Annotated in this window: 47 protein-coding genes and 1 tRNA gene (2 of these 48 only partly in view); 16 read left to right on the forward strand and 32 right to left on the reverse strand. The window is 60.8% G+C overall.

Translation table 11 applies throughout. The features are described 5' to 3' along the window. The 5 genes from CS390_RS12145 to CS390_RS12165 form a co-directional block, all read right to left on the reverse strand. Positions 1-2130: the 5' portion of an Orn/Lys/Arg decarboxylase N-terminal domain-containing protein gene (locus tag CS390_RS12145; protein WP_099774649.1), read on the reverse strand. The gene continues 171 nt to the left of window position 1, outside the view; 2130 of the gene's 2301 nt are visible here — the first part of the coding sequence; it begins with the start codon at positions 2128-2130; its stop codon lies off the left edge, out of view. Between the two features lie 37 nt (positions 2131-2167). Beyond that, a complete protein-coding gene (gene speF / locus CS390_RS12150) occupies positions 2168-4348 on the reverse strand; it encodes an ornithine decarboxylase SpeF (protein ID WP_099774651.1) in 2181 nt (726 codons plus the stop codon). Positions 4349-4721: 373 nt separating this feature from the next. After that, on the reverse strand, positions 4722-4958 hold the full coding sequence (locus CS390_RS12155) for a thioredoxin family protein (RefSeq protein WP_099774653.1): 237 nt from the start codon (positions 4956-4958) through the stop codon (positions 4722-4724). 19 nt (positions 4959-4977) lie between these two features. After that, positions 4978-6015 carry a permease gene (locus tag CS390_RS12160; protein ID WP_099774655.1) on the reverse strand — a complete coding sequence of 346 codons (1038 nt, stop codon included), beginning with the start codon at positions 6013-6015 and terminating at the stop codon, positions 4978-4980. A gap of 27 nt (positions 6016-6042) precedes the next feature. Then, the gene (locus CS390_RS12165) at positions 6043-7122 is read right to left on the reverse strand and encodes an ArsO family NAD(P)H-dependent flavin-containing monooxygenase (protein ID WP_099774657.1); all 1080 of its coding nucleotides are present in this window, start codon (positions 7120-7122) and stop codon (positions 6043-6045) included. Between the two features lie 360 nt (positions 7123-7482). Here CS390_RS12165 and CS390_RS12175 point away from each other — a divergent pair, with 360 nt between their 5' ends. The 4 genes from CS390_RS12175 to arsJ all read left to right on the forward strand — a co-directional run bounded on the left by CS390_RS12175 (position 7483) and on the right by arsJ (position 10979). Beyond that, positions 7483-7839 carry a metalloregulator ArsR/SmtB family transcription factor gene (locus CS390_RS12175; RefSeq protein WP_065761202.1) on the forward strand — a complete coding sequence of 119 codons (357 nt, stop codon included), beginning with the start codon at positions 7483-7485 and terminating at the stop codon, positions 7837-7839. Between the two features lie 73 nt (positions 7840-7912). Then, positions 7913-8629 (forward strand): arsenical resistance protein ArsH, encoded by a 717-nt coding sequence (gene arsH / locus CS390_RS12180; RefSeq protein ID WP_099774662.1) that lies wholly within the window; start codon positions 7913-7915, stop codon positions 8627-8629. Positions 8630-8740: 111 nt separating this feature from the next. Next, positions 8741-9745, forward strand: coding sequence for an ArsJ-associated glyceraldehyde-3-phosphate dehydrogenase (locus CS390_RS12185; RefSeq protein WP_065761200.1), 1005 nt, complete (start codon positions 8741-8743; stop codon positions 9743-9745). Positions 9746-9758: 13 nt separating this feature from the next. Further along, positions 9759-10979 carry an organoarsenical effux MFS transporter ArsJ gene (gene arsJ, locus CS390_RS12190; RefSeq protein WP_065761199.1) on the forward strand — a complete coding sequence of 407 codons (1221 nt, stop codon included), beginning with the start codon at positions 9759-9761 and terminating at the stop codon, positions 10977-10979. An 8-nt stretch (positions 10980-10987) separates the two neighbouring features. Here the strand turns inward: arsJ and CS390_RS12195 are convergent, their stop codons facing one another. After that, positions 10988-11722 carry a phytanoyl-CoA dioxygenase family protein gene (locus CS390_RS12195; protein ID WP_099774664.1) on the reverse strand — a complete coding sequence of 245 codons (735 nt, stop codon included), beginning with the start codon at positions 11720-11722 and terminating at the stop codon, positions 10988-10990. A gap of 292 nt (positions 11723-12014) precedes the next feature. On the opposite strand from CS390_RS12195, the gene CS390_RS12200 reads away from it, so the two are divergent. Continuing rightward, complete coding sequence (locus CS390_RS12200) at positions 12015-12527, forward strand: GNAT family N-acetyltransferase (RefSeq protein WP_065761197.1); 513 nt, start codon at positions 12015-12017, stop codon at positions 12525-12527. 372 nt (positions 12528-12899) lie between these two features. Further along, positions 12900-12974 (forward strand) — tRNA-Gln (locus CS390_RS12205). 219 nt (positions 12975-13193) lie between these two features. On the opposite strand, the gene CS390_RS12210 is transcribed toward CS390_RS12205, so the two are convergent. Further along, positions 13194-14906: an amidase gene (locus tag CS390_RS12210; RefSeq protein WP_099774666.1), complete on the reverse strand. Its 1713-nt coding sequence runs from the start codon at positions 14904-14906 to the stop codon at positions 13194-13196. A gap of 497 nt (positions 14907-15403) precedes the next feature. On the opposite strand from CS390_RS12210, the gene CS390_RS12215 reads away from it, so the two are divergent. Then, positions 15404-16570 carry an HPP family protein gene (locus tag CS390_RS12215; protein ID WP_099774668.1) on the forward strand — a complete coding sequence of 389 codons (1167 nt, stop codon included), beginning with the start codon at positions 15404-15406 and terminating at the stop codon, positions 16568-16570. On the opposite strand, the gene CS390_RS12220 is transcribed toward CS390_RS12215, so the two are convergent. From CS390_RS12220 to CS390_RS12250, 7 genes are all read right to left on the reverse strand, one after another. Continuing rightward, positions 16544-17407, reverse strand: a complete 864-nt coding sequence (locus CS390_RS12220) for a LysR family transcriptional regulator (RefSeq protein WP_099774670.1) — start codon at positions 17405-17407, stop codon at positions 16544-16546. The two genes, CS390_RS12215 and CS390_RS12220, sit on opposite strands and share 27 nt — an antisense overlap. Before the next feature lie 128 nt (positions 17408-17535). After that, on the reverse strand, positions 17536-18372 hold the full coding sequence (locus tag CS390_RS12225) for a nitrilase family protein (RefSeq protein WP_099774672.1): 837 nt from the start codon (positions 18370-18372) through the stop codon (positions 17536-17538). After that, entirely contained in the window at positions 18369-19799 is a 1431-nt protein-coding gene (locus CS390_RS12230) for a cytosine permease (protein WP_099774674.1), read from the reverse strand. Before CS390_RS12230 ends, CS390_RS12225 begins: the two co-directional genes overlap by 4 nt. A gap of 166 nt (positions 19800-19965) precedes the next feature. Beyond that, entirely contained in the window at positions 19966-21048 is a 1083-nt protein-coding gene (gene ada / locus CS390_RS12235; protein WP_099774675.1) for a bifunctional DNA-binding transcriptional regulator/O6-methylguanine-DNA methyltransferase Ada, read from the reverse strand. A 134-nt stretch (positions 21049-21182) separates the two neighbouring features. Continuing rightward, the gene (alkB, locus tag CS390_RS12240) at positions 21183-21839 is read right to left on the reverse strand and encodes a DNA oxidative demethylase AlkB (RefSeq protein WP_099774677.1); all 657 of its coding nucleotides are present in this window, start codon (positions 21837-21839) and stop codon (positions 21183-21185) included. Between the two features lie 116 nt (positions 21840-21955). Continuing rightward, the gene (locus CS390_RS12245) at positions 21956-22948 is read right to left on the reverse strand and encodes an asparaginase (RefSeq protein ID WP_099774679.1); all 993 of its coding nucleotides are present in this window, start codon (positions 22946-22948) and stop codon (positions 21956-21958) included. A gap of 97 nt (positions 22949-23045) precedes the next feature. Continuing rightward, the gene (locus CS390_RS12250) at positions 23046-24488 is read right to left on the reverse strand and encodes a sodium:alanine symporter family protein (RefSeq protein ID WP_099774681.1); all 1443 of its coding nucleotides are present in this window, start codon (positions 24486-24488) and stop codon (positions 23046-23048) included. A 174-nt stretch (positions 24489-24662) separates the two neighbouring features. Between CS390_RS12250 and CS390_RS12255 the strand changes: the two genes are divergently transcribed. Beyond that, positions 24663-25481, forward strand: coding sequence for a helix-turn-helix transcriptional regulator (locus CS390_RS12255; RefSeq protein WP_099774683.1), 819 nt, complete (start codon positions 24663-24665; stop codon positions 25479-25481). A 6-nt stretch (positions 25482-25487) separates the two neighbouring features. On the opposite strand, the gene CS390_RS12260 is transcribed toward CS390_RS12255, so the two are convergent. The 8 genes from CS390_RS12260 to CS390_RS25515 form a co-directional block, all read right to left on the reverse strand. Then, positions 25488-26558, reverse strand: a complete 1071-nt coding sequence (locus CS390_RS12260) for a lipocalin-like domain-containing protein (protein WP_099774685.1) — start codon at positions 26556-26558, stop codon at positions 25488-25490. Next, positions 26548-29025 (reverse strand): FtsX-like permease family protein, encoded by a 2478-nt coding sequence (locus tag CS390_RS12265; protein ID WP_099774687.1) that lies wholly within the window; start codon positions 29023-29025, stop codon positions 26548-26550. The genes CS390_RS12260 and CS390_RS12265 overlap by 11 nt, the downstream gene beginning before the upstream one ends. Continuing rightward, positions 29025-29690 carry an ABC transporter ATP-binding protein gene (locus CS390_RS12270; RefSeq protein WP_099774689.1) on the reverse strand — a complete coding sequence of 222 codons (666 nt, stop codon included), beginning with the start codon at positions 29688-29690 and terminating at the stop codon, positions 29025-29027. The genes CS390_RS12265 and CS390_RS12270 overlap by 1 nt, the downstream gene beginning before the upstream one ends. Before the next feature lie 87 nt (positions 29691-29777). Then, positions 29778-30716, reverse strand: a complete 939-nt coding sequence (gene copD, locus CS390_RS12275; protein ID WP_065761414.1) for a copper homeostasis membrane protein CopD — start codon at positions 30714-30716, stop codon at positions 29778-29780. Between the two features lie 4 nt (positions 30717-30720). Next, positions 30721-31104, reverse strand: coding sequence for a copper homeostasis periplasmic binding protein CopC (gene copC, locus CS390_RS12280; RefSeq protein WP_099774691.1), 384 nt, complete (start codon positions 31102-31104; stop codon positions 30721-30723). Between the two features lie 68 nt (positions 31105-31172). Further along, on the reverse strand, positions 31173-32063 hold the full coding sequence (locus CS390_RS12285; protein ID WP_099774692.1) for a copper resistance protein B: 891 nt from the start codon (positions 32061-32063) through the stop codon (positions 31173-31175). A 9-nt stretch (positions 32064-32072) separates the two neighbouring features. Continuing rightward, entirely contained in the window at positions 32073-33899 is a 1827-nt protein-coding gene (locus CS390_RS12290; protein WP_099774694.1) for a copper resistance system multicopper oxidase, read from the reverse strand. Between the two features lie 151 nt (positions 33900-34050). Then, positions 34051-35403: a PAS domain-containing methyl-accepting chemotaxis protein gene (locus CS390_RS25515; protein ID WP_099774696.1), complete on the reverse strand. Its 1353-nt coding sequence runs from the start codon at positions 35401-35403 to the stop codon at positions 34051-34053. Between the two features lie 338 nt (positions 35404-35741). On the opposite strand from CS390_RS25515, the gene thpR reads away from it, so the two are divergent. Beyond that, positions 35742-36287: an RNA 2',3'-cyclic phosphodiesterase gene (gene thpR, locus CS390_RS12300; RefSeq protein WP_099774698.1), complete on the forward strand. Its 546-nt coding sequence runs from the start codon at positions 35742-35744 to the stop codon at positions 36285-36287. Position 36288: 1 nt separating this feature from the next. Here thpR and CS390_RS12305 read toward each other — a convergent pair whose 3' ends face one another. Continuing rightward, positions 36289-37107: a helix-turn-helix domain-containing protein gene (locus CS390_RS12305; RefSeq protein WP_099774700.1), complete on the reverse strand. Its 819-nt coding sequence runs from the start codon at positions 37105-37107 to the stop codon at positions 36289-36291. 92 nt (positions 37108-37199) lie between these two features. Between CS390_RS12305 and CS390_RS12310 the strand changes: the two genes are divergently transcribed. Continuing rightward, positions 37200-38165 carry a bile acid:sodium symporter family protein gene (locus CS390_RS12310; RefSeq protein WP_099774702.1) on the forward strand — a complete coding sequence of 322 codons (966 nt, stop codon included), beginning with the start codon at positions 37200-37202 and terminating at the stop codon, positions 38163-38165. A 102-nt stretch (positions 38166-38267) separates the two neighbouring features. Continuing rightward, positions 38268-39269 carry an SUMF1/EgtB/PvdO family nonheme iron enzyme gene (locus CS390_RS12315; RefSeq protein WP_256587609.1) on the forward strand — a complete coding sequence of 334 codons (1002 nt, stop codon included), beginning with the start codon at positions 38268-38270 and terminating at the stop codon, positions 39267-39269. Positions 39270-39318: 49 nt separating this feature from the next. Here the strand turns inward: CS390_RS12315 and CS390_RS12320 are convergent, their stop codons facing one another. The 4 genes from CS390_RS12320 to CS390_RS12335 all read right to left on the reverse strand — a co-directional run bounded on the left by CS390_RS12320 (position 39319) and on the right by CS390_RS12335 (position 43866). Next, positions 39319-41340, reverse strand: coding sequence for a peptidoglycan-binding protein (locus CS390_RS12320; RefSeq protein ID WP_099774704.1), 2022 nt, complete (start codon positions 41338-41340; stop codon positions 39319-39321). Further along, the gene (locus CS390_RS12325; protein WP_099774706.1) at positions 41334-41816 is read right to left on the reverse strand and encodes a LysM domain-containing protein; all 483 of its coding nucleotides are present in this window, start codon (positions 41814-41816) and stop codon (positions 41334-41336) included. The genes CS390_RS12320 and CS390_RS12325 overlap by 7 nt, the downstream gene beginning before the upstream one ends. Before the next feature lie 248 nt (positions 41817-42064). Then, entirely contained in the window at positions 42065-43111 is a 1047-nt protein-coding gene (locus tag CS390_RS12330; RefSeq protein ID WP_099774708.1) for a class I SAM-dependent methyltransferase, read from the reverse strand. A gap of 143 nt (positions 43112-43254) precedes the next feature. Continuing rightward, positions 43255-43866, reverse strand: coding sequence for a DUF4157 domain-containing protein (locus CS390_RS12335; RefSeq protein WP_099774710.1), 612 nt, complete (start codon positions 43864-43866; stop codon positions 43255-43257). Positions 43867-44260: 394 nt separating this feature from the next. Between CS390_RS12335 and CS390_RS12340 the strand changes: the two genes are divergently transcribed. After that, positions 44261-45454 carry a sugar transporter gene (locus tag CS390_RS12340; protein WP_065761935.1) on the forward strand — a complete coding sequence of 398 codons (1194 nt, stop codon included), beginning with the start codon at positions 44261-44263 and terminating at the stop codon, positions 45452-45454. Between the two features lie 6 nt (positions 45455-45460). Here the strand turns inward: CS390_RS12340 and CS390_RS12345 are convergent, their stop codons facing one another. The 4 genes from CS390_RS12345 to hydA all read right to left on the reverse strand — a co-directional run bounded on the left by CS390_RS12345 (position 45461) and on the right by hydA (position 50158). Beyond that, complete coding sequence (locus CS390_RS12345) at positions 45461-45847, reverse strand: DUF2784 domain-containing protein (RefSeq protein WP_065761936.1); 387 nt, start codon at positions 45845-45847, stop codon at positions 45461-45463. 162 nt (positions 45848-46009) lie between these two features. Further along, complete coding sequence (gene preA, locus CS390_RS12350) at positions 46010-47284, reverse strand: NAD-dependent dihydropyrimidine dehydrogenase subunit PreA (RefSeq protein WP_065758368.1); 1275 nt, start codon at positions 47282-47284, stop codon at positions 46010-46012. Continuing rightward, positions 47285-48652: an NAD(P)-dependent oxidoreductase gene (locus CS390_RS12355; protein WP_065758369.1), complete on the reverse strand. Its 1368-nt coding sequence runs from the start codon at positions 48650-48652 to the stop codon at positions 47285-47287. It lies immediately after the preceding gene. Positions 48653-48718: 66 nt separating this feature from the next. After that, positions 48719-50158 (reverse strand): dihydropyrimidinase, encoded by a 1440-nt coding sequence (gene hydA / locus CS390_RS12360; protein ID WP_065758370.1) that lies wholly within the window; start codon positions 50156-50158, stop codon positions 48719-48721. A 588-nt stretch (positions 50159-50746) separates the two neighbouring features. Between hydA and CS390_RS12365 the strand changes: the two genes are divergently transcribed. Then, a complete protein-coding gene (locus tag CS390_RS12365; protein WP_099774712.1) occupies positions 50747-52234 on the forward strand; it encodes an NCS1 family nucleobase:cation symporter-1 in 1488 nt (495 codons plus the stop codon). 45 nt (positions 52235-52279) lie between these two features. Further along, positions 52280-53563, forward strand: a complete 1284-nt coding sequence (locus tag CS390_RS12370; protein WP_065758372.1) for a Zn-dependent hydrolase — start codon at positions 52280-52282, stop codon at positions 53561-53563. Between the two features lie 197 nt (positions 53564-53760). Here CS390_RS12370 and CS390_RS12375 read toward each other — a convergent pair whose 3' ends face one another. Continuing rightward, on the reverse strand, positions 53761-54672 hold the full coding sequence (locus tag CS390_RS12375; RefSeq protein ID WP_065758373.1) for a LysR family transcriptional regulator: 912 nt from the start codon (positions 54670-54672) through the stop codon (positions 53761-53763). 286 nt (positions 54673-54958) lie between these two features. Here CS390_RS12375 and CS390_RS12380 point away from each other — a divergent pair, with 286 nt between their 5' ends. Together CS390_RS12380 and CS390_RS12385 are read left to right on the forward strand one after the other, a co-directional pair. Beyond that, on the forward strand, positions 54959-56275 hold the full coding sequence (locus CS390_RS12380; protein ID WP_099774714.1) for an MFS transporter: 1317 nt from the start codon (positions 54959-54961) through the stop codon (positions 56273-56275). A 19-nt stretch (positions 56276-56294) separates the two neighbouring features. Next, positions 56295-57518: the 5' portion of an FAD-dependent oxidoreductase gene (locus tag CS390_RS12385; protein WP_099774716.1), read on the forward strand. The gene runs 168 nt beyond the window's last position; the window shows 1224 of its 1392 coding nt (coding positions 1-1224); its start codon is at positions 56295-56297; its stop codon lies beyond the right edge, outside the window.

Genomic DNA, 57518 nt, shown 5'->3' on the forward strand with positions numbered 1-57518 from the left:
CATCAGCGGGATGCCCGGTGGATAGGGAACGATCTGCACCGCGACCGTTCGATCAAGCATGTCGCGTACGGCAATCTGCTCTATTTCGCCACGAACCAGCCTGGCGTAGGTGGCGCGGGGGGAGGCGACCGGGTCAGGTAGCAGGGTGTAGGCAGCATCCATGTTGTGCAGCATTTTCGAGGCAAGCATGTCCTGGTGCATCTGCTCGGCAAGGTCCTTCAGGCCCATGTCGCGATAGCGATCACCATGGCTGGCGACCAGGTCGGGCAGTACCTGTTCCAGCGGCGAATTGTTGTCGTAGTGCCTCTTGAATTCCATCAGGCCAGCGACCAACGTGCCCCATTTACCTTTGGTCACGCCGATGCTGAACAGCAGCAGTATCGAGTACGGTTCCGTCTTTTCCACCACGGTTCCACGACTGGCGAGGAAGGTCGAGACCAAGGGGGCCGGGATACCGCTGGGCTCCATTGCGCCTTCGAGTGTCTGACCGGGCGTAAGCACCGTGACCTTGATCGGGTCAAGCATGCAGTAGTCGTCACCCAGGTCGCCGAACCCGTGCCAACTGGCCGTTGGTTTGAGCACCCAGGCATCGCCTCGGTGTAGCGCATCGGGGTCGATCTCGGCAAAGGGCACGCCGTTGACCTCATCCGGTTGCCAGACGCCAAACCACCAGTCGCCGGGATCGCGCTCACGCAGTTCGTTGCTCAGGCGCACCATGGCCTGGCGGAAGGCGATCGCTTCGCTGATCGACTCGTCGGTGAGGTACTCGCCGGCATCGTCCATCATCTTCGACGAGACATCGATTGACGCGATGATGCTGTATTGCGGTGACGTCGAGGTGTGCATCATGAAGGCTTCGTTGAACAGTGCCGGCTTGACCGGCACCTTGCCTGAGCGGATGTGGATCATCGACGCCTGTGACAGCGCAGCCAGCAGTTTGTGGGTCGAGTGGGTGACGGTGACTGTCGCATCATCGGCATGCCGCTCGCCACGGTGCATGCCGTAGCGTCCTTCATACAGCGTGTTGAAACGCGCATAGGCGAACCAGGCTTCATCGTAGTGGATGCGGTCGACACTCTGGCTCAGCTCTCGGGTGGTGACCTGCACGTTGTAGCACAGGCCGTCGTAGGTCGAGTTGGTCAGCACGGCCAATACCGGGTGTGCCTGCTTGTGGGTTGCCAAGGGGCTGTCGGCGAGTTTCTGGGCCACGGCTGCCGGTGTCAGTTCGCTGCGCGGTACAGGGCCAATCAGGCCGCGTGCATTGCGGCGTGGGCGCAAGTACAGCGGTACCGCACCGGACATGTTCAGCGCATAGTTCAGCGATTTATGGCAATTACGGTCGACCAGTACTGCATCGCCGTCGGTCACGGCAGCGTGCAAGACCATCTGGTTGCTCGCTGAACTGCCGCCCATCGAGAAGAAGGTGTAGTCGGCACCAAACACCCGCGCGGCGTATTTTTCTGCTTCGTCCACCGGGCCGGAATGGTCGTTGAGCGAGCCTAGCTCGCCAACCGAGACGCTGAGGTCTGAACGCAGCATTTGCTCGCCATAGAATTCGAGAAAGCTACGTCCGACGGCGGTCTTCATGAACGCCGTGCCGCCGGTATGGCCCGGGGTATGCCAGGAGTACTCATGGGTGCCGGCAAAATTGACCAGGGCACCGAAGAACGGCGGCAGGATGCTGTCGAGGTAGCGACGGGCAGCCGTTTCGATGCGTCCGGCGATGAATTGAGGGCTGTCTTCAGGTTGCCAGATAATCCCGTCGATGTGCTCGAAGAACGCCAGCGGAATCTGGCCTTGGGTCGCTTGGCTCAGGCCCAGCATGATCGGCAACTGTGCGGTGCGTCGCCGGATCAGGCGAATCAGTCGCAGCGCCTGTTCTGGTGCCGCGTCGCATAGCCCCCAGCCGATAATGGCGCAGCTGTAAGTTGAGTTGGCACTGATGGCGATCTCTGCCTCATCGAGCGACCCCACCAGCTCCACCCCGAGCTCATGTTCATGCAGCGCATCAGCGATGGCGTGGGCGCTGCGCACGATAATGCTGTCGTCGTGCCCCTTGGCATTGATCACGATCAGGACGGGGAAGCGTTGAACCATGTCGGCGGGTAAGCGCGTTTGCGATTGACTCATCGGGAAGGCTCCTTGAGGGTGGATAGCGTGTCTAGCGTCAAGTCTTGAGCACGTAGCCGTAAGCGCGAGTGCGTCCACCGTCCTGTTTCAAATACACGCCTTGCAGTTCCGGCGTGAAACCGGGCAGTTGGTTGATGCCTTCTTCCAGCGCCAGGAAATACTTCAGCACTGCGCCGCCCCATATTTCCCCAGGTACTACGCAGAGCACGCCAGGCGGGTAGGGCAAGGCGCCTTCGGCGGCGATGCGGCCGTCGGCGTCAGCCAGTGCTATGAGCTCGACGTTGCCGCGGATGTACTGGATCTGGGCGTCCTGAGGGTTCATCGCTTTTTTCGGAAAGTGCGCCTTGCGGAACATGTCTTTCTGCAATTGCTGAACGTTGTGCTGGCGGTACAGGTTGTGCATTTCCTGGCACAGCTGGCGGATCGTGTAGCCGCTGTAGCGCTCCTGATACTGCTCGTAGACCGTGGGCAGCACCCTGCTCATGGGGGCGTTATCGTTGATGAACCGCTCGAAACGGGCGATCTGTGCGCCAAGATGGCTCATCTTCGCCCAGTCTTCGGCAGGGGTAAGCAGGAACAGGATCGAGTTGAGGTCGCATTTTTCCGGAACAATGCCGTTCTGGCGTAGGAAATTCGCCAGTATGCCGGCGTGAATGCCGAAATCCGCGTAGCTGCCGTCGGCGGGATTGATGCCCGGTGTTGTAAACAGCAGTTTGCAGGGGTCGATGAAATACTGCTTGTCGGCATACCCTGGGAATGCGTGCCATCGCTCCCCTGGCTGAAACTCGAAAAAGCGGATGTCCTTGGCGATTTCGTCGGTCGGATAGTCCTGCCACGGCCGGCCGTCAATGGTGCCCGGCACGAACGGCCGGACCAGGGTGCAGGCCTCCAGGATCAACTTGCGTGCATTGATGCCGAACTTGATGCAGTCGTCCCACAGCCGCACGCCACTGCGACCGGAGTGGATACGTGCATTGATATCCAGAGACGCGAACAGCGGGTAGAAAGGGCTGGTGGAGGCCTGGGCCATGAACGAGTTGTTCAAACGGGCATGATTGCAGTAGCGCGGCTGCCCTTTGATGTGGCGGTCTTTTTTATGGATCTGCGAGGCCTGGGAAAAACCGGCTTGCTGTTTGTGGACGGATTGTGTGACGAAGATGCCCGGGTCGTTTTCATTCAGATCCAGCAGCAGAGGTGAGCAATCCTTCATCATCGGAATGAACTGTTCGTAACCTACCCACGCGGAATCGAAAAGAATGTAGTCGCACAACTTGCCGATACGATCTACCACCTGACGGGCGTTGTAGATGGTGCCGTCATAGGTGCCCAACTGGATGATCGCCAGGCGAAACGGGCGTGGCAGGGTTGCCTTGTCTGGCGCGACTTCGCTGACCAACTGACGCAGGTAGCCTTCATCGAAACAGTGGGCATCAATACCGCCGATGAAACCGTAAGGGTTGCGCGCAGTCTCCAGGTAAACCGGAGTGCCGCCCGACTGGAGTAAAGCACCCTGATGGTTGGACTTATGGTTGTTGCGGTCGAACAGGACCAGGTCACCTGGGGTGATCAGGGCGTTGGTAACCACCTTGTTGGAGGCCGAGGTGCCGTTGAGCACGAAGTAGGTCTTGTCGGCGTTGAACACCGTGGCTGCATGTTTTTGTGCAAGCAGTGCAGGGCCTTCATGAATCAGCAGATCGCCCAGTTTGACGTCAGCATTACACCTGTCGGCGCGAAACAGTGTTTCGCCGAAGAAGTCGAAAAACTGCCTGCCTGCCGGGTGTTTGCGAAAAAACTGGCCACCCTGGTGGCCGGGGCAGGCAAATGTTGAGTTGGCCGCCTCCGTGTAGTACTTGAGTGCGTTGAAGAACGGAGGCAGGAGGGCGTCCTCATAGTCCTTGGCCGCGGTCTCTAGTTGATGACCGTAATAGTCGGCGTTATGACTGGAGAGTTCGAAAACACCATTGACCTGCAGGAGTACGTCCTGCACACGCTTGTAGTCTTCCAGGGCACGTTTACCGCCTTGTTCGACGGCGAAAAAAATGGGGATATCAAAGCCGTTACGCTTAATGACCTCAAGCGCTCCCGCCAGCACATCGTCCAGCGAAAACACTGCAGCGGCGACGTCGGTGTAGTCGGTTTGATCCAGGGGTACAACGTCTCGAGTGGTATTGAAGCAAGCACGAACCGAATCATTGGCAGCGACTTTCAAGGCGTCCATGAATGGGCCTCTTAAGGGGGTGTGTATGTCGTCTGTTTCAATGGAACAGCAGTGTTTAGGGTGGGTTAATGATTCCGACCCCAAGCCATCGGTTTTATTGGTTATAGATCATGATTGATGAGCGCGTAATGTTTTGTCGAAAGGGTGAACAGCGAGGCTGCACGCTGTCGATTTCATCCACAGAACTTCACAGTCACGTGCCAGCGAGGTCGGGCGTCGATAGGGTCAATGTCATGAAACAATCACGGGTTACCTCGGCAACCACTACCAAGGCCGCCAGAGGCGGGGCTTGAGCCAGTAAGCGTGCGAACCCTAAAGATCCTGTCAGCGATGGACAGGGCCCTGTTTGCCCTTGTGTCGCTGGCTGCCTACCTCAAGCGCTGAGCCACTGTTCGACCTTGTCACGGGAGGGGACGCCCCCTGAGTGAACAACCTTTCCATCAATCACGACGCTGGGCGTGGACATAACCCCGTAGCTGACGATCTGTTGCATGTCTTCGATCTTCTCCAGCTTCACCGGGATGCCTGTCGCGCTCGCCACCTGTTCGATGATGGCTACTGTTGATTTGCATTTGGCACAACCGCTACCCAGAACCTTGATGTCTTTCATAAAAACCTCAATACGTGGATTAAAGCGCGAAGTTGAAGAGGTAACCGACGATGAGAATGCCGACGCCGACGACCCCAATGAAGGTGGCTATCAGGCGAACCTTCAGCACCTTGCGCAAGATCACCATCTCCGGAAGGGAGAGGGCGATGACACTCATCATGAAGGCCAGCACAGTGCCCAGCGCCGCGCCCTTTGCGAGCAGTGCCTGCACAATCGGGATGATGCCTGCAGCATTGGTGTACATGGGGATGCCGATAAGTACCGCGAGCGGAACCGACCACCAGGCTTCCTTGCCCATGAAGCTGGCCATGAAATCCTCAGGCACATACCCGTGAATGCCTGCGCCAATGGCAATACCGGCAAGGATGTAAGGCCATACTCTCCCAACGATTTCACGTACGCTGCTAAACCCGGCATTTATCCGCTCATACAGCGGCATACTCGTGTCACCGGCGGTTGCCTGGATTTTGGGCATTTCACGAACCCAGTCCTCCAGATAGGCCTCCATTTTCAGGCGTCCAATGACCCAACCTGCGACAACCGCAATAAACAAACCCAAGCCCAGGTACAGCAGTGCGATCTTCCAGCCGAACAGGCCAAGCAACAGTGTCAGCGCTACCTCATTCACCATAGGCGCGGAAATGAGGAAAGAGAACGTCACCCCTAGTGGCACGCCCGCTTGAACAAAACCTATGAATAGAGGAACGGCTGAGCAGGAGCAAAATGGAGTAAACACACCAAGTGACGCGGCCATGACATTGGCCATCCCCTCGCTGCGTCCCGCCAGCATTGCGCGGGTGCGCTCAGGCGTGAAGTGGGAGTTGATCATGCCCATCAAGAACACAATGCCGGTCAGCAGCATCAGCACTTTGGGTGTGTCGTAGAAGAAAAACTGTAAGGCGCCGCCAAGGTGGCTATTGCGATCAACCGGAAGCGTTGCGACCAACGCTTCGGACGCAGGAATCAGGGCCTCATACAGTCCGAACCAGACAGACGCGGCCACGGCCAAAAAGAGGCGGGGGTTACGTTCAGGCCAGCGCACAATTACTTCGTTCATGCACACGACTCCCAGGGTGCAGACGCACTAGACCACGGACGAATGGCCAAGAAAGGCTGAAATTTCGTTGACGGTGCTACGTGCGCTGCGTGTTACGCCGATCAACGTGGCAGAAGCCGAACCTGTCCACTCGCCATAGCCGACCAGCCATAGCCTCGGTTCTTGGGTCGAGTGAGTGCCTTCGACGTCAACGCGGCCTTCGGCATTGATTACGCCAAGTCCATTCAGATGCTGCAGGGCTGGCCTGAATCCGGTACACCAGATCACCACATCCACGGCAGATTCAGTTCCATCGGCCCACCTCACGCCGTTGCGAGTGAAATGTTCAAAAGGGCGTACAGATCTGAGAGCGTTACGCTCACGAGCCTCGACAACGGGAGGCACCATGACGATGTCGCCCAACCCGCCGACGGGTTGGTCAATGACACGCCCCTCCTGTTGAGCTTTCAATCGCTCAGTCGCACGCTCGAAAAGTACCCGCCCATCAACATTGTCAGGCAGAAACACCGGTTCAGCAGGGGTTACCCATGTGGTCTCGGCGACCTTGGAAACTTCTGCCAGAATCTGCGCCCCGGAATTACCGCCGCCCACCACCAGCACTTTCTTGCCTGCAAATGCATGTGCTTCAACATAGTGCGCAGAGTGCAACTGCCGCCCAGCGAACTGTTCGGCACCGGGGTAGTGAGGAATGTAAGGGTTGCTCCAGGTACCTGTCGCGCTGATGACAACCTTGGCATCCCAATGCCTGTCGTCAGCGTGTACTCGCAAGCCAGACGCTGTACGCTCCACACGCGAGACCTGCACTGGGCGCTCGACCGGAAACTGGTACCGCTGCTCGTACTGGTTGAGGTACCCGATCACATGATTTCGTGTCGGGTAGCCATCTTGCGTGGGGGGCATCATCCAGCCGGGGATTGAACTCCAGGTGGACGGTGAGAACAGGCGCAGTGAGTTCCAGCCATGACGCCAGGCGCCTCCTGGCGCTTCCTCTGCGTCGAGGATGACGAAAGAAAGTTGGGTGCGGCGCAGGAAATACGCTACAGCCAAGGCTGATTGGCCCCCACCGATGATGACGATGTCTAGTTGACTGCTAAGCGGATGAGCCATGGGAGGGGAGCCTGGAGTCGATGCGGGGCGGTGCCTATTATAGCGACTCCGTTTTGACGCCAACTGATCTGGCTCACAAAGCCATTGCGATTATCAGGCGAAAAAAGTGCATTTGCAGATGGCCATGACTGCTATGCGTTTTGCGTTTCGTGCAAACCACAGGCCTCTTGACTCGCCAACCAGCCAGGAAACGAAGGTGGCGCTTTACTGTATATTTGAAAAATCATATATTCGTTTAACCATATAAGCCCCTGAACTTGGCAATGAGCGCCAAGCCCGATGCTTACCGCCATCCTCTTCACGACAGCCATGAACATATCAAGAGGTTTGTGCTGGTGAAAACCAAACGTCGAGACCCCTATGGCTGACCCCCTGACGCCAACCACCGTATTCAAATGCCTGGCCGATGAGACCCGCGTTCGCCTGATGTTGCTCATTGCTCGTGAGCAAGAGCTGTGCGTTTGTGAGCTCACCTGTGCGCTCGATGAAAGCCAGCCCAAGATTTCCCGTCATCTGGCACAGCTGCGCAATTGCGGTTTGCTTGAGGATCGTCGGCAGGGGCAATGGGTTTATTACCGCCTGCATCCCAACCTCCCGGCCTGGGTGATCGCTGTGCTCAAGAGCACCCTTGACGCCAACCAGCGTTGGCTCAGCCCCGACGCCAAGCGCCTTGACGTGATGGGTGACCGCCCACAGCGCCTTTCTGCTTGCTGTTGAGTCAACGCTTGCCCGAGCTGTGCTCGGCTTTTATGAGATAGCCCGCAGGGCGCACTTGCTCAGGAGTCAATCCGTGACTGAAGAACATCTCCCCAACCTTAATGCTGAACTGGTCGAACTGCCGACTCCCGATAAGCTTGGCAGTACCCTGTTGGCCACGCACAAGCCACGCATCCTGCTTCTGTACGGCTCGACCCGCGAGCGCTCGTTTAGCCGCTTGCTGACGGAGGAAGCCGCTCGCTTGCTGGAGCACTTCGGTGCCGAAACGCGGATCTTCAATCCATCCGGTCTGCCCTTGCCTGACGATGCTCCGGACAACCATCCCAAGGTGCAGGAACTACGCGAGCTGATGCAGTGGTCGGAGGGGCAGGTTTGGTGCTCACCTGAGCGTCACGGTGCGATGACTGCCGTGTTCAAGGCGCAGATTGACTGGGTACCGCTGGCCATGGGCGCCGTGCGTCCGACCCAGGGCAAGACCCTGGCCGTGATGCAAGTCAGTGGAGGGTCTCAGTCTTTCAACGTGGTCAATCAGTTGCGCGTACTCGGACGCTGGATGCGCATGTTCACCATTCCGAACCAGTCGTCGGTACCCAAGGCCTACCTGGAATTCGACGAAGAGGGCCGTATGAAGCCGTCGACGTTCTACGACCGCGTCGTGGATGTGATGGAAGAACTGGTGAAATTCACCCTGCTGTTGCGTGAGCGCTCCGACTATTTGGTCGACCGTTATTCCGAGCGAAAGGAGTCCGCAGAAGAACTCTCCAGGCGTGTCAATCAACGCGCCATTTGAAGGGTTCGTTACTGTTTCGTAATGCCCGTACGTCATTATCAACGGCATCAACAAGTCCGACATCGTCACGTCGTAACTGCCTGCAGGCCGTTGCTTCAAGAGAACAAACACATGCGTATAAAAGTAGGTATCAACGGTTTCGGTCGCATCGGTCGTCTTGCCTTGCGTGCAGCCTGGAGCTGGCCTGAGTTTGAGTTCGTGCAGATCAACGATCCGGCAGGCGACGCAGCAACGCATGCGCACCTGATCAACTTCGATTCGGTGCATGGCCGCTGGTGCCACGAAGCGAGCGCCGAGGGTGATCAGGTTGTGATTGACGGCAAGCGGATCAAGGTGACCGCCAACAAGGCGATTGCCGATACCGACTGGTCGGGTTGCGATCTGGTCATCGAAGCCAGCGGCAAGATGAAAACCGTTGCGGTACTTCAGGCCTACCTGGATCAGGGTGTGAAGCGTGTGGTTGTGTGCGCGCCGGTCAAGGAAAGCGGCGCGCTGAACGTTGTCATGGGGGTTAACCAACACCTGTTCGACCCAGCATTGCACCGTATCGTGACCGCTGCCTCCTGCACCACCAACTGCCTGGCCCCGGTGGTCAAGGTGATCCATGAAAACCTGGGGATTCGCCACGGCTCGATCACCACTATTCACGACCTGACCAACACCCAGAGCATCCTTGATCAGCCGCACAAGGATTTGCGTCGCGCCCGTGCCTCGGGCATGAGCCTGATCCCGACGACCACGGGTTCTGCCACCGCGATTGCCGAGATCTTCCCTGATCTGCGCGGCAAGCTGAACGGCCATGCCGTGCGGGTGCCGCTGGCCAACGCCTCGCTTACCGATTGCGTGTTCGAAGTCGAGCGCGCTACCTCCGTGGATGAGGTCAACGCGTTGCTTAAAGCGGCCGCAGAGGGCCCGTTGAAAAATATCCTGGGCTATGAAGAACGCCCGCTGGTGTCCATCGACTACCGCACCGACCCGCGCTCCTCGATCATTGATGCGCTCTCGACCTTGGTGGTCAATGACACCCAGGTGAAGATCTACGCCTGGTACGACAACGAGTGGGGGTACGCCAACCGTGCTGTCGAGCTGGCCAGGCTGGTCGGTTTGGCAGGCTGAGAAGAGAGTGATCATGCACGCGCTGTCAGCCCTCTCCCCGCAGGTGCGCCAGTACCTGCTGGTCACCGGTAATTACTGGGCCTTTACGCTCACCGACGGTGCACTGCGCATGTTGGTGGTGTTGCACTTCCATGCGTTGGGCTACAGCCCGTTGCAGATTGCGTTCCTGTTCCTGTTCTACGAGATCTTCGGGGTCATTACCAATCTGTTGGGTGGCTACCTTGGCGCCCGGGTGGGTCTGAATCGCACCATGAACATTGGTCTGGGGCTCCAGGTGGCGGCGTTGTTGATGCTTGCCGTACCTGCGGCTTGGCTGACCATCCCTTGGGTGATGGGTGCCCAGGCAATGTCGGGGATTGCCAAAGACCTCAACAAGATGAGCGCCAAGAGTTCAATAAAACTCCTGGTGCCCGACAGTCAACAAGGCACGCTCTACCAGTGGGTAGCGATCCTTACCGGCTCGAAGAACGCATTGAAGGGCGTTGGCTTCTTCCTAGGCGGCGCATTGCTCGCGCTGATGGACTTCAAAAGCGCAGTACTGGTCATGGCGGCGGTCTTGGCGTTGATCTGGCTAGCTAGCCTGTTCTTGCTGAAGAAAGATCTTGGCAGGGCCAAAGGAAAGCCAAAGTTCCGCGACATCCTGTCCAAGAGCCGGGCAATCAATATCCTCTCGGCAGCGCGAATGTTCCTCTTTGGTGCCCGCGATGTGTGGTTCGTGGTGGCCTTGCCGGTCTACCTGAGTAGCGTGTTTGGCTGGGATTTCTGGCAGGTGGGCGGATTCCTGGCTGCCTGGGTGATCGGCTACGGCATTATCCAATCGCTGGCTCCAAACATCACAGGAAAGAAACGCGGCCACGTTCCTGATGGGCGGGCTGCCTTCGTTTGGGCGGGGCTGTTGGCAGGCCTGCCTGCGGCCATTGCCCTGGGGCTCTCGGCGGGCGGCTCTCCGCAACTTGTGCTGCTGGGCGGCCTCCTGGTGTTTGGCGCACTGTTTGCCGTGAACTCGTCGCTGCACAGTTACCTGATCGTTTCCTACGCCAAGGAAGACGGGGTGTCGTTGGACGTAGGCTTCTACTATATGTCCAATGCAATGGGACGATTACTGGGCACTGTGTTGTCGGGCTGGATTTATCAGCGTTACGGGCTGGAGGCGTGCTTGTGGGTTTCCACCGCATTCGTCCTGTTGGCCGCACTGATTTCCGTGGCCTTGCCTCGGCACGCGATTGTGCACTAACGATTCAATCAACCGGCCTGAACCACGCTTGGGTCGGTTGAGCGTACAGAATGACCACCATCGTCATACCCAACGAAGGCTAAATCCGAAGGATCGAATCGATCGCTCGTGTCCATCCGTACATTTCGCAGGCCCACTGTTTGCAGGTGCGACGCGTACAGACGCTCAGAAAAATAGCTGATCAGCAGGGTGCGACGGCGTGCGCCGATTGCGTTCAGGCTGGCGGCATGCACCAGATCGACATCAAACACCAGAATGTCACCCGCAGAGCCTGAAAGCTGCACAGACCGGGACTCGTCGTTGAAGTCGAACGGCGGCGCTCCGTGCTCGGGGCGATGGCTGCCGGGGACGATACGGGTTGCGCCGTTCTCAGGGCCATAATCGTCGAAATAAGCTAAAGCGCCGACGATGTCGCCTGGTCGTTGCGCCGACAAGTCGCGGTGCAGTTGCTGATGGCCGCCACCTGCAAGGGGTTCGCGACCCTCGACCTGTGCGAGGAAGAACCGTTCTCCAATCAGCTCGCCAACCACCGTCAGTACCTGCGGCAGACGACACACCGCCTGAACCTTCGCGTCGGTGTCCAGCAGCGAGTGACGCCAGTCCATGCCGCGCGGCACTGGCCATTGGTCAGACGGCTTCACGCCCGCATCGAACACGGCACGAAGGTCACTCAGCCACTCGCTTGGGATTGCGCGACGGAGCAGCACATAACCCTCTCGATGGAGCTGTTCGCGGTCTGTCATAGCGTCCTCAGTTCTCATCGCCACCAACGCGTCTTGCAGGGTGGCCCGGCGCCAGACTAAAGCAATCGACAAAACCGGCCAATGATTCAGCGCAGCGTTTGCGAGCCCACTACGACGATCAGTCAGGTGTGCCAGCAGGACCTTGACGGTGATGGCGTTGCAACACCAACCGCATGATCCTTAGCAACTGCACGGATCACCGGTAGCATTCTCGCCTTTTTTTATAAACAATAGCGCGCGCAAAACGGCCGCTGCCTGCGGCAGCCATTAGTATTTTCTCTTTGAGCTTTCCATGCCTTCGACGACTGACATCACCCTTGAACTGGTGCAGGCCAGCCCTGATCAAATCGAACTGGTGCGTAACCTGTACCAGTTCTATGCCTACGAGTCCTCGGACTGGGAGCAGGAAGACGTTGAACTGGACGGTCGCTTCTATATCCACGATGAGCACCTGCAGCGCTACTGGCAAGAGCCGCAGTGGAGCGCCAACCTATTGCTGGTCGACGGTTTCATTGCCGGTTTTCTGCTGATCGAGCGCAGTGACTTACCCGGTATCGATGCCCTGGAACTGGCGGATCTGTTCATCCTGAAAAAGTACCGCCGTAAAGGCATCGGGCGTGCTGTAGCGGCCCAGATGCTGATGAGTGCGGAGCATGCCTGGCTGGTGCGTTACTACTATCAGGATGAAGCCGCAGCGGCATTCTGGGGTTCAGTCATGGAGCACCTGCCGCGCGCGGTTCAGGCTATCGAGCCGGATGATGACCCCGAACTGTTGAGCTTCCTGCTACCGCGCGTGGTGCACTGAGTACGCGTAGGGTACTGAAAGCACTGCTAACCTTCGGCCAGGTAATGAAATCTTCATGAAATCGAGGTGTTTTCAGTTTGATTTCTACCGTGCAGGCATTTAGTTTCTGCACGCATTTCGCGGGTTCGCAAGAGGCCCGTCCTGGGCGATGCCTCTAGGCGACATTGCCGCAAGCAAACGAGGAATGACGGTAGCCTGATTGGGGGCTCTTGGCGGTGAGACAGTAAATTGCTGTTTTAAAACCGATTTTTTTGTTTTTGAGGCTTCCCATACAGCGCGAAAGTTGATAAATTTCGCACATTCCTGCAGCAGCACTGGTTCGCAAGCTGCAGAATCTTCAATCGAGTGCATGACACTCGTCGCAACAGATACAGGGGCGTCGCCAAGCGGTAAGGCAGCAGGTTTTGATCCTGCCATGCGTTGGTTCGAATCCAGCCGCCCCTGCCATTTTCTATCAGCATCCACGTATGGCTCAGCGCGCAGATTCTGCTCGAGTTCAGGGTGTTCGTCTTTTCGGGAAGCGCGATCTAGTGTTTCCTGAATCAGCAATATTTACCTCCATGTAAAGTCTCTGGCATAGCACCGATTGGCCCACTGTCTTGTTCCTGTGCCGTGCATTTGATGGCCGGGATAGGGGCCTGTACCGCCCCGATCCCGGCATTTCGATTACTGGCCAGCCGACAGCGGTGGTGTGCGTGGTGGGATCATTCGTTTGTTCCCGGTCGATTCAAACGCGCAAGCAAGGTGCAACAAGTTTGAATCGTCATAGGCACGCCCAGCGAAGGTCAGCCCCACGGGCATACCGATGTCCTTCATCACACCCATTGGTACGGTGACGGTTGGAACCCCGAGGTGGCGGATGGCGAGGTTGCCGTTGGCGACCCATACGCCGTTGCTCCAGGCAATGTCTGCCGCTTCAGGATCGACATCGGCATTTGCCGGCCCAACGTCGGCTACTGTCGGGAAAATCACCGCATCCAGGCCAAGCCGTTCCATCCAGTCTTCGAGGTCGATCTTGCGGGTCTTTTCAAGCCCACGCAGCCCGTCTGGCACGGTAGGGATCTTGTCCCACGGCGTAATCCCGCGCTCGGCCATCCGCACGTATTCGTCCATGCCAGCGGCAAGGTCGCCCTCGCGGTTGGGCAGGGTACCCGGGTCGTGAGGGAAGATCAGTGGGCCGTTCACATCGACCAGACGGTTCAACTTCGGATCACCGTTGGCCTGCAGGAAGTCATCGAACGCCCAGGCGGTCAAGTCCCACAGTTCGTGATGCAGGAACTCTTTGGACACCAGGCCTCGCGTAAACACGGTCGGCGCCCCTGGGCGATCACCCTCGCAATTGGAGACCAGCGGGAAATCGACTTCGATCACTTCAGCCCCGGCGGCTTCGAGTGCCTTGCGAGCGTCTTCCCAGAGCGCAATCACTGACGGGCGGGTATTGATACGCTGCCCGGTCGGGCCACCGATGCCGGGAGCCTCAGCGGTGCCCGCTTCGGGGTCTGCATTGATGTACATGCGGGGAACGCCGAGCCGTTTGCCAGCCAGTGCCTCAGGCTTCGCGGCAAGCGACAGGTAGGAGGCAGGACGAACCGAGGCGACACTCGGAATCGGCACCCAGGGCTGCATCCGCCACAGATCGCCGCGGGTGTCGGGATCTTCTGCGACCACCACATCGAGCACTTCGAGCAGGTCGGCCATGGTTCTGGCGTACGGCACGACAACGTCCATCGTCGGCGTCAGCGGCCAGTTGCCGCGCACCGAAATCACCCCACGCGAAGGCGTATAGGCGCACAGGCCGTTGTTCGAGGCCGGGCCGCGCCCGCTCGACCAGGTCTCTTCCGCCAGGCCGAAGGCTGCGAAGCTGGCCGCGGTGGCAGTACCGGCGCCGTTCGATGAGCCCGATGCGAAGGGGGCGGTGAGGTAGTCGGTGTTGTAGGGGCTCTCCGCTCGGCCGTAGACCCCACGCTGCATGCCGCCGTTGGCCATGGGCGGCATGTTGGTCTTGCCCAGGCAGATCGCACCGGCGGCGCGCAGCCGTTCAATGGTGAACGCGTCGCGATAGGCAATCAGGTCGGCAAATGCCGGGCTGCCAGAGGCGGCGGTGAGGCCCTTGACCAGATAGCTGTCCTTGGCGGTGTAGGGGATGCCATCGAGTGGCCCCAAGGTTTCGCCCCTGGCCCGACGGGCATCGGAAGCCTGCGCGTCCTTGAGTGCGTCAGGGTTGCGAACCACCACTGCATTGAGCGCAGTGGCTGTGCCAGGGGCGTCATAGGCGTCGATCCTGGCGAGGTACGCCTGGACGAGCGCGACCGCTGTTGTCTGCCCGGATTCGAGCGCCGCACGCAGGTCGGCAATGGAAACCTCGGTTACCTCGATCATGCTGCGGGTGCTCCGTCACACGGGGAATTGGATACTGGGATGTCAGTTGTCTGAACAGGGTGTCTCATGTCGGTTCTCATTGCACGGCAGGGGCCGGGCTTGCACGCTGGGCCGGGTAAGCGCTTGGGCGTCCTGTCTATCAACACACCAGGAGCGGGTGCGTTAGTGTAACGGTTTGCTGCTACGGTCGACTTCTATTGAAGCGGCACGTTCTGGCAGTTATTGGTTGCAATACGGCCTGTGACGCACGTCAGTGTGACGTTCTGATAACCATCAGCACATTGCCATTTCCGCCCAGGGTTCAAGGGGGGAGGCACTCCCTCGTCGCACCCCTCAAAAATAATGCAGTTTCCCCTCATTTTTTTGCATTACCGCCAGCGTACTCATCTCCTTCAGAATCCCTGCGCAATCGAGTTTTGCCCCGCATGGCTGCTTGCGCAAGGTGTATCGCTCGGTATTGACGGTGCGTGTTTTTTCAAAAGGTATTTGCTCCTCCCATGTCTACCCGTGGTCTGCGTCACTGGCTGCAGCGCCTTGCCCCGGCAACGCTGAATATCCCCCCCAAAGAATGGTTTCGCGCCGGTCTTGGCGCGTTGCTCGGTGTTTTGCTCGCGGGCACGGTGTGCAGCGCGCTGTTCGGCAGCGCGGTGGCCCTGCATCTGCTGGGGCCTTTGGCGGCGTCGGCCGTGTTGCTGTTCGGGGTGCACTCCGGGGCGTTGTCACAACCGTGGCCGCTGATCGGTAGCTATGTCATCGCCGCATTGGTGGCGCTGGGGCTGCACCACTGGATCGGCCCCGGGCTGCTGGCCGCCAGTTCGGCACTGATGTTGGCCATTCTGCTGATGTGCCTGCTGCGTTGTCTGCATCCGCCGGGCGGGGCACTGGCGGTGAGCCTGGCATTGGCGGACCCCTCGCTCGCTGTACTCGGTGTTCAGGTCCTGGAGCCCGTGTTGCTCAACGCCTTGTGCCTGTTGCTGGTGGCGGTGCTGTACAACCGGGCAACCGGGGTGCGCTACCCAAAGACGGCTGCGCCGCGCAAGGACTTGCACCATACCCTCGACCCATTGCCGAGTGAACGGGTGGGGGTCAGTGGCGAAGATCTGGATCAGGCGCTGGAAGCGTTGGGCGAGTTTGTCGATGTCACCCGTGATGAACTGGAACGAATCATCATGGCCACCGAGCAGCAGGCGTTGAAGCGTAGCCTTGGCGGGATTACCGCAGCCAGGGTGATGTCACGGGACGTACAGTTCGCCACGCCCGGCACCACGCTGGAGCAGGCCTGGCAGCAGTTGTCGGGTCATCATGTGAAGGCTTTGCCGGTGCTCGATGAGACGAAGCGCCTGGTCGGGATTGTCAGCCTGAGTGATTTGATTGGCCCGGCCATGGCCCAGCAACGGTTCAGTTGGCGTGCGCTGTTTGGTCGGCGTCAGCCGGTGCGGCTCGAGACGATCATGAGCCGGCGTGTGGTCAGTGTCGGCAGTCAGCAGCAGGCGGTCACGCTGCTGCCGTTGCTCTGTGAGCAAGGGTTGCATTGCCTGCCGGTGCTGGACGGTGAGCAGGTGGTAGGGGTGATCACCCAGACCGACCTGATTGCCGCGCTCAAGCGTCAGTTGCTCAGCAAAGTGGCAACGGTGCGCTCAGATCTGCGGGTCCCAGCGTTGTGACCAGTCATTGTCGCGGGCGACGACTTCGCGTAATACGCTGAACGCCTGTTGCAGCACCTGCGAGTCGCGTTCGCGGGCATACACCAGGTAGGTGGGGTAGGTGAATTCGGGCGCTTGCGGCACGCGCTCGAACACGCCGCTGTCCAGGTAGGCTTGTATCACGCGTGTGCGAAAATAGCCGCTTCCGCCGTGTTCGAGTATGTACTGCAGGGCCATCGGGCCGAGGTTGAAGCTCAGTGCCGGGCGGGCGCATTCGGGCAAGGCTGCATCGTGCAGGCGGCGGAAGGCATCGCCCCAATCAATGTAGACGTAGGGTTCGGGCGTGCAGGCCTTGCGAATGCGGATCAGCTTCTCTTCCATCAGTTGCTCGACCTGCAGGCCCGGGCCGTAGCTTGGCTGATAGACCAGCACCGCGTCGAGTACCCCTAGCTCCAGCTCTTGCAGCAAGCTGTTGCGCTCGCCGACTTCACAGCGCACGGCATGGTTTGGCAGTTCCCGCTGCAGGGCACTGACCCAATTGAGCATCAGTGGGTTGCACAGGCTGACTTCGCCGCCGATGTGCAGCACCTGATGGCAGCCATCGGGCAGCGGCAGGTCGCGGCGCGCGGCTTCCCAGGTTTGCACCAGTTGGTTGGCGTACACCACGAAGGCTTCGCCGTCGGCGGTAAGGCTGGCGCCGCTGCGGCTGCGCACGAACAGTTGGCAGGCCAGTTGTTGTTCGAGTTTCTGCACCCTGGCGGTGATGGCGGTCTGTGTGACGTGCAAGCGCTCGGCCGCCGAGGCCAGGCTGCCGCAACGGACGATCTCAAGAAAGGTTCGGGCCAGCTCGATATCCATGAATGCACCTGATCAGCAAGGTGGCCATTCTAGTGGTTTTGTCGGGCATGGGGCGAGGTGTGTGGGTGAGGCAGCGCCGGCAAGGCCGACGCCGGTTTGGCAGGGGCGGTGTCAGCCGCGCAATGCACTCAATCGTAGAGTGCCGGCTGGCGGTCCTGATGTACGTGATTGTTGGCGCTGATGCGCTTGTCGCGGGCCTCGCTGAGGTCCAGGTGGGCAAGGATGATCGCAGGGTCGGCAGCGGCGCCGTGCAGTGGCCCGGCCAAGGGGTAGCCGTTGGCATCGACAATCACCGAGCCGCCGACCCAGTCCACACCGCGTTCAGTGCCACGACGGTCGCAGGCGGCGATATACAGGCGGTTGACCGAGGCGTTGGCCTGCACCCGCACCACTTCAGCAGGACGCTCTCCGGCAGGGCGAGGGCCGTCCGGCCAGTTCACGGGGGCGCACAGCAGTTCGGCGTCGGCCAGTGCCGGCAGGCGCACCCATTCGGGAAACTCCAGGTCGTAGCAGATCATCACGGCAATGCGGCCAAAGCGCGTCTCAACCACCGGCGGCGGGCAGTTGCCGGGGGTAAAGAAACGTTTCTCATCGTTCCACAAGTGCGCTTTGCGGTACACGGCCTGCACGCCGTTGGCATCGATCAATGCCGCGCTGTTGTACAGCTCGTCGCGTTCGGTGCGCTCGCAGAAGCCGCCGACGATGACGACATCCAGCTCCGTGGCCAGCACCGCCCATTGGCGCAGGGTTTCACCGTGGGCGGTTTCAGCCAGGCTCAGGGCTTCGGCCTTGTCGATGAAGACGTAGCCGCTCTGTACCAACTCTGGCAGAACCACCACCTGCGCGCCCTGGCTGGCTGCCGCACGTATGGCGGCCAGTGCCTGTTGCCGATTGTGCTCAAGGTCGCCGACCCTGGGGGCCAACTGGCAGCATGCGACGGTGAGGTGTGTGGGCGTTGGTTTCATCGTGTGGCTTCCTCAAGCTGGCGGTCGTTGGCGGCCAGCAGGCGTTGTTCGGCGTTCAGGTCCAGGGTTCGGCAGAGGCGTGCATAGATCACACCGGTTACCAGCAGGCCAACGGCGAAGGCAATGTCGGCACCGCCGAGGGCGGCGGCTGCGGGGCCGGTGTAGAAGCTCAGCGACATGAATGGCACCATCGCCAGCAGGCCGATGCCGTAGGCGCTCAGGCCGGCCTTGCCCCAGGCGCCGTAAATGCCATTGGGATTGAAGATCTCGCTGATCACATAGTGACCCTTGCGCACACCGTAGAAGTCGACGAGGTTCACCGCCGTCCATGGCACCAGGAAGTACAGCATCAACAGGATGAAGGTGTTGAAGCTGCCCAGGTAACTCTCGGGAATCGCCAGCGCGACGATGAAGACGATGGCAGCGATGATGGCAATGCCAGAGACGCGGATTTTCAGTGACGGGGTGACTTTGCGGAAGCTGTCGATGGCACTGATGCTGGTAAGCATCGCCCCGTAGCAGTTGACGGCCATGATGCCGACCAGCGCCGGTATCGAGATCAGTACGGTAAAGGTGCCCAGCCCCGGGATGAACTGGTTGCCCACTTCACGCACGCTGCCGATGGCATCCGGCGATGGCAGGGCCGAGGCCAGGAAGGCGCCGAGCGACATCAGCCACAGGGCCGATCCGGCCGCGCCGAGGTAGGTCCAGAACACCACCTTGCGGGCAGGCGTATCATGAGGCAGGTAGCGCGAGTAGTCAGAGACGTACACCGAGTAGCTGATCTGGTAGCCCGCTGCTGCAGAGAGTTGTACCAGGAAGGCACCCCAGGAGAAGTGTGCGTTGTCCAGGGCCGCATCGGCCTGCAGGGTCATCACGGCGCTGACGGTCAAGGCGCCGAACACCACGATCATCACGTAGGTCAGCCAGCGTTGAACCGTGTGCAGCAGGTCGTGACCCACCACCGCCAGCACCACGGCAACGGCGATGACGCCCAGGTACCAGGGGGCGCGCTGGCCGGGCAGTACGGTGTTGATGGCGTCAGTGGCGAGGATAACGTTGAACACATTGAAACCGATGTACACGAACACCACGGCAGCGAAGGGCACGATGGCGCCTTTGAGGCCGAACTGGGCGCGTGACTGGATCATCTGTGGCAGGCCCATGCGGGGGCCCTGGTTGGCGTGAAAGGCCATGAAGAAGGTGCCGAAGCAGACGCCGATAATGATCGCAAGTATCGAGTACAAGGCGCCGAGGCCGAGTGCGGGGCCGGTGAACCCGGTGACCATGGTGGTGAGGACGAAGTTGCCGGTAAACCAGAATGGAGCCTGATGCCAGACCTTGCCATGGCGTTCGGTGCGCGGCACGTAGTCGATGGAGCGAACCTCGATTTTCGGTCGAGCGGTGACCTTGTTGGCGTTGCTCACTGGGAACCTCATGTCTTGTTGTTGTGTACGCGTGTAATGGGCCCGCACTGGCGGACATAAGTGGGGTGGATGTTCCGACAGTGAGTAAGGTCGAGGGAATCGGCGTAGGGAAATAATTACTTCAGAAATTTCTGAAGTAATACCGGCGGTTACTTGAGACCGGTCATCAGGGCTTGACTTCACGCGCCAGCAAGGCGCGTTTGCGCTCTACGCCCCAGCGGTAGCCCGACAGGTTGCCGTCGCTGCGCACCACGCGATGGCAGGGGATGGCCACGGCCAGTGTGTTCGCGGCGCAGGCCTGAGCCACGGCGCGCACCGCCTTGGGTGAACCAATGCGCTCGGCGATCTGCGCGTAGCTGGCGGTGCTGCCTGCGGGGATTTCGCGCAAGGCCTGCCATACCCGTTCCTGGAAGGCCGTGCCCCGCACATCCAGAGGCAGGTTCAGACCCAGGGCCGGGGCTTCGACGAAGCCAACCACGGTAGCGATCAGTTGCTCGAAGTTGGTGTCTGCGCCGATGAAATTGGCATTGGGGAACATGTCTTGCACGTCGTGCAGCAGCTGTTGCGGGTCGTCTCCCAGGAGAATCGCGCAAATACCCCGCGCGCTCTGCGCGACCAGAATCGAGCCCAGTGAGCACTCACCCACGGCAACGCGGATATCCAGGTGCTGGCCTCCGGCGCGATAATCACTCGGGCGCATGCCAAGCAGGTGGTCCGAAGCCGCATAGAAACGGCTGTTGGAGTTGAAGCCCGCCTCATACAAGGCATCGGTGACCCGGCCGCCAAGTGCCAGTTGCTCGCGTACCCGGCGTGCGCGGTGGGCATTGGCGTAGCCCTTTGGGGTCAGGCCGGTCACGGACTTGAACACCCGATGAAAGTGAAACGGGCTCAAACCGGCATAGGCTGCCAGGTCAGCGAGGGTGGGGAGTTCAGTGCTGCTCTCGATCAGCCGGCAGGCATCGGCCACTCGCGCTGCATGCTGGGCCAGCACTATGGACGGCAAAGCCCCGGCACGTTTCGAGGGACGATAGCCGGCCGCCTCTGCTGCCTCGGGCGTGTTGAAAAACTCGACGTTTTCCGCTCGCGGCAATCGGGCAGTGCTGCCCGGGTGGCAGTACACGCCGGTGGTGCGTACGGCATAGACAAACTGCCCATGGGCGGTCGTGTCACGTGCCAGTACGGCTTGCCAGCGCGGGTCTTGTTCAACTGCAGTGGCCGGCACTGTGGTGCTGTCCTTGTCTGTGTTCATAATGCTGTTCCCGCTGTCAGTGACCTACAGGCTGCACGTTAAGCCGCTACCCGCAGTAAGGCACTCCGACTCTTGCGGTTGAATTCCATAGGCAGCATGAGCCACTCATCAAGACACGATGAATCGCTGCTTCGTCAACCTGCCTTACGGAAGGTGAAGTTGATGCGTTGCGCGCCCATCACTGAATGCAGCGCCTCCTTGATCGGCGCTACACCATGGTAACGCAACCGGTCTTCACCGCCCCAGACCACCACATCGCCATGAAACAGTGGCACGCGTTGGGGCTTGTCAGCCCGGTGATGGCCGCCAAAGAGGAAGGTGGCCGGGATACCAAGAGACACCGAGATGATCGGCCAGGTGTAGTCGCGTTCATCTTTGTCCTGGTGCAGGGACATCCGCGAACCGGGTTGATATTGGTTGACCAGGCAGGCATCGGGCACAAAGTCGGGGAAACCTGCTGCCTTTGCCGCCGCTGTCGCAAGCGCCAGAAACGCGCTTGGAAGTTCCGGCCAGGGCTGCCCGCTGGCGGGGTCGATCGGGCTGTAGCGGTAGCCGCTGCGGTCGCTTGTCCAGCCCAGATGCCCGCAGTTGGTCAGGGCCACGGACATGCTGAAACCGCCTGGGGTGACCATGTTCCGAAACGGCGCGACTTCGCAGATGTGGGCCAGGGCCGGCAGCACTGCCTCGACGAAGGGCAGGGCAAAGCCGCGCAACACGCAGGCCTGGTGTGCCAGGGGTTCCATGGCCTGCGTCGGTGTGTGCAGACCTTCAAACAGATCGAGTGTGCTCATGGTGCTTGCTTCGCGGTTGTGAGGATGCGGCCATTTGGCCCGTCACATCAGCACCAATGTACTCCATTACGTGGGCACCGGGCTCAACTGCGCGCCAGCCCGTGCCCAGTGGTCGGTCAGGCCGCGCGTTCACCGCACAGGTCCAGGGCGAACCAGTGTTCGGCCTCGTCCACACTCAGCCCGGCGCCGAGCAGGGCGAACAGCTTGCCCAAGGCCGCTTCCCGGGTCATGCCGCCACCGGAGACCAGGCCGACATCGCGCAGGCGGCTGCCGGCGGCGTAGGTGTCGAACAGTACGCTGCCTTGTGGGCACTGGCTGATGGCCGCCAGCACTACGCCGCGCTGACGCGCTTCACTCAGCACCTGCAGCAGTGCGGCATCGTCGGATGGCCCGGTACCGCTGCCGTAGCATTCCAGCAGCAGGCCCTGGATGCCGCTGTCCAGCACGCTGCGAAGCTGTTCAGCCTGAAAGCCGGGGAACAGTGGCAGCACCGCCAGCTTGACCGGTGTGCGTGGCTGGCGATAGCACAGGCGTGCTGGCAGTGTTTCAGCGCGAGCGCCTTCACGATGACGAGGCAGTTCGGCGAACGCATCGAAGGCTTCGCTGCGTAGTTTGCTGGCGCGGGCACCGTGCAGCAGGGCACCGTGAAAGTACAGGTGTACGCCGTCCTCGATACCCGAGGCCATGATACCGAGGGCACCCCTGAGGTTTTGCCAGGCATCGCTGTTCGGTGCGCCCGCCGGCAGCATCGAGCCGGTCAGCACCACCGGAACATTCAGGCCGAGCAACAGGAATGACAGCGCCGCTGCGCTGTAGGCCAGGGTGTCGGTACCGTGCAGCAGCAGGACGCCGTCGTGGCCATCTTCGACCACGGCGTTGACGATGGTGTCACGCATGGCCAGCCAGTTCGCTTGCTGCATGTTGGCGCTGTCCAGCAACGGTTCCAGTTCAAGCAGGCGCCAGGCGGGTGTCGGGGTATCGGGGTGCTCCAGCAGGTAATCGTGCAAGCGTGCCTCGAAGCCGCTGGCCGGGGCCAGGCCTTGTGGCGTTTGCAGCATGCCGATGGTGCCGCCGGTATAGAGGACAAGAAGGTTCTTTACTGCGCGCATGGGAAGCGTCCAGGCAGATGGAAAGTGCGGTGTGAAAGATCGCGGGAGCGGTGGCAGGGAAGGCCGCCCCGGCATAGGGCGGCCTTCAGGTGGTCACTCAGCGTTGCGCCGGTGCCAGTTGGGGTTCAGCGTGCGCCGGGCTTTCGGCGTGTTGGCCCACGGGCCAGGCTTGCGGGTCCAGGTCGAGGTCGGCGAAGCGTGCGGCGTCGAACACCGGTTGTGCGATACCAGCACGGCGCTGCTCGTCATAGTCGCGCATGACCCGCAGGCCGACCTTGAACAGCATGGCCAGGGCGGCCAGGTTGACGAAGGCCAGGCAGGTCATGGTGATGTCGGCAAAGGCGAAGACGGTAGAGAGGTCTTGCACCGACCCCCACAGGATCAGCAGTACCACCAGGCCACGGTAGGCGATCAGCACCAGGCGGTTGCGGCTGAGGAACTGCAGGCTGGTTTCGCCCAGGTAGTAGTTGTAGAGGATGCAGGTGAAGACGAACAGCGACAGCGCAACGCTGACGAACAGACGCCCCCAGTCACCGACTACCGCAGCCAGCGAGTTCTGGGTCAGGGCAATACCGTCACCTTCAAAACCTGGTGTGTAGAAACCCGACAGCAGGATCAGCAGAGCGGTGCAGGTGCAGATCACGAAAGTGTCGAGGAACACGCTGAAGGCTTGTACCACGCCTTGTGCGGCTGGGTGGCGCACCGCGGCAACAGCGGCGACGTTAGGCGCACTGCCCAGGCCCGCTTCGTTGGCGAAAACCCCGCGCTTCACGCCCATGACGATGGCGCTGCCCAGCAGACCGCCGAATGCCGGGTCGAGGCCAAAGGCGCTCTTGATGATGGTTTCCAGCATGGCCGGCACGTGCTCGATCTGGGTGATGATCACGTACAGGGTGACACCGATGTAGGCCAGGGTCTTGACCGGTACCAGCAGGTCGGACACCGAGGCGATACGTTTGATGCCGCCGATGAACACCACGCAAAGCAAGGCTGCCAAGGCAAAGCCGGTCTGCTGTGGTTCAAAGCCAAACGCGTTTTGCAGCGAGTGGGTAACGGTATAGGACTGCAGGCCGTTGAAGGTGAAGCCATAGGTCACCAGCAGCAACACGGCAAACACCACTGCCATCCAGCGCAGTTTCAGGCCATGCTGGATGTAGTACGCCGGGCCGCCACGGTACAGGCCGTCTCCGTCGCTGCGTTTGTAGACCTGGGCCAGGGTGCATTCAAAAAAGCTGCTGGACATACCGACCAGTGCAGTAACCCACATCCAGAACACCGCGCCTGGGCCGCCGAGGGTAACGGCAATGCCGACACCGGCGATGTTCCCGGCACCGACACGGCCGGCAAGGCTCAGCATCAGGGCCTGGAACGAACTCAGTTGGCCTGCCTGGCCGCGCAGCGATTCCTTGAACACACTGAACATGTGGCCGAAATGACGGAACTGGACGAAACGAGAGCGCAAGGTGAAGTAGCTACCCAGTCCGACGATCAGCACGATGAGGAGTTTCCCCGAAAGGAAATCGTTGAGCGCTTCGAGCATGAAGAGACCTCGATTCTTATTGTTTAAGTGAAAGACAAACGACCGCAACAGTGCGGTGCAGGCATGGCGCGCATGGTTGGCCAAGAAAAGCCTGGTTACAATTTCGCGGGTTGATCTGAAATGATGCGACTTGATGCTAAACTAGCGTCGCTAGCATCAATCGGAAGTGCATCAATGAGTGAAAACCTGGGCGTAAACCTCAAACTGGCTTGCAGCCACTACCGCTCTATCTCGGAGGTTTGCCGCCAGCTGTCGATCAACCGTGGACAGTTCAACAAGTACCTCAGCGGCCAGAGCCAACCGACGCCTTACAACCTCAAGCGCATCGGTGACTTTTTCGGTGTCGAGGATTACGAGCTGGGTTTGCCGCCAGAGCAGTTCGCCCGTCTCATCGGCGCGCGCGTCACCATACTGCCCGGTGCCGGTCAGGAGGACCCGCTGGTCGAGTTGCTGCGTCCTTTGCGTGATCACGGCGGTAACCTGTCGCGTTACTGCGGTTACTACTTCGAGTACTCCAACTGCATGTCGGTGCCGGGCTCGATCCTGCTGTCACTGGTGCACTTGCGCGAAGAGCGAGGTACGTTCCTGTTCGAACGCCAGGAGCGTCAGGAACGTACCAGCAGCATCGACGTACAGGCCGACGACTGGGTGCGTTGCCGCTACCTGGGGGCAGCGTTCCAGCTGCAGGACCGCCTGTTTCTGGTCGACTACGAGTCGTTGACGGTCAACGAGATGAGCCAGACCATCCTCATCCCCAGCTTCAAAAGCCGCATCACCCGCCTCAATGGCCTGAAGACCGGTGTCTCCAGTGGTGACCGGCGCACCCCGACCTGCACCCGAGTGGTGTGGGAGTACCTGGGGCCGGAAATCAACCGTATCAATGCTTACCGTCAGGTCCGCTTGTACCGGCCGGATGATCCGCGCATCGATGATGATGTGCGTGCGCGCCTGGAGGTCGGGCCCATCCGTAACGGTTTGTTCGAGATTGACTGAGCGTCGTCAGTAGCCGGTCATCTCCAGATAACCACGCCCGGGGTTGCTGCCCAACAGTTGCACCGGGCCTTCCCAGTAGGCAACGGTAGTACCCATCCAGGCGTGTGGTTGCAGGGCCGCGACCTGTACGTCCAGGTTGTGCGTGGCGACTTGCAAGCGCCAGCGAGTGGGGAGCTGCTTGCCGTTGTCCTGGCGCGTCCAGGCTTGCGGGTCGAGCTGGATTTGCTCGCTTCGCAACGGCTCGGCGTGGCCGTCGGGGCTGATCCAGGTACCTGCTCGATAGGGCTGGCCGTCGCGTTGGCGCACCTGGAACAGCATCAGCTTGGCGCCGTTTTCCAGGTGAAGGGAGAACCAGTCCCACCCCTGTTGTGTGTTGCTCAGCGGCTGGCTGCTCCATTCCCGGTCGAGCCAGGCGCGTCCCGTGACCGGGTAGCGTTGGCCATGGCGCTCAACCTCGCCACTGACCTGATAAAACGGTTGGCTGTAGTAGTACGACGCTTGGCCCTGGCCAGACTTCTCGCTGTAGCCGCGGTCGCCATGCAGCACCAGCGGCCCTTGGCTGATCAGTTGCAGGCGATAGCTGAAGCCGTTGCCGGTAGCGCGCATCTGCAACTGGTCAAGCCCTTGGCCTGCCGTGCTGGCCAGTGACCAGTCGTCGATCCAGGCACGGAAGGGGTACGCGTCGACACCCGCCTGGCCGATGCCGCCACGGGCAAGGGTCTGGCTGAACTGATGGCTGGACGCGCTGCTCAGCGCGGCGTGCCCCAGCCACACGGTCGGGCTGGACCAGCCGGCTACCTCGGCACCTGGGCGCAAGGCGGAGCGGAACAGGGTCCATTGCACGCCCCAGTCATGCCCTTGCTCGTCGGTGAGATTGGCCGTGACGTACCACCACTCGATGCGGTAGCCCGCATGGGCGCCGTGGTCAGCAGGAAAACTCAGCGCTTGTCCACGCACTACCGGTGTGTAGGTCGCAGTTGCCTGGCCAAGCCCGGCAAAGCCCTCAGTCGCTGGCGGGGCCTTGTCGCACCCGCTCAGCAGCAGGGCACAGGCGATGATCCGGACCTTACGCTTCATCGGCGAATTGCCTCAACAGGTCAGCCGGTTGGCTACGCAGCAGTTGCCACAACGGCCCGATGGCCGCCAACAGGCTGGTCAGCAGGCCCAGTACAACCAACTGCAGCAGTTGTGATGGAAACACCTGCAACGGCAGCCGCCAGCCAAAGGCCTGCACATTGACCACAGCAACCAGGCACCAGGCCAGTAACAGCCCCAAGGGGATTGCCAGCAACACCGTCAGGCCGGCCAGCATCAAGGTTTGCCCCAGGCTCAACCAGGCCAGCGTGCGCCGCTCGACACCCAGCGCCCACAGCGGGGCCAACTGCCCGAGGCGGCTCTGGCCAAGGGTCAGCAAGCTGATGAACAGCGCCACTCCGGCGACCGCCAGGGTCAGGCTGTTCAGCGCAGCGGTGGCGACGAAGGTGCGCTCGAAGACCTCGCGGGACCAGCGTTTGAGGGACGCCTGATCGGTCAGCTGGTTGCTGTCCAGGGCAAACTGTTGTTGCAGCTGCGCCATCAGTGGCGCTACCTGCTGTGCGGCCAGGCGCACGCTCAGGGCGTAGAAATCCGCCTCGGGCCAGTAGCGTTGTAACCAATCGGCACTGACCAGCAGGTGCCCCTTCGGGTTGCCATAATCGGCATACACCCCGACAACCCTGAGGCTGGGCGCTGCAGCCGGGGCAGGCAGTGACAGGCGATCACCCAGGCTCAGGTGAAGGTGGCGGGCCAGTTGTTCGCTGAGCATCACGCCCTGGCCGGTGGCCAGTTGTCGCCAGGCGTCATCCTGTTGCTCAAGTAGCGTCCAGTGCTGCGGGTAGTAAGGGTGATCGGTGATGCCAAAGAGCTGGGCGGGCCACCCCTGCAGGCGCAGTTCTACGCGCCATCGCGGCAGCACGGCTTCGACCTGCGGCTGGGCAGTCAGCCAGTCATTGATCGCCTGCGCTTGTGCAGTATCGCGTGGGCTCAGGTAAAGCTCGGCGGCAAGACGCTGGTCGAGCCAGCTCATGAAGGTCTTGCGAAAGCCTTCGGTCATGCTGCCCACGCCCACACTGGCGCTCAAGGCCAACAGCAGTGCCATCAGGGCAAGGGCCAGCGCCGGCAGCTGTTGGCGGCTGTCGGCGATGAACCAGTGCGCCAGCGGCCGCTGACAGTAGCGTGCGAGCAGCAGCAACGCTGCGTCGAGCAAGGCCGGCAGCAGCAGAGCGGCGCCCAGCAGCAAGGCAGTGATCATCACAAAGGCGATACGCAGGCTGTCACCGAACCGCCAGCAGGCCAAGGCCAGCAGCGCCAGGCCAAACGCCAACAGGACCTGGCGGCGTAACCAGAGGCTTTGTGCCGCCTGCCAGGCGTGTGGTTGTGCCAGGGCCAGCAGTGGCAGGCGAGCTGCGCGCAAAAGGCTGTTTGCTCCGGCCAAGAGCGCACCGAGCAGGCTGATGGTCAGGCCCGTCAGCCACCATGTGGGTGACAGGCTCAGTTGCCCAGCCACCTGCACACCGTAGAGGCCGCGCAGGCTGGCAGCGACGTCATCCAGCAGCAAGGCCGCCAGCAGGTAACCGCTGAGCACGCCAGCCAGACCGCCCAACAGGGCAAACAGGCCAAGCTCAAGTGCCAGTGCGCTGACCAGCGCGGCGAGGCTTACGCCGCAGGCGCGCAAGGTGCGTAACAGGCTGCGGCGTTGCTCCAGGGCCAGGCCAATGGCGGCATGCACGATAAACAGGCCGACCAGGAACGCCAGCAGGCCAAGGGCGCTTAGGTTCAGGTGGAAACTCTCGGTCAGGCGCTGCAAGTCCTGTGCGTCGCTTGAAGTGTGCAGTTGCAACGTGCCAGCCAGGTTGGCCGGCAGGCGCGGTGCGCTGTCGGCGAAGGCCGCTGGCATCAGCAGCCGTGAAACCTGCCCTGGCGCTTTCAGCAGTGTTTGCGCGTAGCCAATATCGACAACGATCACCCCAGGGGCCAATTGCCCCTGCACGTGCAGGGGCGGCAGGTATTGGCCATCTTCGGTCTGCACCTGGGCGCCCGGTTTCAGGCCAAGGCGTTGCAAGGTGTCTGGGCCGACCCAGGCTTGCCCGGGCGGGCCAATGAAGCCGCCAAGGTCGAGTCCTTCGTTGGCTTGCCCGGCGATGGCTGATCCCTGGGGCAGGGTGAGCGGTTCGATGCCGATCAGCCGCACGTTAAGCGCGGCATCACCCACAAGGTTCAGGCGGCCTTCGAGCAGCGGCGAAACGGGCCAGCCCTCACGACGCAGCGCAACATAGACCGCTTGGCCGATGTGCGGGCCTTGGCGTGGTGCCCAATATGCCTGCGCCACGCCGCCGAGTACGGCGCTGGCCCGGGCGTAGTCGGCCCGTGCCTGGGTATTGAGTGCCTGTACGCCGGCCCACAGTGCGGTAGCCAGCCAGAGCCCGGTGAAAATGCTGAAGCACTGCAGCGGGTGGCGCCGCCAGTGGCTGAGCAGGGCCTGGAGGCTGATCCTCAGGCTGCTCATTACACCGCCTGGGGCTGGACACGGCCCAGGTGCAGATAGCATTGCCGGGACAGTCGGGCAGCCAGGCGTGGGCTGTGGGTGACCATCAACAGGCTGCTGCCGGCCTCACCGACCAGCCGCAGGAGCAGCTCGAGTACTGTGTCGCTGCTGGCTTCGTCGAGGCTGCCCGTCGGTTCGTCGGCCAGCATCAGCGAGGGCTTTGCTGCCAGCGCGCGGCCAATGGCCAGGCGTTGCTGTTGGCCACCGGAAAGTTGTTCGGGGTAACGCTCAAGCAAGGGGCGCAGCCCCAGTTGTTCGGCCAGGTAGGTGGCCCAGGCGGGGTCGTGACGCTCTGCCAGGCGCGCTTGAAAGGTCAGGTTCGCGGCCACATCAAGGCTGCTGATCAAGTTGTACTGTTGGAATACCAGGCCAATGCCGAGCCGTCGCCAGCGTGCCAGCTCCGCTTCCCGACGCCCTTGAAGCGGTGTGCCATCGATCAGAATGTGCCCGCTGTCTGCCCGTTCCAGGCCTGCGATCAGGTGCAGCAGGGTGCTCTTGCCGCTGCCGGACTCGCCCATCAACGCCATGCTCGTCCCGTTGGGCAGGTGCAGGTCTACGCCCCGCAGAACCGGCAGTGTGCCTTGGGCGGTGGTGAAGGACTTGTACAGGTTTTCGACCTTTAGCATGGGTAGCACACTTGCACGGGGAGCACCTGAGTAGGGTAGGCCATCCGCTGGATGCTATCGAGGCGTCCACCTCAAACCCGGATCCGCCTAGCCGCTGGGCAGTTCCACCTCCGGGCTAAGGGTACCCAGCCAGGCCACCAGGCCAAGAACGATCACCGCTACCGATAGCTCCAGGACCATGCTGCGCCGCAAGGCGTTGATAGCGCTTTGGTAATGGCCGGTTTGTAGCGAGGTTTCCAGCAGTGGGCTCAACTGGAAGCGATTGAGTGCGGCAAACACCAGCATGCCAGCAAACAGTATGAGTTTGAGCGACAGCAACCCACCGTATGTGCTGTTTGTCAGCGGTTCCAACGTCATCCCGACGATCAGCAGGTAGTTGACGACGCCGGTGAGCACCAGCACAACCACGATCAATGTCCCTGTGACTTCAAAACCCCTGAGCGCCTGGGCCAGTGCCCGCAGTTGCTGGTTTGCTGTGGGGTGATTGGCCTTTAGCAACCAGGCAAAGGCGAACAATGCTCCCAGCCAGCCACCTGCGGCCAGCAGGTGCGCAATATCGCTGGTGAAATGCAGGTAGCGCCTGTAGCCATCGTCCATGGCACCGTGTCCGCTCCAGGCCAGGGTTGCCAGGGCCACTGCGCCACACAGCATCACCAGCCACTGACCCACGGGTGAGTCGCGCCCTACGCCGAGGGCTACGAGGGTCGCGAGGGTTAGCGCGCCGATGCGCAGCCACCACATGTGCCCGACATCGGTTTCCATCAGTACCATCTGCAGCATGTGCGGGTGCAGTTCAGTGAAATCTGAGGCGCCACTCATCGTTTTCGTCAGTTGCAGTATGCCGAGGGCCGACAACAGCACACCCAACACGGCGCCAGTGGCAAGCAGTGCGCTGAAGCGCGCTGCCGAGCTTTCGGCCACAACCTGCGTCGCAGGGCTGTACAGGCGAAAGGCTGCCAGCCCAAAGAGCAGCATCAGGTCGATGCAGAGCACCAGACGCAAGGCGATGTTGAGCAGGTCATCCATGCTCTCAGTTCACCGTGAAGGTAACAGCGCCGGTAATAGGGTGGGTGTCGGAAGATACGGCTCGCCATTCGACCTTGTAGGTGCCCGCACTGAGTGGCGCTGCCGGCGTGATGAGCATGGCTTTCGGGTCACTGCTGCCACTGACCGCGGCTTTGACGGCCATCGGGGCGTGCGCCATACCCTGCATGCCGGTCATCATCAGTTTCGCGCCTGAGAATTGCGTCACCAGGTTCTCGGAAAAGTGCAGTTCGATTTTCGCCGGTGAGGCGACAGTGTCGCCCTCTGCCGGGCTGGAGGAGAGCAGCTTGGGATGCGCTTGAGCGCTGAGGCTGAGGAACAGACCGGCGCTGAGTGCGGCAGCGACGCTGAGTGTTTTCAGAGGGGACATGCAAGGCTCCTGACGGCCTGGGCCGTGGTTGGGTTAGTGTGTGGTGGGCTTCAAGGGGGGGCCGCTGTTCAGAACCACATGCGCACGCCCATCACCAAGCGTGCCTCGCTGCGGTCTTCACCGTCGTCAAGGGCGTAATCGGCGGTCTTGCCATACGTACGATTCCAGGTAACGCCAATGTAAGGTGCAAACTCTCGACGGATTTCATAGCGCAGCCTCAGGCCTACCTCGGTATTGGCCAATCCGGAGCCTGTAGCCCGTTGCGGGTCGTTTTTGCCGTAGAGGTTCAGTTCAGCCGTTGGCTGCAGGATCAGGCGGTTGGTGAGCAATACGTCGTACTCACCTTCAAGTCGAGCGGCCGTTTGACCGTTCTCGCCCACGTAGGCGGTTGCCCTCGTTTCGAGGTCATACAGGGGCATGCCTTGCACCCCCAGTGCTGCCCAGGTCTGGGGATCTCCTGGCTTGAAGTCCTGACGTATCCCGCTGACGACGTCCCACCAAGGGCCGATGGCATGCGCCCAAAGCGCCTGCAGTTCTGCCTTTTCGGTGACACCGTTGCTGCGCTCACCTTCGGAGCGTACCCACAAACGGTTCAGGTCGGTGCCAATCCAGCCGTTCACATCCCAGTTGAGTACGGCGCCATTGTCCGCGTCCTGCCATTCGAGCTTATCGATCGGCACCTTTGAGTTGATCGCGTCATCATGCATTTGATGGCCGCCCGCGCTCTCGAAGACGGCTGCGCGATCAGCGTCGGTGAGCACCGGAATCGGTGTGCGACTTTCCTGCGTTGCACTTGGGGCCATGCCCTGCATAGGGCTGTAATCCATACCCTGCATCTGGGGAGGATCCATGCCTTGCATCGACTGTTCCTGCGCCACCGCCACAGGGAGGTGCAATAGCCCCAGGCTGAAAGCCACGAGGCTTGCGCGCAACGGTTTCGCGGTTTTTTCGATGTTCATGCCGTTCTCCTACTCATCTACCCGTACTTCGCGGAACATGCCCATTTCCATGTGGTACATGAGATGGCAGTGATAGGCCCATCGACCCAGTGCATCGGCGGTGACGCGGTAACTGCGCTTGGTGCCGGGTGGCATGTCTATCGTATGTTTGCGAACCATGAAATTGCCGTTTTCATCTTCCAGATCGCTCCACATGCCGTGCAGGTGTATCGGGTGCGTCATCATGGTGTCGTTGACCAGGACAATACGGATTCGCTCCCCGTACTTGAGCCGAATCGGCCCGGCATCGGCGAACTTGATGCCGTCGAACGACCACGAGAACTTCTCCATGTGGCCGGTCAGGTGCAAGGTGATCGTGCGGCTCGGTTCGCGGCCATCGGGGTCCTGGAAGGTGCTCTTCAGGTCAGCGTAGGTCAGTACGCGTCGGCCATTGTTTCTCAGGCCCATGCCGGGATCACTGAGCTTGGGGGCCGGGGCCATGGTTTGCATGTCTACCAGTGGATTATCGGTTTCAGAGGCTGGGTGGTGCTCCATGCCACTCATCGCGCTCATGTCATGCATGCTGTGCTCAGGCGTTGTGCCTGGCTGGCCATGGTCCATGCTCTGCATGCCATCCATGGTTTGCAGGCCGTCCATGCTCTGCATTCCATCCATGCTCTGCATAGCCCCTTGGTCCATGTTGGTCATATCGCCATGGTCCATGCTCCCATGGTCCATACCGCCCATGCCCATGTCGCTCATGCTGATCTGCGGCCGTGGGTCGAGCGTTGGCACAGGAGCGCTCAGCCCTTCGCGTACGGCGAGTGTGCCCCTGGCAAAGCCGGTGCGGTCCATTGATTGGGCAAAGAGGGTATAGGCCTCCAGGGTCGGTTCGACGAGCACGTCATAGGTTTCGGCCACGGCAATACGTAACTCATCGACACTTACCGGCGTGACGTATTGGCCGTCTGCTGCGACGACGGTCATTTTCAGGCCGGGAATGCGCAGGTCGAAGTAGCTCATGGCCGAGCCGTTGATAATCCGCAGCCGTAGCCGCTCACCCAGTTTGAACAGGCCGGTCCAGTTAGCGTCGGGAGCGTGTCCATTGAGCAGGTAGGTATAGGTGGCTGCACTGATGTCGGCAAGATCGGTGGGGTTCATCTTCATCTGTGCCCACATCTTTCGATCGGCTACAGTGGCGGCCCAGCCGTTCTTGCCGACATCATCAATGAAGTCACCAACGGTACGCTTGTGGTAGTTGTAGTAGTCAGACTGCTTCTTCAGCTTTTTCATGACATGCGTCGGGTTTTCGTCGGTCCAGTCCGACAACATCACCACATAGTCCCGGTCGTAGCTGAATGGCTCGGGTTCCTTCGCGTCTATGACCAGCGGCCCATAGACACCAACCTGTTCCTGAAAGCCGGAATGGCTGTGGTACCAGTAGGTGCCGTTCTGTTTGACCTTGAACTGGTACACATACACACCACCCGGCTCGATACCGTGGAAGCTCAGGCCGGGTACGCCGTCCATGTTCACCGGCAGGATGATTCCGTGCCAATGAATCGAGGTGTTTTCTTTCAGACGGTTCCTGACTCGCAGGGTGACCGTATCACCTTCACGCCAGCGCAGTAGCGGCCCTGGCAGGCTGCCATTGATCGTCATGGCGGTACGTGGCGTACCGGTGAAGTTAACGCCCATTTCACCAATGGACAGATCGAAGTCGTTGCCGGTCAGTACATTCGGCTGGCCAGGGCTGGCAATCGCCCATACTGGCGTGCGCCACAGGCCGCAGCCTGCCAGCAATCCGCCTGCGGCCAGGGCTTTGACAAAGGTGCGTCTGGAGGTCGTGGAAGACATGCCTGTGGTGTCCCGTCAGTCAGAATCTCTCGATTGGAGAGAACGTGTTATCTCAGGGCGGGAGGCATTTTTGCGGATGCCAGGCGCCATGGACATTACGATGCCACAGCGCAATCGGGCAGGTGATTACATTTCAGTCAGGTTGGCTGATTCAGGGCTGGGTACCCTTCGCCCCCTGATCGCTCTCGAGGATATCCGAGAAGCGGCCAATGGCCTCGACCACCTGTTTGGCACCCACGTGAATCGCCTGCATGGCAGCGCCTGCTTCCTCTGCGAGTGCCAGGCCTTGTTCGGCCTTGAGGGTGCTGTCGTGCATGCTTTTGACTGCTTGCTGGGCAAGCGCCTGACTGCGCGCCACCACCTCGCCGATTTCAAGGGTGGAGGTACTGGTGCGTGTCGCCAGGTTGCGTACTTCGTCGGCCACCACTGCAAAACCGCGGCCTTGTTCACCGGCACGTGCCGCTTCGATGGCTGCATTGAGCGCCAACAGGTTGGTTTGCTCGGCAATGGCGCGAATGGCGCCAACAATGCTGCCAATTTCCTCGGACAGCTGACTCAGGGCATTGATGTTGCCGGCGGCCTCCCGAAGTTCCTCGGCAATGTCCTGTACCCGGCTGACCGCCTGGGCAACCACGGCCGTGCCCTGACTGGCGTGCTCATTGGTTTCACGCGAGGTTTCGAAGGCCAGCATCGCCGCCTGCGACTCGGACCGGCGCTGCTCGATTCTCTCAGTGATGTCGCTCGCCAGTTTCATGACCCCGTACAACTTGCCGTCTACGTCGTAGAGCGGGTTATAGGTAGCCTGCAGCCAGACGTGTCGTCCTTGCCTGGCTACGCGCTGGAACAGCCCCGAACGCGGTTCACCTCGGCATAAGCCTAGCCAGAAATCTTTATAGGCAGTGCCGTGCACTTCACTGGGCAGGCAGAAGGTGCTGTGGTGTTTGCCACGAATCTCTTCCAGGCGGTATCCCATGGTGTTCAGGAAGTTATCGTTGGCGTTCACCACCTTGCCCTGCAGGTCGAACTCGATCACTGCCATTGAGCGATTCACCGCATCCATTACGCTGGCGTGCATCTGGTTGCGCAGCGTACCTTCGGTGATGTCGGAGGCCACTTTGATGACTTTTTCAACCTGGCCATTGGCGCCTCGAACCGGCAGGTAAGTGGCCTCCAGCCAGACCGCTCGCCCCGTGCTCGACAGGCGCTGGAACTCACCACTGACAGGCTCGCCTTGTTGCAGGCGGCGCCAGAGTGCCGCGTATTGCGGGCTGTTGGCATACTCACTGGTGCAGAACAGGCGGTGATGGCGGCCCATGAGGGCGCTCAGGGAGTACCCCATCAGGGTGAGGAACAACGGGTTCGCATCGATAATTTCACCGCTAGTGCTGAATTCGATGATTGCCATCGACTCGCGCAGGGCGTCGTGTTCGGCGTCCCGCTCGGCCAGGCGCTGCTGGCAGGCATCCAAGGCGTTTTTCAGAAGGGTGGATTTACGTGTGAACATGCCGGGAGTTCCAGAGAGAAGCGTAGCGTGAGAGTCGCAGAAGGCAATTTGATACTGTCGTACCATTGTGCACCAAAATACTTGTACATAAGTAATTTTATGTACAAGTATTTTGGGGTGAGGTGCCTGGCTGCACCAGGCAATCATGTGGTGAGTGACGCCCGTGCCATGTGCTGGCCCAATCGCTGCACCAAGCATTTGCGTGGGCCACTGGTATTCAATCTGAAAGGTTTTCACTCGTAAATTGAGCTTTAGGCGTAGGCTTTAAAGGGGTATTGCACGCGCAGGTGTTCTGCTTTTCTAGCCAGTCACAGGGCTCTGCCGAGAGGGAGGCGTGTATGCGCAACGAATCGCGTGAGCCGGGTGAACCCGTCAAGCGCCTGTTTTTCGCCTTGCCTTGTGCGCAGGCACAACGTCGAGCCATTGCTCAATGGCGCGGTGCTCTCCACGTGGACAGCGGGCGCCCGGTGCCGGTCGACAATTTCCACGTCACGTTGTTATTTCTTGGTGCCGTTGCGGTAACGCAGGTTCCTGCCCTCTGTGCGGCGGCTGCGACTGTTGCGCGAGCAGGCCAGCACTTGACAGTGCCACTTGATCGCCTGGAGGTGTGGCGTCAGTCCCGTGTGCTCTTGCTGACTTCCGTGCAGACGCCGCTGCTGCTGCGTCAACTGGTCTATGCCCTGCGGGAAGCCATGTTGCCGTTGGGCTTCACTGAGTTGCCCAAGGATTTCCGGCCGCACCTGACACTGATGCGCGACTACCGTACTGCCGTCCCGGAAAGCAGTGCGCCGCCGGACTTTCATTTGAATGCCGGCCATTTCACGTTGCTCGAGTCCCATAAAGGCCAATATCGACCTGTGGGCGAGTGGCGTTTAGGCGGCTAGCTCAGGGTACTGCCACGGCCTTGGTGTTGCCTCGCAGCCACTCGCCGGGTGATCTGCCGAACTGCTGACCGAAAGCCGCAATGAATGCTGACAACGACTCGTAACCGCACGCCAGCGCCACATCGGTCACGCGGTCGCCACGCTCCAGTGCCGGTAGCGCACTCAGCATACGCAGCCGCTGACGCCAGGCACGAAAGGTCAGGCCCGTCTCGCGTCGGAACACTCGGCTGAGGGTTTTCTCCGAAACGCCCAGCTGGAAAGCCCAGGTCGCGAGCCCGGTTGCATCGTCGGGGTGCTCCTGCAAGCGCTGGCACAAACCACGCAGTCGTTTATCGCCGGGCAGCGGTAAACGCATGTCTTCCTCAGGCGCGCTGGCGAGTTGATCCAACAACACCTGCACCAGACGACCATCGGCGCCGTGTTGTTCGTAGTCCACTGGTAGGCCGCTGAAGGTGGAGATCAGTTCGCGTAGCAGCGGGTTGATGCCCAGCACGCGGCAGTCGGTGGTACGCCTGCAGTTGGCAGCCTGGTCCAGGTACAGGCTGCGAATACAGGTGCCCGTCGTGCAGGTCACCCGATGCACGGTGTTGGCGGGTATCCATACCGCGCGATGTGGCGGTACGACGTAGAACGCGTGTTCGGTATGCACTTCCAACACGCCACTGATGGCATGGGACAACTGCGCCCACGGGTGGCGATGGGCGTAGCCGAGCGCAATGTTGGGTAATGCGTGTGCATGGCCGTACACCGGACGCGGCAGCCGCTTGAGCGCGGCGAGGCGTTGTGTGGGGCGTATTGCGTGTTGTCCGTTTGGCGACACTGGCAGCGTTCTGGCGTTAGTCGTAATGGGCCACAGACCGTATCGTCTCGCCCGGCAAGCTTCAAGCCTAACCTCATTTGCCAGGACGCCCGATGAAATCGTTACGTGTGTTGTTCGATAATTTCACCCTTGCGCTGCTCGCAGTGATCCTTGTCGCCACACTGTTGCCATGCGAGGGGCAGGGCGCCTTGGTGTTTGGCGTGTTGACCAACCTGGCCATCGCCCTGCTGTTCTTTCTGCACGGGGCCAAGCTTGCCCGCGCGGCGGTCGTGGCCGGGGCAGGGCACTGGCGTCTGCACCTGCTGGTGTTTGGGTGCACCTTCGTGATGTTCCCGCTGCTGGGGCTGGCACTCAAACCGCTGTTCCTGCCACTGGTTGGCGATGAGCTGTACCTGGGCGTGCTGTACCTCTGTGCTTTGCCAGCGACGGTGCAGTCGGCCATCGCCTTTACCGCACTGGCCCGGGGCAATATTCCGGCGGCAATCTGCAGCGCCGCCGCGTCGAGCTTGCTGGGTATCGTACTGACGCCTGTGCTGGTGGTGCTGTTGATGGGGGTGGAGGGCGAGGGGGCTTCCAGCCTCGATGCGTTGTTGAAGATTGTTCTGCAACTGCTGGTGCCCTTCGTGGCCGGGCAACTGGCCCGACGCTGGATTGGCGCCTGGGTGATGCGTAACGCTACGTGGCTGAAAACCGTGGACCAGGGCTCGATTTTGCTGGTGGTCTATACCGCCTTCAGCGATGCGGTGGTCAGCGGGCTCTGGCAGTCCGTCGCGTTCTCACGACTGTTGGGCCTGACGCTGGCGTGTTGCGTGCTGCTGGCCGTAGTGCTTTGGTGTACCCAGGCATTGGGCCGTTGGCTGGGCTTCAACCTGGAGGATCGCATCACCATCCTCTTTGCCGGCTCAAAGAAAAGCATGGCCACCGGTGTGCCAATGGCTCAGGTTTTGTTTGCCGGGGGTGGCATTGGCGCGGTAATCCTGCCGCTGATGATCTTTCACCAGATCCAGTTGATGGTTTGCGCGGTCTTGGCGCAACGTTATGCGCGTCGCGTGGGTTGAAACTGGGCGAGTCGTTGATTTCAGAACGGTCCTACAGCCAGCCGGCAGGTGGATCTGCTAGCGTTCAAGCTTTTCGGGCTATCGGCCCATGGGGATACTGCTGTGCTCTGTCTGCCCACTGTTCGCTTGCTGTTTCCCGCTGCGGTTCTGCTGCTGACCGGCTGCCAGGCCCAATCCCTGCCATTGCCCAAGAGCGAAAAACTCTCTGCAGAAAAAGTCGCGCAGATCGCGACGACCATCGACCAGACCTACCCGAAGCTGTCCACCGACATACGCACCCAACTGCTCAATACCGTGGTGCAGTCGCTGGACAATATGGTGTTTGTCGAAGGCGGTGAGTTTCAGATGGGGGATTTCGGCTGGAAGTGTGACTATGACCCCAGCAATATGTGCAAATGGCCGTGTGGGGTTGAGACCGAGCGGTTGTGCAATATCAGCATGGATGGGGATGATGATTTTGTTCATCCGGTTAAGTTGAGCGGCTACTATTTTTCTAAATTCCAGACCACGCTAAAAGACTTCGATTTATTTTTTATTGCCCAAGGCAAACCTCTTTTTGATAAAGAGCTACGAAAGCGAGAGGACTTGCAGTTCCGGTACCAGCCTAAAAAACCCGCCTTCCCTCAAGCGTGGCAAGAAGCCAAAGATTACTGTGGCTGGCTGGGCCAGTTGAGTGGTTACCCTGTAGATTTACCTACTGAAGCCCAATGGGAATATGCCGCTCGCAACCGTGGTCAGTATGTGTTTTTTGCTACCGATAACGGTGGTTTGGACTATGGGCGAAATTTTCCTCACCCGGATGAAACGCGTACCTTTGCAGTAGACCGTTTCGTACCCAACCCCCTGGGCATTTACAACCTGTCTGGCAACGCCGTTGACTGGGTCAATGACTGGTATAGTGCGGATTATTACCGTCACTCCCCCGTAGAAAATCCAACCGGCCCAGAAACCGGAACACTGCGCGTGCACAGAGGCTCAACCTATGCCGAAGGGCCGCTACTTTCTGCGAGTACGGTTCGGCGCTGGGCTGATGAGCCTGTAAAAAGCCGATACTTGCCCGGTTTTGGCTTCCGCTGCTCCATACAGTCCGATCAGCCACTCTGAGTAAGTAGCAGACAAGGGCGTAATCATCCGCCCTTGTCACTTTCAGTGCTTACGCTAGCCCTGTGAACCTGCCGCTGCGTTGCGCAGCCAATAGAATGTCCTGCTTGGTGCTAAAAGAGCTCGGCGACCAGGCCATGCGCTCCTCACTGCGTTCGGCTTTCGGACTGACGGCTAGCCCATCAATAAAGCGATTGAAGAAGCGTTGCTCGCGGGCATCGAGTAGCGAGTTGATTCGTGCCAGACTCTCCATGGCATTTACCTTTTGGGCTTTGGGATCGCAGTGTTCCAACACCTCGATAAACTGTCGCCAAGTGCGCACAGCTGAAAGCAGCATAATCAATGCACGCTCCCGACGCTCGTTAAAGCTCCAAACCAAGCTCTCTGACAACAGGTGGACCATGGGACCCATTGTCTCGGGCGGTAGCAGGCTCAGGGGAATACGTTGCCCACCTATCCATACAGCGTGATACTTAAGCAAGTGGTCTGTTAGCCGTTCTGCTTCCAGCTTGGTCGCATTTCTTTCGTCCCACCAAGTAACCATTTCATACAAGCTTTCATGAAGTATTCTCTGGCTCTCATCTATAGGGTGACTAGCGACCTTAAATAGCCCAGATACCAAGTAACTAAACGCATCATCCGTTACACCCAGTAAATACCGGTAATCCACCTCAGCCAACGCCTTGCAAAACAGTAAGGCCAGTTTCCCGACCAGCTCCACGTCGACTACGGTAGTGAAGCCGCCGCCGGCCCCTGGCCCCAGTACTAGCGAACCACTGCAGCGTATAGCCAGCCGGTTCTTCGCAATTTCAATACCAAACTCGCCACTCACGCCAATGCCTGCGGCAACATTCCCCTCCGCCTTGATCTGCGCCAAATCCACCCAGTTGCTGCTGGCATTCGCCTGACCGGGCTCGATGTTGCCAATGCCTTGCAGGTCGGGTTCGATCCATTGAAAGCTGCCGGTCAAGGCGCCACCGGTTTGGGCGCCAGCAAACGCAGTGGCTTTGACCCCGATATAGCCACTTTTACCGACGTCCAGGGTTGGCGTGCCGAGCAAGGCCGTTGCGCCCGCGGGCTGTTCGCGGGGTTTGTACTGTGTCTTTGTTGCCGCTTCCCCCTGTAATTGGGTGCCCACGAAGCAACTCAGCTCCAGCCGGCCACTCAGGCGGAACACGCCCAGGGGGTGGCGCACGGTCTTACCCTCGCCGTTGCGGTAGGTGATGCTGGCCAGGTAGCCGCCCTGGCTGGGGAAGTAGCTGTTGAAGGACACCGCGGCGTCGGCCAGGGAAAATTCGGCCGTGCCCTTGACCCCGACGTCGATCAACCCCTGCGCCGGGTTCCAGCTGTTGATGCCGGCACTGGCGCTGGCGGCGAAGCGCAAGGCCTGGGCGTCGGCCGAGACGGCGTAGCGGGCCGCGTCGGTGGCGTTGGAAGTCCAGGAGACTTCCTGGTGCAAGGTATTGAGCAGGTTGTCCTTGTCACTGCTCCACGAGGCCAGCTTGGCCTCCAGGCTACCCAGTGGCCCTGATTTGCGGCTGGTGCTGATCGCCGACTGAATGTCCTTGATCAGCTCACCGGCCAGTTGCTTGTTGAAGGGTTTACTGGCAAGAGTCTGCGTGCTGATGCGCACTTTCCAGTCGACGCGCTGATGGAACGACGTGCGGATGTAGTGGCGACGGCTCGGGTCGCTGAACAGGATAACTTCCACTACATGCAGGCCGGTGCGCTGCTGATGCCCTTGTTCTGCTCTGCGCTCACGGCCTTTACCGTGTTTGAGGTCGGGCATGGCCGCCGTGGAACGGTTGCTGCTGGCTTCAGCCTGGGCCTTGCGCTGGGCGGCCAATTGCGTGCGCAGTTCGGTGATTTGCGCGTCGATATCCTGCACTTTCTGCTGCTGCAGTTGTTCCCAGTTGCTTTCGCTGCGGCTGCCCGAGAACAGGCTGGGCTCATAGCGTTGGTACCAGTCGCGGGCTTCCTGCAGGGTATGGAGTTGCCCGGACAGATCTTCCTCGGTCGTCGGCGTTGATGTGCTCGGCTCAGCAGGTTCGACCGGCGCCTCACGGGTCAGCACGCCTGCGGCTTTGGCCTTGAGCGTCCAGTCCTCTTTGACGCAGCGGGTGCAACTGCACGCGGCATAAGGCACTTCGATGCGGGCGCAGTGGCTGACGGGCTGGGCGGCTGCCAGCGTTTCGTGCAGTCCATCAGTTCGCGAACGAAGGCGACTTCCTGTTTCAGGGCCTTGGCCTGCGGGGCGGTCAACACGCACAGGTGCGGCGAGCCTGTCACATGGACCACATCAACCAGCTCTTCCTTGCATTCGATACTGCCTTCAATGGAAAGGCAGGTCTGGTCATTGGCAAAGCTGAGGGGCGGCAACGGTATCTGTGATGGTGTGGCGGGCAGGTTGAGTTGCCAGCCTACCTTGATCACATCGGGATCCTTGATGATCGGGTTGAGCGCCAGTACCTCTGGCACGCTAGACCCATTCTGCTGAGCGATAAGCACCAGCGTGTCGCCGGCTTTGACGGTGTAGGTGTTAACCAGCATCTGTTTGTCGTCCTTGTACGTTAGCGGCCCTCATGGCCAACCCGCAGCCCTGAGTGCGCACAGCGATGAAGGTTGTGACGCTAACAAATGCCTATGAAAACCAATGTAGGACCATTCCTAGTGCTGCGACATATCTCTCCGAAAAATCGAGCACGTCATCTGGACTGTCTCCCGTGTAAGCGGCAGCATTGCCGGCGATACACCGATCGCCAGCAATGCCGACTACTACCGCTCTGCGTTCGCAGCCCTTACACACGGGCTTCCAGGATCAGGTTGAAGGGAGTTTCCGTTGCGCGGCGGAACCGGCTGAATCCCGCCTCGTTGAACACCTTGCGCAAGCGTGCCTCTCCGGCCTGCGCACCCAGGCCCAGGCCGACCTCCTGGGACAAGGAGTTGGGCGTGCAGATAAAGGTCGAGGCGGCGTAGAACAGCCGGCCCACCGGGTTGCTGTTCTCTTCCAGGGTGTCGTTGGCGTAGGGCTCGACCAGCAACACGGTGCCGTCCGGTTTCAGTGTTGCCCGGGCATGCCGGGCAGCCCCCACGGGGTCGCCCATGTCATGCAGGCAGTCGAAGTAGCAGATCAGGTCGTAGTCCGCACCGGGATAGTCCTTGGCGCTGGCCTGGATGAACTGCACGCGATCCTCTACACCGCCTTCCACCGCGCGCTGTGTTGCCGTGGCAATGGACGGTGCGTGGTAGTCGAAGCCGGTAAACCGCGACGCCGGGAAGGCCTGGGCCATGATCACGGTCGAGGCGCCATGCCCGCAGCCGACATCGGCCACCTTGGCGCCTGCACGCAATTTTTCGACGACGCCGTCCAGCGCGGGCAGCCACTCCGCGACCAAGTGCGCACGGTAGCCGGGCCTGAAGAAGCGCTCGGTGCCGCTGAACATGCAGGCGTGGTGCTCGCCCCATGGCAGGGCACCGTTGCCACGCATGGCCTTTACCAGCTTGTCCTTGTCGTGGAACAACGCTGAAATCACCACGGCGCCACCGGCGACGTACACCGGCGAGTCCTCTATTGCCAGGGCCATGGCCTGCTCTTCAGGCAGGCGGAACTGGCCCTCGGCATACTCCATGTAGCCTGACGCCGCTTGAGCACTCAACCATTCGCGCAGCAACCGGGCATTGCAACCGGTTTTGCTGGCCAGCGCTTCAGGGGTGGTGGGTTGGCTGTCGGCCATGGCCCGATACAGGCCCAGCTCTTCGCCAAGAATTACGTTGGCAAGCATTGCAGCGGCGCCCATGTCGGTCACCAGCTTGCCCATGAAGTCATTCAGTTTGGCCTCGTCCATGGTGTGTACTCCTTTCAGAAGACCACTATCAACGCAGGCACCGACCAGGTCGGTGACCTCCGGCCGTTACATCGGGAGTGAGGCTTTAAGTATAGTTCCGCACCGTAGTGACGGTGATCCGTTCGGCTCGCGCCCCGTGCTGGCTAGGAGCCGTGTTTGCCGAGTGCCTTGGCGACATCGGCCTGGATCTTGTAGGCCGGCGCTTCCACCGCGTCGTAATCACGGGTGTAGCGGGCGGCAAAGTCATCGACGCCCCATTGCTGGTACTGCTGCACATGCTTGAGCTCATGGGCCCAGAGGGCGACGTTGTTCAGGGCGTCCTGCTCATGGCGAAAGACGATGATGTCCATCAAGGTCACGGCATTCACGTCGGGGTTTTGCAGCATGGCATTGGCGGCGTTCAGCTCCTGGGTATCGCCGACCTTGTAGCGGGCGCTGTCGAGGACCTGGAAGTCGTAGTAGGGTTCAAGTTGCACACGGATGTTCAGCGGAATCGGCTGAACATCATCCGCAGCGGCTGAATTGCGCGACTGCTTGATCCAGCCGGCAAGGCCGGTAGCCGCTATTTGGCCGACTTGCGCAAAGACGGTACCGATCTCTGTTTGGCTGACCGGCGCGCAGAAGCAGCTGCCCATGCACACCTGGTACTGGCCGGTGGGGCATTGTGTGGTGGCGCCAGAGGCGAGCAGGGGGCTGCACAGGGTAATGCTCAGGGCCATCGAACGGCCCAGTGTACGCAAGGAAGCGGCTGGCATGAGGGGTCTGGAACCAAGGCTGATCGGCAGTAAGGGCGGTGGATTCTAGCGAGTGTTCGACCATTGAGAGGGCGGTAAGTTGCGTTGTCGGCCCGCAGTTATCACCTGTGTTCGCCGAGGCCTGGGCCCGCGTGCCATGGCGCTGCCGACGGCCGTGTTGTTCAGCGCAGGGGGGCGGCGTAGAATCCCGGGCATCAGGCCGCACCCTCCATACTCATAATGATCTGTTGACTGCTCGCTTCACCCAGGCCTGCGGCCGTGGGTGGCGATAGCCTGCGCAGGTCTTTTGCGTATGAATTTGAGTTTCGAGTGCCCGTACAGGTACCGGGTTGGTTCTAGACCAGCCCGGCAGCGGCCCCTGTAGGCGGTGTGCTCCCAGAGCGTTGCCCATCTTTTGACAAATACACCCACGGATACGCGTGCCGGTAGTTGGTTGAGCGTGATTGCGCTGGCCCTGGCGGCTTTTATTTTCAACACCACCGAGTTCGTTCCGGTAGGCCTGCTAAGCGCCATCGGCGCGAGCTTTGAACTATCGACCGCTCAGGTCGGCCTGATGCTGACGGTCTATGCCTGGGTCGTATCTTTGACCTCGCTGCCGATGATGCTGCTTACGCGCAATATCGAGCGGCGCAAGCTGCTGGTTCTGCTGTTTGTCCTGTTCATTGCCAGCCATGTGCTGTCCAGCATGGCCTGGAGCTTTGGCATGTTGCTGCTCAGCCGCATCGGTATTGCGTTGGCGCACGCTGTGTTCTGGTCGATCACCGCCTCGCTGGCCGTGCGCGTGGCGCCGCCGGGCAAGCAGGTGCAGGCACTCGGCCTGCTGGCGACCGGCACAACACTGGCGATGGTGTTGGGCATTCCGCTCGGGCGGGTGGTGGGCGAGGCGCTGGGTTGGCGGATGACCTTCATGGCGATTGCCGGGGTGTCCGGGTTAACCATGCTGTGCCTGGCCAAGTCCTTGCCGTTACTGCCCAGCCAGAATTCCGGCTCGCTGCGAAGCCTGCCGGTGCTGTTCAAGCGGCCGGCGCTGGTGTCGCTCTATGTGCTGACCGCAATGGTCATTACCGCCCAGTTTACCGCTTACAGTTACATCGAGCCGTTTGTCGACGTCGTGGCGGCCATGAGCGGTGAGGTGACCACCTTGCTGTTATTGCTGTTCGGTGGTGCAGGGTTGTTCGGTTCGTTGCTGTTCAGCCGCTACAACAACCGCTTCCCTCGCGGTTTGCTGATGGCCTCAATCGCTGCCCTGGCGCTGTGCCTGGCGCTGTTGTTGCCCCTCTCCGGTGGGGTATTGGCGCTGGGTGCGCTGTGCGTGCTATGGGGCGTGGCCATCATGTGTTTCGGGCTGGTGATGCAGGCCAAAGTGCTGAACCTGGCGCCGGATGCCACCGACGTGGCGATGTCGCTGCATTCGGCGATCTACAACATCGGTATCGGTGGTGGAGCCTTGCTCGGTAGCGTGGTGATCAGCCACGTGGGTGTGGCTCACATCGGCGTCGTCGGTGGTCTGCTGGCCGGGGCTGCACTGTTGGTGTGCGTGGTGACCACCTACCGCTACAGCGCGCCGGCCAAGGTTGTTTCGCAGTAGAGTGGCTCAGTAGCTGTTGCGTACTCGCCGGGTAGTACGCCAGTGGGTCAATACCCACCAGTAGACCAGGCCGTTGACCAGCAGCACCACGGCACACAGTACGATCTGGATCGAGGCGGTCAGCCCGGCGGGGTAGATCAACGGCCAGACATAGTGCTCAATAAACCCGCCGCTGTAGCCCGAGCTGCCGGCGGCCTGGCGCAAGGCGTTTTCCCAGGCGGTCAGCGGGCAGGTCAAATGAAAGCCTTCGACCGCTGCGCCCCAGGCAATGGCCGGCACGTGGCACCAGATCAGCGGGCGCCACTTGAGCACCAGCAGTCCGCCAAAGAGCACAAAAAGAATAAACAGCAGATGGAACAGCACCAAACCATCGGCGCCCAGACGGTACAACATGATCACTCCTGAATCGGCTTACGGTCCCTGTTACGCAGCAGGATAATCCAGCTGCCATTACGGGCCGCAGTTTTATTTTAACGGGGCCGCTGGTGCTGCGCCGGTTAACATGAGTGACGGCCAGCCGCGGCTGCGGCTGGCCCCTGGTCGCTGAGATGCCCTTCAAGGTGCTACGTGATAGGGGTTGCGCGGGTCATGCTGCCAATCGAGGAAGGGTTTGCCGTTATCCTGCGCGACCATCTCGATACAGTCCTGCACCGGGCAGGTGATCTGGCAGAGGTTGCAGCCTACGCATTCGGCGTCGATCACCTCGTAGCGGTGGCTACCATCGGGCTGTTTCAGGCTGGCGATGGCCTGGTGCGAGGTGTCTTCGCAAGCGATATGGCAGCGCCCGCAGCCGATGCAGGCCTGTTGGTCGATCCTGGCGATGACCTGGTAGTTGATGTCCAGGTACTTCCAGTCGGTGGTGTGGCCGACGGCCCGCCCGCTGAAATCCCGCAACGTGTGATAACCCTGGCTGTCCATCCAGCGTGAAAGGCCGTCCTTCATGGCTTCGACGATTCGAAAGCCATGCAGCATGGCGGCGGTGCAGACCTGTACCGAACCACAGCCCAGCGCGATGAACTCGGCCGCATCGCGCCAACTGCCGATACCACCGATGCCGCTGATCGGCAGGCCCTGGGTGGCCGGGTCTCGGGCGATTTCGGCAACCATGTTCAGGGCAATCGGTTTCACCGCCGAACCGCAGTAACCGCCATGGGTACTCTGATTCCCGACAATGGGCAGGGCGACCATGCGCTCCAGGTCGACACTGGTGATGGAGTTGATGGTGTTGATCAATGACACCGCGTCAGCGCCGCCACGGTAGGCCGCACGTGCCGACTGGCGGATATCGGTGATGTTCGGCGTGAGTTTGACGATTACTGGCAGCTTGCTGTAAATCTTGCACCAGCGAGTAACCTGCTCGACGTACTCCGGCACCTGGCCGACTGCCGCCCCCATGCCACGCTCAGGCATGCCGTGGGGACAACCGAAGTTCAGCTCGATACCGTCAGCGCCGGTGGCTTCCACCAGCGGCAGGATGGCTTTCCAGGATGCCTCGACACAGGGCACCATCAACGACACGATCAGGGCGCGGTCGGGCCAGTCCTTTTTGACCTGGGTGATTTCGCGCAAGTTGATGTCCAGTGAGCGGTCGGTAATCAACTCGATGTTGTTGATCCCGATAACCTCGCGGTTGGCGCCATAGTGCGCCGAGTAACGTGACGACACGTTGACCGCAGCCGGGTCTTCGCCAAGGGTCTTCCAGACCACGCCACCCCAGCCGGCCTCAAACGCCCTGACCACGTTGTAGGCCTTGTCGGTGGGCGGGGCGGAGGCCAGCCAGAAAGGGTTAGGCGCTTTGATGCCCGCGAATTCGATCGACAGGTCTGCCATTTATGCGGCCTCCACGTGGTTCATCAGTTGGGCATGAATGGCCTGGGCTGCCAGCTTTCCGTGCTGCACGGCCTGGACGGTGAGGTCCTGCCCGAGTTGGGTACAGTCGCCACCGGCATACACGCCGGGAAGACTGGTGCGCATCTGTTCATCGACGCGAATGCGGTCGCCGTCGCGGGCCAGGAGTTGCCCGCTGGCGTCGTTCAGGGCGTGTTCATCGAAGGTCTGGCCGATGGCCTTGAAGATGGCATCGGCGGCCAGTTCGAAGGTTTCCCCGGTAGGCTGCAGGCGACCTTCGTCCAGGTGGGTACGAGCAAAGCGCATGCCGCGCACCCGACCCTGTTCATCCAGCAGGACTTCGTCGGGTTGTGCCCAGGTCAGCAGACGCACCTGATTGGCCTTGGCGATGTCCTGTTCATGTGCCGTTGCGCCCATGTCCGGGTAGCCACGGCGGTACACCAGGTTGACCTCACGAGCACCCAGGCGGGCCATCTGCACGGCCATGTCGATGGCGGTATTGCCGGCACCGAGCACGATGCAGCGCTCGGCCAGTGGCAGTTGGCTCAGGTCGTCGGCCTGGCGTAGTTCGCGGATGTAGTCGGTGGCGGCGAGCAACCCCGGCGCGTTTTCGTTGGCCAGGCCGAGTTGACGGCTGGCGTTCAGGCCAAGGCCAAGGAACACCGCATCGAACTGTTGGCGCAGATCCGACAGGCTCAGGTTGTCGCCCAGTACCTGACCATGGCGTATTTCAATGCCGCCAATCTGCAGCACGAACGCCAGTTCGCGCTGGGCGAAGTCGTCGACCAGCTTGTACTTGGCGATCCCGTACTCGTTCAGCCCTCCGGCCTTGGGCCGTGCCTCGAAGATCACCACGTCGTGGCCATGCCAGGCCAGCCGATGGGCACAGGCCAACCCGGCCGGGCCGGCACCGACCACCGCGACGCGCTTGCCGGTAACGGGCGCGCGCTGGAAAGGGTGGGCGTCGAAGTCAGCGTGGTCCAGGGCGTAGCGCTGCAGCGCGCCGATCAGCACGGGCGCGCATTCCTGATGATGGTTGCGCACGCAGGCTTGCTCGCACAACACCTCAGTCGGGCAGACCCGTGCGCAGCTGCCACCGAGGATGTTGGCCGAGAGAATTTTCTCGGCCGCACCCTGGAGGTTGTCCTGATGAATGTTGCGTATGAAGGCGGGGATGTCGATTTCGCTGGGGCAGGCGTTGACGCACGGCGCATCGTAGCAGTACAGGCAGCGTGCGCTTTCCAGCGTAGCCTGACGGGCATTGAGCGGCGGCGCCAGGTCGCCGAAGCGCTCGGCCAGGGTGGCGTTATCGACGCCGGGTCGGGGGAGGTGATTCAAGGAGTCGATCACGGTGGTGGCCTCTGTTCTGATTGTTAGAGTCACTACGGCCTGTGGGGCAGCGTCACGGCCTTGCTTTCAGCGTTTCACGGCGCTCGGCTTATGCAATTCGGCACGCTTGCTCAACAGGTCGAATACCGCAGGGTAGGCGGGCCGTTCGAGGTAGCGCCCGGCACCGCGCTCGGCGCGCAAGTCACCGTTGGCCCAGACCAAGCGGCCTTGGCTGATGGTGTGGCTGGGTATGCCGCGCACGGTCTTGCCTTCGAAAATGTTGAAGTCGACGTTCTGGTGATGGGTCTTGGCCGAAATGGTCCGCGTGCCCTCCGGGTCCCAGAGCACCAGGTCGGCATCGGCGCCGACGCGCAGGGCACCCTTGCGCGGGAAGAGGTTGAAGATCTTCGCGGTGTTGGTCGAGGTCAGGGCGACGAAGTCGTGCACCGACAGCTTGCCGCTGTTGACCCCTTCATCCCAAAGCACGGCCATGCGGTCTTCAATGCCGGCCGTGCCATTGGGGATCTTGCTGAAATCGTTGCGCCCGGCGGCTTTCTGCTCGGCGCAGAAGCAGCAATGGTCGGTGGCGGTGGTGTGCAGGTTGCCTGATTGCAGGCCTTGCCACAGCGCCTGTTGGTGGCCGATTGGGCGGAACGGTGGGCTCATTACGTAGCCGGCGGCCGTCTGCCAGTCCGGGTGGCGGTACACACTGTCATCCAGCAGCAGGTGCCCGGCCAGTACCTCGCCGTACACCGGCTGGCCCTTGGCCCGGGCGTAGCTGATTTCGTCGAGTGCCTCGCGGGTCGAGACATGCACCAGGTACAACGGCGTACCGAGGGTTTCGGCGATACGGATCGCGCGGCTGGCCGCCTCACCTTCGACCTGCGATGGCCGCGACAAGGGATGCGCCTCGGGGCCGGTGAGGCCCTGGGCCAGCAGCTTGCGTTGCAGGTGGTAGACCAGTTCGCCATTCTCGGCATGTACGGTAGGCACCGCGCCCAGTTCCAGGCAGCGCTCGAAACTGGCTACCAGGGTATCGTCGGCGGCCATGATCGCGTTCTTGTAGGCCATGAAGTGCTTGAAACTGTTCACACCGTGCTGTTGAACCAGTTCGCCCATTTCCTCCCGTACCTGTTCGCTCCACCAGGTGATTGCGACATGGAAGCCGTAGTCGGCGGCGGACTTCTCGGCCCAGCCACGCCACTGGTGGAAGGCTTCGAGCAGCGACTGCTGCGGGTTGGGAATGACGAAATCGATGATTGACGTGGTCCCCCCGGCGAGGCCTGCAGCGGTGCCGCTGAAAAAGTCCTCGCTGGCCACGGTGCCCATGAAGGGCAATTGCATGTGGGTGTGCGGGTCGATGCCGCCCGGCATCAGGTACTGGCCGCTACCGTCGAGTACTTCGCAGCCAGTGGGGACCTCGAGGTTGTCGCCAATGGCCTTGATCAGGCCGTCGGCGCAGAGCACGTCGGCCCTGTATCGCTCTTCATGGGTAATCAGGGTGGCGCCACGGATCAACAACGTCATAGCGAAGCTCCTCACAGGCTTGACCGGTGTTCCGGTTCTACATTTTGTGCCACGGGACGCTGCTGGCAGAATCCTGCCACTGCTGTCAGAAATTGAATCTAGTTGTGCTTTTTCGATTGGGCAAGAATATTTCTAATAAGCTTATTCCTAATTCAAACTACTGATTTTTAAGGATAAAAAGACAAAATCAACAAATTGGTGCAGGCGCTCACCAAATTGACGCACTTGACAGAAAGCCGAAATGGTCAAGATTTCTCATGGGAAATCAGCGGTTTGACCGGGACAGGTGCGGGCCTATGGCAATCACCCAAAAATATTCCCTGCACCCCTTTGGTTCCCCAGGGGCGTACCTGCGTCAGGTGACCGTGAACCCAGTCGCCGTCGGGGTGCGTCCATCGGTGCTGTCGGTGCGGGGAAAGCGGCGTTGTACGCCGTTTTCAACACAATCGCAGCCGCCGTCGCCTGTTTCGGCACGCTTATTGTTTGCCGCCGCTGTGCGTTGGCCGGAGCCGCGATTGTTCAATGCAAGTGCAAGAACTCCAGCCATCGTCACGATGTGCAGACAATCAGAACAACAGTGGAGCGGCCATGCAGCAGATCAAATCGCAAGTGAGCGAACGCGACGGCTTGTTCGAGCTCGACGCCGGCAGTGACGTTCTCGAGAGCCCCCGGTACAACCACGATATTGCGCCGACCAAAGTCCACGAGCGCACCTGGAACAAATGGCATATCACTGCGCTGTGGGTCGGCATGTCGATCTGCGTGCCGACCTACACCCTGGGCGGTGTGTTGACCGCCTACTTCGGTCTGACGGTTGGGGAGGCGTTGCTGGCGATCCTGCTGGCAAACGTCGTGGTGCTGGTACCACTGACACTCAATGCCTTTCCCGGGACCAAATACGGCATCCCTTTTCCGGTGTTGTTGCGCTCTTCATTCGGAATCATCGGCTCCAACGTGCCGTGCCTGATCCGTGCCTTGGTGGCGTGTGGCTGGTTTGGCATCCAGACGATGTTCGGCGGCCTGGCTATCCACCTGTTTTTTGGCGCGATCTCGCCCGAATGGAAAGCCTTGGGCGGCACCGGTGAGGTGATCGGCTTTCTGCTGTTCTGGACCTTGAACCTGTGGGTGGTGTTGCGCGGTGCCGAGTCGATCAAATGGCTGGAAACCCTCTCGGCTCCATTGCTGATGCTGGTGGGGGCTGGGTTGCTGTTCTGGGCCTTGCCGAACGTTTCCATCAGCGAGTTGATGGCGCAACCGCCGAAACGCCCGGAAGGCGCGAGCGTGACCGGTTACTTTCTCGCCGGACTGACAGCCATGGTCGGTTTCTGGGCCACCTTGTCGCTGAACATCCCTGACTTCAGCCGCTACGCGAAAAGCCAGAAGGACCAGATCGTCGGGCAGATCATCGGTTTGCCGCTGACCATGTTCCTATTCGCCGCCCTGGGGGTTGTACTGACGGCCGCATCGGCATCGCTGGTAGGGGAAACGGTGTCCGACCCGGTCAGCCTGATCGGGCACATCCAGAACCCGCTGTGGGTTGCCTTGGCGATGGCCCTGATCATCATCGCCACGCTGTCGACCAACACGGCTGCAAACATTGTTTCACCGACCAACGACTTCCAGAACCTGGCGCCAAAATGGATCGGCCGCACCAGTGCCGTCATGCTGACCGGCGTGGTCGGGCTGTTGCTGATGGCCCATGAGCTGCTGAAAAAGCTCGGCCTGATCGTCTCTGACGTAAGCCTGGAGTCGGTCTATTCCAACTGGCTGCTGGGGTATTCCAGCCTGCTGGGGCCGATTGCCGGAATCATGGTGGTGGACTATTTCCTGATTCGTCGGCAGACCCTGGACCTGGCTGGCCTCTACCGCGACGATGTGTATCCCGCCTGGAACCTGGCCGGTTTCGTCGCCTTCGGTGTGCCCGTGGCCCTGACCCTGTTATCGCTAGGCAGCACGGCGTTCAGTTGGTTCTATGATTACGGCTGGTTTACCGGTTCGGCCTTGGGTGGGCTGATCTACTACATGCTTGGCAGCCTCAAGGCTTACCGCGCTGCGAGCGTCAAAACCAGCGTTTAAACCCCCAGGCCCGTGGAGGCCCGTTGACTGATGCAGGAGATGCACATGCAAACAGCTCAGGACGTTCTGCAATCTACCCTCCACCACGTCGACGGAGGTCGACTCTGGCGTTCACTGATGGAGCTGGCGCAGCTTGGTGCCACCGCCAAAGGTGGCGTTTGCCGTCTGGCACTGACTGACCTGGACCGCCAGGCCCGTGACCTGTTCGTGACGTGGGCGCAGGCTGCCGGTTGTACGGTGACGGTGGATGCGGTGGGCAACATCTTTGCCCGTCGTCCAGGGTGCAACCCGACACTGCCGCCGGTGATGACCGGTAGCCATATCGACACGCAGCCTACGGGCGGCAAGTTCGATGGTTGCTTCGGGGTGATGGCGGGCCTTGAGGTGTTGCGCACCCTCAATGACCTGAAGGTGGAGACCGAAGCGCCACTGGAGGTGGTGGTCTGGACCAACGAGGAGGGCTCGCGTTTTGCTCCGTGCATGATGGGTTCGGGCGTCTTTGCCGAAAAGTTCACCCTTGAGGAAACCCTGGCCAAGACCGATGCCGAGGGCATCACTGTCGGCGAAGCACTCAATGCCATCGGCTACGCAGGATCGCGTGCGGTGACCGGGCACCCGGTGGGCGCCTATTTTGAGGCGCATATCGAACAGGGGCCGATACTTGAAGACCAGCAAAAGACCATTGGCGTGGTGCTCGGTGCCCTTGGCCAGAAGTGGTTTGACCTTAACCTGCGCGGGGTCGAGGCCCACGCCGGGCCGACACCCATGCACCTGCGCAAGGATGCGCTGGTGGGGGCAAGCGCTGTGGTGGCCGCGGTAAACCGCGTGGCACTGGAGCACCAGCCGCATGCCTGTGGCACCGTAGGGTGCCTGCAGGCCTACCCGGGATCGCGCAACGTCATACCTGGCGAAGTGCGCATGACCCTGGACTTCCGTCACCTGGAGCCCGCGCGCCTGGCGTCGATGATCGCGCAGGTCAAGGACGTGATCACTGACACCTGTCGTCAGCATGGCCTGAGCTACACCCTGACGCCGACCGCTGACTTCCCGCCCCTGTACTTCCATGAGCGTTGCGTAGAGGCGGTGCGCAATGCCGCGCAGGGGTTGGGCCTGTCACACATGGACATCGTCAGCGGTGCCGGGCATGACGCGATCTTCCTGGCAGAACTGGGGCCGGCCGGGATGATATTCGTACCTTGCGAAGGCGGGATCAGCCACAACGAAATCGAGAATGCCGCACCGCAAGACCTCGCCGATGGGTGTGCGGTGTTGCTGCGGGCGATGTTGTCGGCAGCGCAGGCCATAGCGCGTGATCGGGAAGCGGCATGATCTCGAATTTACATTATGTGTATAGGGTATCTGCTTGTTTTAATTAGATTAAATTCCAGTACTTAAAGTAAATTCTAGCTTGTTATTTTGACCGATTTCAGGGTTCTGTGACGGGCTTGCCTGCGATGGTTTCGACGGGGCGTCAGTGAATGCGTGGCGCCTGCATCGTTGGCAAGCCAACGTCCCGCAGGGGCAATTCAGGGCGTCGAACGCGGGCTGTGCGTCATGAGGTTGTTTTCATCCAGGCTTTCCTGAACCATCTGCAGAAAGGTTGCCACCAGTCGCCGTGAGCTCTGTTCGCGCAGGCACACCAGGGTTTCGGTCAAGCGTCGTTGGCAGTCGACAATCGGCAGGGCACAAACCCGCGCATCGGCGCCGAACTCGGCCGCCGACACCACCCCGACGCCAATGCCCACCACCACAGCCTCCCGCGCTGCTTCGCGGCCTTCGACCTGAATCGCCGGGCGAATGCGCAGGCCTGCGCGTTGCATTTCTTCTTCCAGGGTTTGCCGGGTCACCGAGCCCGGTTCGCGCAGCACGATGGGCGTGTCATCGAGGTCCTGGAGGCTGATCGAGGCACGGCTTGCCCACGGGTGCTGGTGGGAGACGAAGGCGACCATCGGGTCGTCGCGCAAGGGCACGCAGAGCAGCCGTTGATCGTCGACATCGCGCCCCAGCAGGGCCAGGTCGGCCTGGTAGTTGAACAGGCGCAACAGCGACTCGTCGGTGTTGCCCGTCTCGATCTTCACGCTGATGCCGGGGTAACGCTGGCAGAACCGGGCGATCTGCGGCAGTACGTGTACCGGGGCGTCTACCGCCAGTACCAGGGTGCCGGTCTGCAGCGCGCGTGAATCCTGCAGCAGTTCGTGCGCTTCGTCCTCGCAGGCAAACAGGCGCTGGGTGATGCCCAGCAGGCGCTCACCCAGATCGGTCAGTTGCACCGATCGTTTGTTGCGGTGGAACAGCAGGATGCCGAAACGCTCCTCCAGTTTGCGCACCTGATCGGAGATCGCCGGCTGAGTGAGGAATAATCGTTCGGCGGCACGGGTGAAGCTGCCGTGCAGCGCAACCGCGTGGAAAGCCTTGAGTTGAGCGTGTGAAACGGACATGGCGGTACCTGTTACAAGCTGAGCTTATATTTGAAATACGATAAATCGATTTTATTTATCAGTCAGTAATTGTTTCCATCGCTCTCAGCCCGCTGGCAACATTCGTTCGAGTGTGTCCCGGGCCATGGGCTCTGGACGACAGCGCAAACAACAACCGCGTATCCCCGGGATCCATCTGACCAGGTGATGGCCTTGCTTGGCCGTCACGCAGTGCGCAACACAAGAACAAGACAGGCGTTTTTTCCCAATTCTGCCGGCACACTCAGATTCCGAGGTCAGATTCATCATGAATAAACACATCGCAAGCATCAAACGTTGGCGCATGCAGATCTTCGCCATCACCTGGTTGGCCTATGCGGCGTTCTATTTCACCCGCAAGGCTTTCTCGGTGGCCAAACTGGGCATTGGCGAAGACCCCAGCTTCACCCTCGACAAAATGGCCATGGCCAACCTCGATGCGATCTACCTGACGGCCTATGCCGTCGGCCAGTTCACCTGGGGCATGCTCGCCGACCGCTTTGGTCCCAGGGTGGTGGTATTGGGCGGCCTGGTGATTTCGGCCGCGGCGGCGGTGGTCATGGGGAGTTATGCGACGTTCCCGATTTTCGCCACCTGCATGCTGATTCAGGGCTTGGCGCAATCCACCGGCTGGGCAGGGCTGTGCAAGAACATTGGCAGCTTCTTCCCGGCGGTTCAGCGCGGCCGTGTACTGGGGCTGTGGAGCTCTTGCTACGCCTTCGGCGGCCTGGTCGCCTCGCCGTTTGCCGGCTGGTGGGCGTACACGCTGATTGGCAGCTGGCACGCTGCGTTTTTCTCCAGTGCTGCGGTGGTCGCTGTGGTGGCAGTGCTGTTCTTCTTCCTGCAGCGCAACAAGCCCGAGGACGTTGGCTTGCCGGCGGTTGAGCCGGAGCCGGAAAGCATGGTGCCTGGTACCACCCTGTGCAGCGTCTGGGCACCTCTACGCGAGATTCTGCGCAACCGCACGGTGCTCACCCTGGGCCTGGCCTATTTCATGTTGAAGCCGGCGCGCTACGCGATTCTGCTCTGGGGGCCGGTCATCGTCTTCGAGCAAATGCCGTCGCTGGGCAAGGTTGGCGCGGCCATCGTGCCCACTGCGTTTGAACTGGCCGGCTTGCTCGGGCCGATCATGATTGGCCTGGCCTCGGACAAACTGTTTGGCGCCCGGCGTATGCCCGCCTGTGTACTCAGCCTGCTGGTGTTGACCGTGACGCTGGGGTTGTTCATGGGGGCGATGCACACCGGCAGCGTGATGTTGGTCGTGGCCTTGTTGTTTGTCATGGGCCTGACCCTCTATGGGCCGGATTCGATGATCAGCGGCGCCGCCGCAATTGACTTCGGTACCGCCAAAGCGGGCGCCACTGCTGCTGGTTTCGTCAATGGCTGTGGCTCGGTGGGGGCCATTCTCGGCGGCCTGCTGCCGGGCTACTTCGACACGGTCACGGTGTTCATTGTGTTTGCTGGCTGCGCCTTGTTCTCGGCGCTGGTACTGGTACCGCATTGGAACAGCCGCCCGGCCAGCCTGGCCGAAACGGCAGCCGTCGCACCGAACACATCAATGGCAATCAAGCCAATGCGCACCTGAGTCGACAAGGAGACACACAATGAGGCCGTTCTGGTTACAGCAGGCATTGGACCAGGAAGAGGCGGCGCCTTGTGCGCCGCTGGCCGGTGACAGCCGTTGCGATGTATGCATCGTCGGCGGCGGCTACACCGGTTTGTGGACCGCGCTGATGCTCAAGGAGCAACAGCCGACGCTGGATATCCTGCTGATTGAGGCGGATACCTGCGGCGCAGGTGCCAGCGGGCGCAATGGTGGCTGTGCCTTGTCCTGGTCGGCCAAGTATTTCACGCTGGAGCGGCTGTTTGGGGTTCAGGAGGCGGTGCGCCTGGTCCGGGAGTCGGAACAGAGTATTCGGGCTATCGGCGACTACTGTACTGCCCATGGTATCGACGCCGACTACCGATTGGATGGCACCCTGTACACCGCCACCAACTCCGCTCAAGTGGGGGCGACAGACCGTGTGATCGCCGCGCTGGAGCGCCAGGGCGTGAACTCGTTCCAGCGTTTGCCATTGGCGCAGGTGCAGCGCCTGGCAGGTTCGCACAAGCACCTGGAGGGGTGGTTCTCGCCGGCGGCAGCAACGGTTCAGCCCGGTAAACTGGTACGTGGTTTGCGCCGGGTCGCGCTGCAGCGGGGCATTCGTATCCACGAACAGACTGCGATGACCGGCCTGCAGCAGGGGCGACAATCACAGGTACAGACCGCCCACGGTACGGTACACGCCGACCGTGTGGTGCTGGCCTTGAATGCCTGGATGGCACGGGCGTTCCCACAGTTCGAACGCAGCGTAGCGATTGTCTCCAGTGACATGATCATCACTGAGCCGTACCCACAGTTACTCGAACAGATGGGCTTGAGCACAGGTATCAGTGTGCTGGATTCGCGGATTTTCGTGCATTACTACCACAACACCCCGGATGGCCGGCTGATGCTTGGCAAAGGCGGTAATACTTTTGCTTATGGCGGAAAAATGCTGCCGGTGTTCGATCAGCCGTCGCCCTACGAGCCGTTGTTGCGGCGAAGCCTTGGCGAGTTTTTCCCGGCATTGGCCGACGCACGGATCGCGGCGACCTGGAACGGTCCTTCTGACCGCTCGGTCACCGGCTTGCCGTTTTTTGGCCGGTTGCAGGGCGAGGGCCAGGTGTTCTATGGCTTTGGCTACTCCGGGAGTGGGGTGGGGCCTTGCCATATGGGCGGGCAGATTCTGTCCTCATTGGTTTTGGGGCTCGACAACGCCTGGACGCGCTCGCCGCTGGTCAATGGC

This window comes from Pseudomonas sp. HLS-6 (genome assembly GCF_002753995.1).
GTDB lineage: Bacteria > Pseudomonadota > Gammaproteobacteria > Pseudomonadales > Pseudomonadaceae > Aquipseudomonas > Aquipseudomonas defluvii.

What these genes read in the sequence shown, in the direction of transcription:
- preA (WP_065758368.1), bottom strand. Translation starts at nt 47,284, where the DNA reads ATGGCAGACCTGTCGATCGAATTCGCGGGCATCAAAGCGCCTAACCCT.
- CS390_RS12265 (WP_099774687.1), bottom strand. Translation starts at nt 29,025, where the DNA reads ATGAGCAGCCTGAGGATCAGCCTCCAGGCCCTGCTCAGCCACTGGCGG.
- CS390_RS12255 (WP_099774683.1), top strand. Translation starts at nt 24,663, where the DNA reads ATGAGTGAAAACCTGGGCGTAAACCTCAAACTGGCTTGCAGCCACTAC.
- CS390_RS12310 (WP_099774702.1), top strand. Translation starts at nt 37,200, where the DNA reads ATGAAATCGTTACGTGTGTTGTTCGATAATTTCACCCTTGCGCTGCTC.
- CS390_RS12330 (WP_099774708.1), bottom strand. Translation starts at nt 43,111, where the DNA reads ATGGACGAGGCCAAACTGAATGACTTCATGGGCAAGCTGGTGACCGAC.
- CS390_RS12165 (WP_099774657.1), bottom strand. Translation starts at nt 7,122, where the DNA reads ATGGCTCATCCGCTTAGCAGTCAACTAGACATCGTCATCATCGGTGGG.
- CS390_RS12270 (WP_099774689.1), bottom strand. Translation starts at nt 29,690, where the DNA reads ATGCTAAAGGTCGAAAACCTGTACAAGTCCTTCACCACCGCCCAAGGC.
- CS390_RS12215 (WP_099774668.1), top strand. Translation starts at nt 15,404, where the DNA reads ATGTCTACCCGTGGTCTGCGTCACTGGCTGCAGCGCCTTGCCCCGGCA.
- CS390_RS12325 (WP_099774706.1), bottom strand. Translation starts at nt 41,816, where the DNA reads ATGCTGGTTAACACCTACACCGTCAAAGCCGGCGACACGCTGGTGCTT.
- CS390_RS12335 (WP_099774710.1), bottom strand. Translation starts at nt 43,866, where the DNA reads ATGCCAGCCGCTTCCTTGCGTACACTGGGCCGTTCGATGGCCCTGAGC.
- copC (WP_099774691.1), bottom strand. Translation starts at nt 31,104, where the DNA reads ATGTCCCCTCTGAAAACACTCAGCGTCGCTGCCGCACTCAGCGCCGGT.
- CS390_RS12370 (WP_065758372.1), top strand. Translation starts at nt 52,280, where the DNA reads ATGCAAACAGCTCAGGACGTTCTGCAATCTACCCTCCACCACGTCGAC.
- CS390_RS12200 (WP_065761197.1), top strand. Translation starts at nt 12,015, where the DNA reads ATGCCTTCGACGACTGACATCACCCTTGAACTGGTGCAGGCCAGCCCT.
- CS390_RS12345 (WP_065761936.1), bottom strand. Translation starts at nt 45,847, where the DNA reads ATGTTGTACCGTCTGGGCGCCGATGGTTTGGTGCTGTTCCATCTGCTG.
- CS390_RS12195 (WP_099774664.1), bottom strand. Translation starts at nt 11,722, where the DNA reads ATGACAGACCGCGAACAGCTCCATCGAGAGGGTTATGTGCTGCTCCGT.
- CS390_RS12245 (WP_099774679.1), bottom strand. Translation starts at nt 22,948, where the DNA reads ATGCGCGCAGTAAAGAACCTTCTTGTCCTCTATACCGGCGGCACCATC.
- arsJ (WP_065761199.1), top strand. Translation starts at nt 9,759, where the DNA reads ATGCACGCGCTGTCAGCCCTCTCCCCGCAGGTGCGCCAGTACCTGCTG.
- CS390_RS12160 (WP_099774655.1), bottom strand. Translation starts at nt 6,015, where the DNA reads ATGAACGAAGTAATTGTGCGCTGGCCTGAACGTAACCCCCGCCTCTTT.
- CS390_RS12375 (WP_065758373.1), bottom strand. Translation starts at nt 54,672, where the DNA reads ATGTCCGTTTCACACGCTCAACTCAAGGCTTTCCACGCGGTTGCGCTG.
- CS390_RS12220 (WP_099774670.1), bottom strand. Translation starts at nt 17,407, where the DNA reads ATGGATATCGAGCTGGCCCGAACCTTTCTTGAGATCGTCCGTTGCGGC.
- CS390_RS12210 (WP_099774666.1), bottom strand. Translation starts at nt 14,906, where the DNA reads ATGATCGAGGTAACCGAGGTTTCCATTGCCGACCTGCGTGCGGCGCTC.
- CS390_RS12290 (WP_099774694.1), bottom strand. Translation starts at nt 33,899, where the DNA reads ATGTCTTCCACGACCTCCAGACGCACCTTTGTCAAAGCCCTGGCCGCA.
- CS390_RS12285 (WP_099774692.1), bottom strand. Translation starts at nt 32,063, where the DNA reads ATGAACATCGAAAAAACCGCGAAACCGTTGCGCGCAAGCCTCGTGGCT.
- CS390_RS12250 (WP_099774681.1), bottom strand. Translation starts at nt 24,488, where the DNA reads ATGCTCGAAGCGCTCAACGATTTCCTTTCGGGGAAACTCCTCATCGTG.
- CS390_RS12175 (WP_065761202.1), top strand. Translation starts at nt 7,483, where the DNA reads ATGGCTGACCCCCTGACGCCAACCACCGTATTCAAATGCCTGGCCGAT.
- CS390_RS12225 (WP_099774672.1), bottom strand. Translation starts at nt 18,372, where the DNA reads ATGAAACCAACGCCCACACACCTCACCGTCGCATGCTGCCAGTTGGCC.
- CS390_RS12260 (WP_099774685.1), bottom strand. Translation starts at nt 26,558, where the DNA reads ATGAAGCGTAAGGTCCGGATCATCGCCTGTGCCCTGCTGCTGAGCGGG.
- CS390_RS12185 (WP_065761200.1), top strand. Translation starts at nt 8,741, where the DNA reads ATGCGTATAAAAGTAGGTATCAACGGTTTCGGTCGCATCGGTCGTCTT.
- CS390_RS12380 (WP_099774714.1), top strand. Translation starts at nt 54,959, where the DNA reads ATGAATAAACACATCGCAAGCATCAAACGTTGGCGCATGCAGATCTTC.
- ada (WP_099774675.1), bottom strand. Translation starts at nt 21,048, where the DNA reads ATGAACACAGACAAGGACAGCACCACAGTGCCGGCCACTGCAGTTGAA.
- alkB (WP_099774677.1), bottom strand. Translation starts at nt 21,839, where the DNA reads ATGAGCACACTCGATCTGTTTGAAGGTCTGCACACACCGACGCAGGCC.
- copD (WP_065761414.1), bottom strand. Translation starts at nt 30,716, where the DNA reads ATGGATGACCTGCTCAACATCGCCTTGCGTCTGGTGCTCTGCATCGAC.
- thpR (WP_099774698.1), top strand. Translation starts at nt 35,742, where the DNA reads ATGCGCAACGAATCGCGTGAGCCGGGTGAACCCGTCAAGCGCCTGTTT.
- CS390_RS12365 (WP_099774712.1), top strand. Translation starts at nt 50,747, where the DNA reads ATGCAGCAGATCAAATCGCAAGTGAGCGAACGCGACGGCTTGTTCGAG.
- CS390_RS12155 (WP_099774653.1), bottom strand. Translation starts at nt 4,958, where the DNA reads ATGAAAGACATCAAGGTTCTGGGTAGCGGTTGTGCCAAATGCAAATCA.
- CS390_RS25515 (WP_099774696.1), bottom strand. Translation starts at nt 35,403, where the DNA reads ATGTTCACACGTAAATCCACCCTTCTGAAAAACGCCTTGGATGCCTGC.
- hydA (WP_065758370.1), bottom strand. Translation starts at nt 50,158, where the DNA reads ATGACGTTGTTGATCCGTGGCGCCACCCTGATTACCCATGAAGAGCGA.
- speF (WP_099774651.1), bottom strand. Translation starts at nt 4,348, where the DNA reads ATGGACGCCTTGAAAGTCGCTGCCAATGATTCGGTTCGTGCTTGCTTC.